Annotated in this window: 39 protein-coding genes, 2 pseudogenes and 1 riboswitch; of the genes and pseudogenes, 11 read left to right on the top strand and 30 right to left on the bottom strand. The window is 71.7% G+C overall.

From position 1 onward, the window contains the following. Positions 1-170: 170 nt before the first annotated feature. The 4 genes from fxsA to ACFWBB_RS34520 all read right to left on the bottom strand — a co-directional run bounded on the left by fxsA (position 171) and on the right by ACFWBB_RS34520 (position 4,413). Positions 171-701, bottom strand: coding sequence for an FxsA family membrane protein (fxsA, locus tag ACFWBB_RS34505; protein WP_385280618.1), 531 nt, complete (start codon positions 699-701; stop codon positions 171-173). A gap of 46 nt (positions 702-747) precedes the next feature. Further along, on the bottom strand, positions 748-1,713 hold the full coding sequence (locus tag ACFWBB_RS34510) for a polyprenol monophosphomannose synthase (RefSeq protein ID WP_385280620.1): 966 nt from the start codon (positions 1,711-1,713) through the stop codon (positions 748-750). A gap of 586 nt (positions 1,714-2,299) precedes the next feature. Then, positions 2,300-3,916 carry an amidohydrolase gene (locus ACFWBB_RS34515; protein WP_385280623.1) on the bottom strand — a complete coding sequence of 539 codons (1,617 nt, stop codon included), beginning with the start codon at positions 3,914-3,916 and terminating at the stop codon, positions 2,300-2,302. A 56-nt stretch (positions 3,917-3,972) separates the two neighbouring features. Beyond that, positions 3,973-4,413 carry an Lrp/AsnC family transcriptional regulator gene (locus ACFWBB_RS34520; protein ID WP_189926093.1) on the bottom strand — a complete coding sequence of 147 codons (441 nt, stop codon included), beginning with the start codon at positions 4,411-4,413 and terminating at the stop codon, positions 3,973-3,975. 276 nt (positions 4,414-4,689) lie between these two features. Between ACFWBB_RS34520 and ACFWBB_RS34525 the strand changes: the two genes are divergently transcribed. The 3 genes from ACFWBB_RS34525 (at position 4,690) to ACFWBB_RS34535 (ending at position 7,437) form a co-directional block, all read left to right on the top strand. Continuing rightward, positions 4,690-5,151, top strand: coding sequence for a hypothetical protein (locus ACFWBB_RS34525; protein WP_385280627.1), 462 nt, complete (start codon positions 4,690-4,692; stop codon positions 5,149-5,151). Positions 5,152-5,652: 501 nt separating this feature from the next. After that, positions 5,653-5,784, top strand: coding sequence for a hypothetical protein (locus tag ACFWBB_RS34530; protein WP_385280630.1), 132 nt, complete (start codon positions 5,653-5,655; stop codon positions 5,782-5,784). Positions 5,785-6,186: 402 nt separating this feature from the next. Then, entirely contained in the window at positions 6,187-7,437 is a 1,251-nt protein-coding gene (locus ACFWBB_RS34535) for a glycoside hydrolase family 18 protein (RefSeq protein ID WP_385280633.1), read from the top strand. A 95-nt stretch (positions 7,438-7,532) separates the two neighbouring features. Here the strand turns inward: ACFWBB_RS34535 and ACFWBB_RS34540 are convergent, their stop codons facing one another. The 3 genes from ACFWBB_RS34540 to ACFWBB_RS34550 all read right to left on the bottom strand — a co-directional run bounded on the left by ACFWBB_RS34540 (position 7,533) and on the right by ACFWBB_RS34550 (position 9,897). Continuing rightward, positions 7,533-8,192, bottom strand: a complete 660-nt coding sequence (locus tag ACFWBB_RS34540) for a TetR/AcrR family transcriptional regulator (protein WP_385280636.1) — start codon at positions 8,190-8,192, stop codon at positions 7,533-7,535. Between the two features lie 74 nt (positions 8,193-8,266). Then, entirely contained in the window at positions 8,267-8,407 is a 141-nt protein-coding gene (locus ACFWBB_RS34545; protein ID WP_385280637.1) for an SCO1431 family membrane protein, read from the bottom strand. A gap of 89 nt (positions 8,408-8,496) precedes the next feature. After that, positions 8,497-9,897, bottom strand: coding sequence for a peptidase C39 family protein (locus ACFWBB_RS34550; RefSeq protein ID WP_385280640.1), 1,401 nt, complete (start codon positions 9,895-9,897; stop codon positions 8,497-8,499). Between the two features lie 196 nt (positions 9,898-10,093). On the opposite strand from ACFWBB_RS34550, the gene ACFWBB_RS34555 reads away from it, so the two are divergent. Further along, positions 10,094-10,714 (top strand): uridine kinase, encoded by a 621-nt coding sequence (locus ACFWBB_RS34555; protein WP_385280714.1) that lies wholly within the window; start codon positions 10,094-10,096, stop codon positions 10,712-10,714. 439 nt (positions 10,715-11,153) lie between these two features. After that, the gene (locus ACFWBB_RS34560) at positions 11,154-13,016 is read left to right on the top strand and encodes an AAA family ATPase (RefSeq protein ID WP_385280643.1); all 1,863 of its coding nucleotides are present in this window, start codon (positions 11,154-11,156) and stop codon (positions 13,014-13,016) included. An 18-nt stretch (positions 13,017-13,034) separates the two neighbouring features. Here ACFWBB_RS34560 and ACFWBB_RS34565 read toward each other — a convergent pair whose 3' ends face one another. The 9 genes from ACFWBB_RS34565 to ACFWBB_RS34605 form a co-directional block, all read right to left on the bottom strand. Beyond that, entirely contained in the window at positions 13,035-14,165 is a 1,131-nt protein-coding gene (locus tag ACFWBB_RS34565; RefSeq protein ID WP_385280646.1) for a hemolysin family protein, read from the bottom strand. Continuing rightward, on the bottom strand, positions 14,162-15,487 hold the full coding sequence (locus ACFWBB_RS34570) for a hemolysin family protein (protein WP_385280649.1): 1,326 nt from the start codon (positions 15,485-15,487) through the stop codon (positions 14,162-14,164). Before ACFWBB_RS34570 ends, ACFWBB_RS34565 begins: the two co-directional genes overlap by 4 nt. Before the next feature lie 206 nt (positions 15,488-15,693). After that, positions 15,694-16,161, bottom strand: coding sequence for a PH domain-containing protein (locus tag ACFWBB_RS34575; RefSeq protein ID WP_385280652.1), 468 nt, complete (start codon positions 16,159-16,161; stop codon positions 15,694-15,696). A 14-nt stretch (positions 16,162-16,175) separates the two neighbouring features. Beyond that, on the bottom strand, positions 16,176-17,024 hold the full coding sequence (gene hisG / locus ACFWBB_RS34580) for an ATP phosphoribosyltransferase (RefSeq protein WP_384118952.1): 849 nt from the start codon (positions 17,022-17,024) through the stop codon (positions 16,176-16,178). A 67-nt stretch (positions 17,025-17,091) separates the two neighbouring features. After that, positions 17,092-17,364: a phosphoribosyl-ATP diphosphatase gene (locus ACFWBB_RS34585; RefSeq protein WP_054239553.1), complete on the bottom strand. Its 273-nt coding sequence runs from the start codon at positions 17,362-17,364 to the stop codon at positions 17,092-17,094. A gap of 33 nt (positions 17,365-17,397) precedes the next feature. Continuing rightward, positions 17,398-17,883, bottom strand: a complete 486-nt coding sequence (gene ribH / locus ACFWBB_RS34590) for a 6,7-dimethyl-8-ribityllumazine synthase (protein WP_020128903.1) — start codon at positions 17,881-17,883, stop codon at positions 17,398-17,400. Between the two features lie 37 nt (positions 17,884-17,920). Then, on the bottom strand, positions 17,921-19,210 hold the full coding sequence (locus ACFWBB_RS34595) for a bifunctional 3,4-dihydroxy-2-butanone-4-phosphate synthase/GTP cyclohydrolase II (protein WP_385280657.1): 1,290 nt from the start codon (positions 19,208-19,210) through the stop codon (positions 17,921-17,923). After that, on the bottom strand, positions 19,207-19,848 hold the full coding sequence (pnuC, locus tag ACFWBB_RS34600; RefSeq protein ID WP_385280661.1) for a nicotinamide riboside transporter PnuC: 642 nt from the start codon (positions 19,846-19,848) through the stop codon (positions 19,207-19,209). The genes ACFWBB_RS34595 and pnuC overlap by 4 nt, the downstream gene beginning before the upstream one ends. Further along, positions 19,845-20,450: a riboflavin synthase gene (locus ACFWBB_RS34605; RefSeq protein WP_385280664.1), complete on the bottom strand. Its 606-nt coding sequence runs from the start codon at positions 20,448-20,450 to the stop codon at positions 19,845-19,847. Before ACFWBB_RS34605 ends, pnuC begins: the two co-directional genes overlap by 4 nt. Before the next feature lie 146 nt (positions 20,451-20,596). Further along, a riboswitch (FMN riboswitch) is annotated at positions 20,597-20,727 on the bottom strand. 439 nt (positions 20,728-21,166) lie between these two features. On the opposite strand from ACFWBB_RS34605, the gene ACFWBB_RS34610 reads away from it, so the two are divergent. Next, complete coding sequence (locus tag ACFWBB_RS34610; RefSeq protein WP_385280667.1) at positions 21,167-21,913, top strand: SDR family oxidoreductase; 747 nt, start codon at positions 21,167-21,169, stop codon at positions 21,911-21,913. Here ACFWBB_RS34610 and ACFWBB_RS34615 read toward each other — a convergent pair. Then, on the bottom strand, positions 21,910-23,169 hold the full coding sequence (locus tag ACFWBB_RS34615) for an ROK family transcriptional regulator (protein ID WP_385280670.1): 1,260 nt from the start codon (positions 23,167-23,169) through the stop codon (positions 21,910-21,912). The genes ACFWBB_RS34610 and ACFWBB_RS34615 overlap by 4 nt on opposite strands. Before the next feature lie 136 nt (positions 23,170-23,305). Here ACFWBB_RS34615 and ACFWBB_RS34620 point away from each other — a divergent pair, with 136 nt between their 5' ends. Further along, entirely contained in the window at positions 23,306-24,526 is a 1,221-nt protein-coding gene (locus ACFWBB_RS34620; RefSeq protein ID WP_385280673.1) for an MFS transporter, read from the top strand. Here the strand turns inward: ACFWBB_RS34620 and ACFWBB_RS34625 are convergent. Further along, the gene (locus ACFWBB_RS34625) at positions 24,486-24,944 is read right to left on the bottom strand and encodes an acyl-CoA thioesterase (protein ID WP_385280676.1); all 459 of its coding nucleotides are present in this window, start codon (positions 24,942-24,944) and stop codon (positions 24,486-24,488) included. The two genes, ACFWBB_RS34620 and ACFWBB_RS34625, sit on opposite strands and share 41 nt — an antisense overlap. Positions 24,945-25,072: 128 nt before the next feature. Here ACFWBB_RS34625 and ACFWBB_RS34630 point away from each other — a divergent pair, with 128 nt between their 5' ends. Beyond that, positions 25,073-26,452, top strand: a complete 1,380-nt coding sequence (locus ACFWBB_RS34630; protein WP_385280679.1) for a uracil-xanthine permease family protein — start codon at positions 25,073-25,075, stop codon at positions 26,450-26,452. A gap of 34 nt (positions 26,453-26,486) precedes the next feature. Here the strand turns inward: ACFWBB_RS34630 and ACFWBB_RS34635 are convergent. After that, positions 26,487-27,021, bottom strand: a pseudogene (locus tag ACFWBB_RS34635) (glycoside hydrolase family 6 protein); the annotation flags it as partial. Positions 27,022-27,335: 314 nt separating this feature from the next. Here ACFWBB_RS34635 and ACFWBB_RS34640 point away from each other — a divergent pair. Further along, positions 27,336-28,076, top strand: a complete 741-nt coding sequence (locus ACFWBB_RS34640; protein ID WP_385280681.1) for a DUF5995 family protein — start codon at positions 27,336-27,338, stop codon at positions 28,074-28,076. Positions 28,077-28,140: 64 nt separating this feature from the next. On the opposite strand, the gene ACFWBB_RS34645 is transcribed toward ACFWBB_RS34640, so the two are convergent. From ACFWBB_RS34645 to rpe, 11 genes and pseudogenes are all read right to left on the bottom strand, one after another. Further along, positions 28,141-29,856, bottom strand: a complete 1,716-nt coding sequence (locus ACFWBB_RS34645; protein WP_385280684.1) for a flavin monoamine oxidase family protein — start codon at positions 29,854-29,856, stop codon at positions 28,141-28,143. Between the two features lie 78 nt (positions 29,857-29,934). Continuing rightward, positions 29,935-30,723, bottom strand: a complete 789-nt coding sequence (locus ACFWBB_RS34650) for a carbon-nitrogen hydrolase family protein (protein ID WP_385280687.1) — start codon at positions 30,721-30,723, stop codon at positions 29,935-29,937. Between the two features lie 158 nt (positions 30,724-30,881). Continuing rightward, positions 30,882-32,192 (bottom strand): MFS transporter, encoded by a 1,311-nt coding sequence (locus tag ACFWBB_RS34655; protein ID WP_385280716.1) that lies wholly within the window; start codon positions 32,190-32,192, stop codon positions 30,882-30,884. Between the two features lie 64 nt (positions 32,193-32,256). Next, positions 32,257-32,388 (bottom strand): hypothetical protein, encoded by a 132-nt coding sequence (locus ACFWBB_RS34660; protein WP_385280690.1) that lies wholly within the window; start codon positions 32,386-32,388, stop codon positions 32,257-32,259. Positions 32,389-32,431: 43 nt separating this feature from the next. Further along, positions 32,432-32,563, bottom strand: a pseudogene (locus ACFWBB_RS34665) (haloacid dehalogenase-like hydrolase); the annotation flags it as partial. Positions 32,564-32,575: 12 nt separating this feature from the next. Next, positions 32,576-33,028: an Lrp/AsnC family transcriptional regulator gene (locus ACFWBB_RS34670; protein ID WP_385280693.1), complete on the bottom strand. Its 453-nt coding sequence runs from the start codon at positions 33,026-33,028 to the stop codon at positions 32,576-32,578. Positions 33,029-33,038: 10 nt separating this feature from the next. Beyond that, positions 33,039-34,514, bottom strand: a complete 1,476-nt coding sequence (locus tag ACFWBB_RS34675; protein ID WP_385280696.1) for an amino acid permease — start codon at positions 34,512-34,514, stop codon at positions 33,039-33,041. 307 nt (positions 34,515-34,821) lie between these two features. After that, positions 34,822-36,270 (bottom strand): GuaB1 family IMP dehydrogenase-related protein, encoded by a 1,449-nt coding sequence (locus ACFWBB_RS34680; protein WP_385280699.1) that lies wholly within the window; start codon positions 36,268-36,270, stop codon positions 34,822-34,824. 122 nt (positions 36,271-36,392) lie between these two features. Continuing rightward, entirely contained in the window at positions 36,393-36,698 is a 306-nt protein-coding gene (locus tag ACFWBB_RS34685; protein WP_385280702.1) for a barstar family protein, read from the bottom strand. Between the two features lie 173 nt (positions 36,699-36,871). Then, positions 36,872-37,915: a sugar-binding domain-containing protein gene (locus ACFWBB_RS34690; protein WP_327181983.1), complete on the bottom strand. Its 1,044-nt coding sequence runs from the start codon at positions 37,913-37,915 to the stop codon at positions 36,872-36,874. A 90-nt stretch (positions 37,916-38,005) separates the two neighbouring features. After that, on the bottom strand, positions 38,006-38,692 hold the full coding sequence (gene rpe / locus ACFWBB_RS34695; protein ID WP_385280705.1) for a ribulose-phosphate 3-epimerase: 687 nt from the start codon (positions 38,690-38,692) through the stop codon (positions 38,006-38,008). A gap of 134 nt (positions 38,693-38,826) precedes the next feature. On the opposite strand from rpe, the gene ACFWBB_RS34700 reads away from it, so the two are divergent. Together ACFWBB_RS34700 and argG are read left to right on the top strand one after the other, a co-directional pair. Further along, a complete protein-coding gene (locus tag ACFWBB_RS34700) occupies positions 38,827-40,998 on the top strand; it encodes an MMPL family transporter (protein ID WP_385280708.1) in 2,172 nt (723 codons plus the stop codon). Between the two features lie 27 nt (positions 40,999-41,025). Next, on the top strand, positions 41,026-42,480 hold the full coding sequence (argG, locus tag ACFWBB_RS34705; protein WP_385280711.1) for an argininosuccinate synthase: 1,455 nt from the start codon (positions 41,026-41,028) through the stop codon (positions 42,478-42,480). Positions 42,481-42,529 lie beyond the last annotated feature (49 nt).

The raw sequence follows: 42,529 nt of genomic DNA on the forward strand, positions 1-42,529 counted from the left end.
CGCCGTACGTGTTTCACGTACGGCGCCCGCGGTCGTCGTGCTGCCGGTCGTCGTGCACCCGGTGGTCGTGCTGCCGTCCCCACCGCGCAGGGGGTTGCCCCCGGGAGCCGGGCCCGGGAGTGGGACCCTGGCCGGAGCCGACCCTGGAGGACGGGGTCAGCCCCGAGGGGTCACCGCTCGTCCCTGATGACCTCGCCCTGCACCACCTTGCCGTCCGGGCGGTGGATGCGGGCCTGCTGGAAGGCGTCACCCAGGGTGCCGGGCGTGCCCGCGGCCTCCCGCAGCTTGCGCTCCCCATAGCCGCTGACCGCCTTCTGGACCGGCGGGAGCAGCAGAAGCAGTCCGATCACGTCGGAGGCCAGCCCCGGGATCATCAGGAGGAGCCCGCCGAGCATCATGAGGCCGTTTCCGCCGCCCCGGTCGGACGGCGTGCCCCGCTGGAGCGTCTCGTTCAGGTTCTGGAAGGCCCGGCGCCCCGCCCGCTTGATCACCACGGCGCCGAGGACGAACCCGGCGACGAGGAGCAGGAGGACCACCAGCCCGCTCGTGGCGCCCGCGACCACGGTCAGCAGCCAGATCTCCAGCACCAGCCACGCGGCGAGGCCCAGCGGAAGGAACGTCCGCAGGCGGGAGCGGCGGGGCTGGGTACGGCGGGGCTGGGCGCCGGTCGGGTATGCGGGGGTCGGAGAGCCAGTCGTCATGTCTCCAGTGTGCCCGGACCCGGCTCAGAGTGGCATAAGGGGACGATCAGCCGTCGCTGTGAGACCTGCCGTCGCTGTGAGACCTGCCGTCGCTGTGAGACCTGCCGTCGCTCTGGGACTTCCCGGCGCTGTGGGACCCGCCTGCACCACCAGACTTGCCGTCACCTTCGGACCGGGCGGCGTCGTGGTGAGATCTGGCGGGCGTCTGCGGACGCTCCGGCTGGGCGGCGCCCCGGCCCGTGATCTTGCCGACCCGCTCCCCCACACCCCACGCGGTGACCCGCCACAGCGCCTCGACGAGGATGTCACGGCTCATCTTGGAGTCGCCGTGCTCGCGCTCTACGAAGGTGATGGGGACCTCGACGACATGGAAGCCGGCCTTGACGGCCCGCCGGGCGAGGTCGACCTGGAAGCAGTAGCCCTGGGAGGCGACCTCCTCGAGGCCGAGACCCTCCAGGGTCTCGCGGCGGAAGGCGCGGTAACCGCCGGTGATGTCGCGCAGCGGCAGGTCGAGGGCGAGACGGGAGTAGAGGCTGCCGCCCCGGGAGATGACCTCGCGGGACCTGGGCCAGTTCACCACCCGGCCGCCCGGCACCCAGCGCGAACCCAGGACCAGGTCGGCGCTCTTCAGCGCGGTGAGCAGACGGGGCAGCTCCTCGGGCTGGTGGGAGCCGTCGGCGTCCATCTCGATCAGGACGCCGTAGTCGTTCTCCAGACCCCAGCGGAAGCCCGCCAGGTAGGCGGCGCCGAGGCCCTCCTTGCCCTTGCGGTGCAGAACCCGTACCTGGTCGTCACCGGCGGCCAGTTCGTCGGCGAGCTTGCCGGTGCCGTCGGGGCTGTTGTCGTCGGCCACGAGGACGTGAGCCTCGGGGACAGCCTTGCGCACCCGGCCGACGATCGACTTGATGTTCTCCGCCTCGTTGTAGGTCGGGATGATCACCAAGGCCGTGCCGAGCGGACCGAACTGCCTCCCCCGGTCCTGTGCCACGAGGGTCCCGTCGCCGTCGTTCACTACTGCCCCTTCATGTCCGTACGCAGGGGACCACCATAGTGGCCGTCGCCTGCGCTGACGTGACAGGACGTTCGTATGGTGGTGTCGGACCCACGAGAGCGGGGTAAGAACGTACCTTTGGGCTTGTATGTACGTACCTACCCGGTAGCGGTGGGCACAAAGCCCGGTGCGCGCAGGCCTGCTGCGGATGGGGGCCCGGCGCTCTTCGGGCCGGCCCGGGATCCGCTGGCTGCGGGTCTACCGAAAGCCGTTGTCTACTGAGCTCCCGGGCCCCGTCCGGGTCACACCTCCCCGACCGGCCGTCACGTTCCCCTCGCTGCGGCGCGGGCGCTGAGCCTGGCTGGCAGTGGCGGTGCGCCGGTGCGGCACACCGTCTCTGACCCAGCGGCGCGGCGGCGAGTGCGCGGGCGTTCCCCGGGCGGGGCGTCCGGTGGTGGACTCCGCCGAACCTACCGGCCCCCCGCCGTCGGCTGTCAACAGCCGCTTGACCTGCGAACTTCCCGTCAATGCCCAGGTCAGCGCGGAGGAGACAGAGGCTGTATGTCGTGGGGCGGACGGGTGATCTTCCCCGGGCCGGTCCGGGAGATCACTCGCTCGGCCGCAGGAACACGGTCCGGCCGCCCACCACCGTGCGCAGGCACACCGGGAGTTCGCCGCCGGGGGTCAGATCCGGCAGTCCGGGGGTGCCGGAGCGTGGGTCGGTGGACCAGCGGGCGACCCGGTCGTCGGGGGCCTGGACGACCAGTTCCTCCGTGCGCCAGACCGCGTAGTCGGCGGGTGCGCCCGGGACCAGGACCCCGGCGTCGTCACGGCCGATGGCGCGCCAGCCGCCACGGGTGTGGGCCGTGAACGCGGCGCGGGCGGACACGCGGTGCTCGGGGGTGCGGTGGAAGGCGGCGGCCCGGACCGTCCCCCAGGGGGCGAGGGGGGTGACCGGGCTGTCGGAGCCGAAGGCGAGCGGGACGCCCGCGCGCAGCAGGGCCGCGAAGGGGTTCAGGGTGCGGGCCCGCTCGACGCCCAGCCGCTGGGCGTACATGCCCTCCTCGCCGCCCCACGCGGCGTCGAAGGCGGGCTGGACGGAGGCGGTGAGGCCGAGTTCGGCGAAGGCGGCGATCGTCTCGGGCGTGAGCATCTCGGCGTGTTCGACGCGGTGGCGGGCCGCGCGGATCCGGGCCAGGCCGGTCTTCTCCGCGGCGGCGCGCAGGCCCTCGACAACGGCGGTCACGGCGGCGTCACCGATGGCGTGGAAGCCCGCCTGAAGGCCGGACTCGGTGCAGGCCACCACGTGCGCGGCGACCTCGGCGGCGCCCACGTAGGCGGTGCCGGTGTGATCGGCGTCGGTGTAGGGCCCGTGCAGACTCGCGGTGTGGGAGCCGAGGGCGCCGTCGACGAACAGGTCTCCGGCGGCGCCGAGCGCACCCAGCTGCCGGGCCTTCTCGACGTCCTGTTCGGCCCAGTAGCCGACGACCCGGGGGCCGGGCTCCTCGGCGGCCAGTCGCAGCAGGTCCGTGAAGTCGTCCTCGGAGGAGATCTCCGGTCCCCCGCACTCGTGGACCGAGCCGATGCCGAGGGAGGCGGCGTGCGCGAGCGCGGCCCGCTGGGCCTCGGCGCGCTGGGCGGGCGTCACGGCTGCGAACGCGGCGGCGCGGACGACGTGATGGGCGTCGCGGGTCAGCGGCCCACCGTCCGCGAATCCCTCCGCGGCCCTGGCCGCGGGCGCCAGTTCCAGCAGCGCGGTGGTGACCACGGCCGAGTGGACGTCGATCCGGCTGACGTAGAGCGGCCGGCCGCCGGTGGCCTCGTCCAGTTCGTCTCGTCGGGGCGGGCGGCCCTCCGGCCAGCGGGATGCGTCCCAACCATGTCCGAGCAGCACCTTGTCCCGTGGACGGGCCGTCGCGAAAGCCCTGACGAGGGCGAGGGCGGCCGCCAGGGAGGGGGCACCGGAGAGGTCGAGGCCGGTGAGCGCGAGGCCCGTGGACGTGGTGTGCACATGGGCGTCCGTGAAGGCCGGGGTGACGAGCGCGCCGTCCAGGTCGACCACCTCGTCGACGCCGTCCGCGAAGGCGTCGGCGGCGCCCTCGGAGCCGACCCAGGCGACCTGGCCGCGCTCGACGACCATCGCGGTCGCGAACGGGTCGGCGGGGCTGTGGACCTCTCCTCGGCGGAGCAGGACGGTCTTCGGCTGGGGGGCGCGCTCACTCATGGGGACAGTCTCGCGCCTCGCCCCGGCCGCTCGGCACGGGGACCCCTCGGATCCGCTCAGATCCGCGGCGGCCGGGCCTCGTAGGGGGTGGACAGCACGACGGTCGTACGCGTCGACACCCCGGCGAGCGCCCGGAGCCGCCCGAGCAGCTCCTCGAGCTCGTGCGGGGTGGCCACGCGCACCTTGAGGATGTAGTTCTCGTCACCGGCCACGCTGTGGCAGGCCTCGATCTCCGGTACGCCGGCCAGCCGCTCGGCGATGTCGTCGGGGGCGCTGGGGTCGAACGGTTTCACCGAGATGAAGGCGGTCAGGGGCAGCCCGACGGCTTCGGAGTCGACGACGGCCGCGTAGCCGCGGATGACACCGCGCTGTTCCAACCGGCGCACCCGTTGGTGCACGGCCGAGGTGGACAGGCCCGTGGCCTTGCCCAGATCGGTGTAACTCATCCGCCCGTCCTCGACGAGCAGCTGCACGATTTGTCGGTCCAGCTCCTCCATGACGCAAGAACTTACCGTGCGTGTGATCTCCACGTATACCTATGCAGCCCAGGCCATAGCCGGTTCGTGATGTGGCCGGGAGTGAACCGCCGGCCGAGCGCGGGTCGCCGCGGCTCCACCGAGGCACCAGGCATCTGCTAGCGGCATGTGACGAATGCCACAGCACTCACCGGGGCTTCGTGATGTCCTCGTGATTACCGCCGAGACGGGGCGGGAAGTGCTTGCTGTGGTCGAGGCCGCAGTGCCGTCACGGCCCAGCCCGAGGGGGAGAATCCCATGCAGAGTCTTAAGCGCCCTGTTCGCACCGCGCCCAAGCGGCTCCAGTCCGTCGTGGATCCCGAGCCGGAGGGCGTCGAACCCGACGGGGAGCTCTCCGACAGCTTCGACGTCGACGACGCCGACCACTTCGACGCGTACGACACCTTCGAGATGTACCGGGTGATCTGCCCGGACTGCGCGCAGCCCATCGCGCTGCTGGCGGACGAGGAGATCCTGCCGGAGCACGCGCTGTGTGCCTCGCCGTGGAACCCCTTCGGGCTCACGGTGTGCGCCGGGACGGGACGCGGGGCTTCCGAGGCCCGGCCCGCGGACGAGTCCGTGGAGCCCCAGGAGCAGGACACCACGCTCCTGCTGACGCTCCCTCAGGGACTGGACTGGCGCACCCAGCCCTTCTCGCACGTCGGCGGCCCGGGTTCGCGCCCGATGCGCGTGCCGACGATGCGCCGCGCGGCCGCCTGAGCGCCCTTCCCGCGCTCACCACCGGCTCAACTCCCGCAGCTGCCCTGCACCATGGCCGGCAGATCGCCATGGTGCAGGTCCAGTGCGCCTGGCGCCGCCTGGACAGCCGCTGCTTCGCTGTACGCCTCCGTCGCACCGACACACGTCTGCCGGTGGACGATGCGTGGACGGTGCGCGGCGCCACGCCCCAACCACCTTGCAACACCGGGTCGGTGACGGATCGCCAGCTAATGCCAGGTACCGCCGGGTGCCGCCAGGTACCGCTCGCCGACCGGACAGGGGCCGGCCCGGAATGGGGGCACTCCCCGAACTCACGCACGACCGCGCCCGCCGGTGACCTGTCCCGCGGCTTCGCGTTGCCCTGGTATGACCCCCACCCAGTCAGTCGCACCCGGGCGTCACCGCCAGCTCTTCGTTCCCGTGCGCCCGGAACCTGTCCGGGCAGAATCGGTTCCGCTGGCCCCGCCGCCCCCGCAGGACCCGCCCATCTACCGCGACCTCATGCGCACCTGGGCCGACCGGGGCCGCACGCTACCGGGGCGCCACGACCCGGAGTGGGTACGGCTCGCGGCCCCGCAGGTGCGGCCGGGGCAGTTCAGCGGGCGTCCGGACCAGGCGGGCGACGGGCGATGACCGCCCACTGACCGTACCCGGAGTCGTACAGCGAGCGGGAAGCACCCGTGTCACCCGGGACAGAGGGGCGGGGCGGTGTCCTCCTCGGCGGTGGCGGCGGTCGGCGCGACTCGTGTCGTGCGATGTCGTGAACCGGCGCCAGGAAACCCCGGACTGCGGCACTGGGCGGGAAACGCCATACCGGGACGGCGCGGGGTCCGGCAGCACAACGGGCAGAAGGACGGGCAGCCGGGTGGGGTAACCGGGCGAGCAGCCGGGTGGGCAGTCGGACGGACCGGTGGTCGATTGGTCCGAACCATTGACCGAAGTGGTCTAGTCCACCTAGCGTTTCGATCCAACGCTTCCCCGCGTTCATGCCGATCGGCGTGCGATCCCTCCCTGTCCCCCGCGAGGAGACACCCGATGCACACCAGGCTCCGCCCCCGCCCCCGGTTCCGGGCGCTTGTGTCCGCCGTCTGCTGCGCCGCGCTCGGCGCCGCCCTGCTCGCCGGCGCGGGCACCGCGACCGCCGGAGAGACCCACCCCGCGAAGGCCCACCCGGTCGGCGCGAACGGCTCGAAGGTCGTCGGCTACTTCACCGGCTGGGGCATCTACGGCCGCCAGTACTACGTCAGGAACATCGAGACGTCCGGGTCCGCCGACCGGCTCACCCACATCAACTACGCCTTCGGCAACGTCACCGACGGCAAGTGCGCACTCGGCGACTCCTGGGCCGACACCGACAAGCCGTTCACCGCCGAGGAGTCCGTGGACGGCGTCGCCGACGCCGCGGACCAGCCGCTCAGCGGCAACTTCAACCAGCTGCGCAAGCTGAAGAAGCTGCACCCGAAGCTCAAGGTCATCTGGTCGTTCGGCGGTTGGAGCTGGTCGGGCGGCTTCGGCGAGGCGGCCAAGGACCCGGCGGCCTTCGCCCGGTCCTGCTACGACCTGGTCGAGAACTCCAGGTGGGCGGACGTCTTCGACGGCATCGACATCGACTGGGAGTACCCGAACGCCTGCGGCCTCACCTGCGACACCAGCGGCCGCGAGGCGTTCCGGGACGTCATGGCGGCCCTGCGCGCCAAGTTCGGAAAGCGCGAGCTGATCACCGCGGCGATCACGGCGGACGCCACCAGCGGGGGCAGGATCGAGGCGGCGGACTACGGGGGCGCGGCCCGGTACGTCGACTGGTACAACCCGATGACGTACGACTACTTCGGCGCCTGGGCGGCCACCGGCCCCACGGCCCCGCACTCCGCGCTCACCTCGTACCCGGGCATTCCGCAGCAGGGCTACGACACCGCCGCGACGATCGCCGAGCTCAGGAGCCTGGGCATCCCGTCACGGAAGCTGCTGCTCGGCATCGGCTTCTACGGGCGCGGCTGGACCGGCGTCACCCAGGCGAAGCCGGGCGGCACGGCCACGGGGCCCGCGGCGGGGACGTACGAGGCCGGCAACGAGGACTACAAGGTGCTCAAGGCCAAGTGCCCGGCGACCGGCACGGTCGGCGGCACCGCCTACGCCAAGTGCGGTGCGGACTGGTGGAGTTACGACACCCCCGCGACCATCGCCACGAAGATGAAGTACAAGTCCAGGCAGGGACTGGGCGGGACGTTCTTCTGGGAGCTGAGCGGGGACACGGCGAACGGTGAGCTGATCCACGCGATCAAGTAGCCCGGCACATGGGGCACTTGGGGCGGAGGACCACGAGCCTCCGCCCCGGTGCACCGGGCCCCGTGCGTCGCGCCTCGTGCACCGGGCCCCGTGCGTCATTCCTCGCGGCGGGCCGGCTTCGGCGCGGCGAAGGCGGGGTCGAGTTCCTCGATGGCGCGCAGGGAGCCGCCCAGGGTCTTCACCAGCAGGTCGCCCATGACCTCGCGGGAGAGTTCGGGACGGGCGATCCACTCCAGGGTGGCACCCTCGACGCTGCACACCCAGGCGAGCAGGCCCATGCGAGGCAGCGCGGGAATGTCGCTGCTGCCGTACGCGCCCTCGGCGATGGTCGCCACGATCGCCCCGCGCACCCCGTCCCGGATGGCGTGCACCTCGGTGTCGAAACCGACACCGCCGCTGACGATCGTGCGGTACGCGGCCTGGTTGTGCTCGGCATAGCGCAGGTAACCGTCGATGGTGCGGTGCACCCGGTCCACCTGGGGCAGTTCGTGGCCGCTCGCCGCGAAGGTGACCAGATCGGCGACGGAGTCCTGGATGATCGCCAGGTAGTAGCCGCGCTTGGACTGGAAGTAGTAGTAGATCAGCCCCTTGGCGACATGAGCCTGCCGGGCGATGTCGTCCATCGAGAGCGCGTCGTAGGACGTGTCGGCGAACAACGCCCGCCCGATGGAGATGAGTTCGGCGCGACGCGCCAGTGAGCGCTCGGTGCCGCGTGCCCGGGGACGGGCAACTTCGCGCTGTTCACTGATATTCAATTTCGACCCTGGTCTCGGGCGGTCGGCGGGACCTCCGCAGTATGTCAGGTCAACCGTGCGTCAGGACACGACCGTCAGAGCAGCCCGAGCTGGGTGACCAGCATCGCGACGACCGCGACGAGGACCCAGCCCATGAGGTGCTCGAGGATCTTCGGGCCGTCGGTCTCCGGGCCGCCGGTGCGGGCGCGGGTGGCGGTGGCTGTCTGTGCGCTCATGATGTCTCGCTGAGGTCGACGTGCTGGGTGGACTCCCCCCGATCCGTCCACCTTGCCACCTGGCACGGCTTTTGCGGCGGAGACCTTCCTCACACGGGGACGCCCACCGCGGTGAGTGCCGTGCACTGGCGCGCCGTCGGACGTGCCGGGAAGTAGAGGTAGCAGACCCCTCCGGTGCCGGAGACGACCTTGCCGCTCGCGTTGTACCGCTTCGTTCTGAGCCAGATGTTCTCGAACTCCCGCCGCCGGTACACGCGCCGCACGGCGGTGTCGTCCGCCGAGAACGGGTCGTTGGCGATCACATCGCCCTCGTCCGTGAAGCCGATCACGGTCATCAGGTGCCCGGAGGTGCCGTAGCCCGCTCCGGTGAGCTCCTCCTTGAGGAACGACTGGGACGTCAAGGCCGGGATCCCGGCCGCGATCAGCGTCTCCAGGTCGGTGAGGGAGCCGAGCCGGGTGACCACGCCCTGGAGATCCCCGAAGGTGGCCGCGTAGGCCGCGTTGAAGGGCCAGTTGCCGCAGCCGCCGTACTGGTGGTCGTACGTGTGCCGGGCGGCGTGGCACACCTGCGGGTCGGCGTAGGACGGGTCGACCCACGCCAGCTGGTCCGCGGTGAGCCGGCCGCCCCAGTACTCGACGATCATCTGCGAGGAGGTGGGGCTGCACCAGGCCTCGCCGCCGCTGTCGTACTCGGGGTACTGCCCCTGGTGGATCTCCTGCGAGTAGCGCGGGACGGCCAGCTCCCGCGCGAGGCCGGGCACGGAGGCCGGGACGGTGAACCGGTCCGGGACGTCGGAGCCCATCACTCCCAGCCGCCACACGGTCGGGGTGAGCTTGGTGCCGGGGCGGCGGTACAGGGTGATCCGGAGGCGGCAGGAGGCCAGGCGCAGACCCGTCGAGGCGTCGTCGATCGCGAGGGTGTCGGTCCAGACGGTGCTCCTGCCGTCGGTCTGGTCGTCGACCGAGGTGCGCTTGATGTCCTGGTCGCCGGAGGCCCAGCGGCCCATCACGTACCAGGGCGTGTCCGTGCCGTCGGAGTACGTGCCCTTCAGTTCGACCTGGAGCCAGGTACCGGCCGGGGTGCTCGCGTTCCAGGAGGCGATCGCCTCGGTGGAGGGGACGGCGAGCGTCTGGACGGGGGAGGTCCAGGTCGCGTACTCCCAGGCGGCCGTGGTCCTGGTGTGCGGGTCGGTGTACTCGACGGTGCCGAGCGGGGTGCCGACTGCGATGCCGGGGCGGACGCCCGCCAGGGCCCGGCTGCCCCGGGCGGTGCCGGCGCGCCAGTCGGCGTACGTGGTCCAGGAGCGGTAGTCGGCGGAGCGGGCCGGGGCGGACTCGACGGCCGCGGTGACCGCCGTGTCCGCGGTCTCCGCCGGGTCGGCGGCCGTCGCGGCAGTCGCAGTCGCGGCCCGGGCCGAGCCCCCTGCCACGGCCGCGGTGACCGCGGCGGCGAGGACCGTTCTGCGGGACGGCTGTTCGGCTCTGCTCATGAGCGGAAGACCCCCAGGGTGTCTGCACGGCTGTGCGCCAACTATGGACGGAGGAGACCCCGCCTTCCAGCACTTCCGCCCGTGCCGCGCCACCAAATACCGGTCTGAACCACTGGTGCCGACGTGCGGCCGTAGACTTTCGCACCGTACGCAAGCCCACCCCCGCTGCCCCGCTCTCCGGACCCCAGGACCCGCCATCCACCAGCTCGTCTCCCGGCTGCGCCGCCTGCCCCCGTCCTGCGGGCCGGTCCGGCTGATCGCCGTCGACGGACATGCCGGCTCGGGCAAGTCCACGCTGGCCGGCGAGCTGGCCGAGGCGCTGGGGGGCGCGCCGGTGCTGCGCCTCGACGACATCGCCAGCCACGACGAGCTGTTCGCGTGGACCGGACGGCTGCTGACCCAGGTGATCGAGCCCTTCGGCCGCGGCGAGACCGCGTACTACGCCCCCTACGACTGGCGCGCCCGCCGCTTCGGCCCGCCGAGGCCGCTGCCCGCGGCCCCCGTCGTCCTGCTCGAGGGAGTCGGCGCGGGTCGCCGTGCGCTACGGCCCTTCCTGGCGTGTCTGCTGTGGATGGACATGCCGGCCGAGCAGGCCTGGGCGCGTGGACGGTCCCGGGACGGGGAGGAGCAGCGGGAGTTCTGGGACGGGTGGGTCACGGCCGAGACCCACCACTTCGCCGAGGATCCCTCGCGCCCCCACGCCGCCCTGCTGGTACGGCAGTTGAGGCAGGGATACGAGGTGCTGCCGGGGCCCGTGGGAGACCTTGGACCGAACCAGGATGTCACTGACCGTGATGGGCCGGCCGCGATGTGGTGAACGCGTGAAGGGCCTCGCACTCGAACTTCGCCAACCGCCTCACCCGTGCTTGACCGACGGCCCGTACAGGACTTACGTTCTGGATGTGCGGCCATCTCAGCCGCCCTCAAACGCGAAGCCCCCGGTTGTTCCCCCGTGATCGGGGGCTTCGTTCTGTCCTCATCCCGCTCGCCGCCCCCTTTCCGGGCGCTTCGCGGCGCGATCCGGTCACCCAGGGTCACCGAACGGTGTGCGCCCCGTCCGCTCCCACCTCGACAAACGGCCTGTGCGGCACCCTACGGCGAGCCACTCCCACGCAGGTACGATGCCCTCGGTGCGACCTGAACGGCTGCCGCGCGCACCTTGCAACTCCGGTCCGCGGCACAGCGGTTCGACCAAGGCAGCCGACGGGCGACGGCCCGGCGGCATACCGACGGGGGCACGGTTTGTGGGGGACGTGATGGACTTCGGCACGCAGGGCCCCGACGCCCCGGCCGACCTCGCCTGGCTGCGAGGCGTGGACGCGTACACGATGGGCGCCTATCCGCAGGCGGAGGAGGAGTTCCGCACCGCGGTGCGGATCGATCCCGGGATGGCCGACGGCTGGCTCGGGCTGCACGCGCTGCGCGTCGACACGACGACCGCGCTGCTCAGGATGTTCCGGCACCGCGAGCGCTTCGGCGAGCAGCGGACCCGGCACCGCCGCACGCTCAACTCCTGGTACTGGCTGGGCTGGTGGGTGCAACCGGTGCTGGAGAGTCCGCGCGACCTGCTCCTCGCGCACGCCTCGCACTGGCTGGACGGCCGCCATGTGCCCGAGCTGGACCGGGCACTCGCCGGGCTGCCGCCCGTCGACGCCGACCACCAGGTCCGCTTCCTGCACGCCTGCCGCGCCTATCTGGTCAAGGACTGGGAGCAGCTGGTCCGGCACACCGACCCGCTGCTCGACGACGCTCTGCTGGGCATCGAGGCCGGCCTGTTCGGCGGGATGGCCCGGGTCCGTCTGGAGATGTACGGACAGGCCGAGCCACTGCTGTCGGCGGCGCTGATGCGCTGCCGCAGCGAGCAGCCGCAGCGCAAGGAGCTGCGGTACTGGCTGGCACGGGCCCACGAGGGAACCGGCCGTTCGGCGGCGGCGCTCCCCCTGTACCGGGCGGTGCACCGCGTGGACGCCGCCTTCATGGACACCTCGGCCCGGCTCGCCGCGATCGCCGAGGGCGACGGGTACGACGATCCCGCCGACTTCGCGGCGATCACGCTCACCGGGGTCGGGCAGGACATGGTGGACGGTCCCGACGGCTTCGACCCGCTGTTCGGCATGGAGGGCCGGGATCTGAGGCTCACCGAGCCCGCCGACCTGCCGCCCGTCGTCCCGCTGCCCTCGGTGACCGACCCGGCGGTACGGGAGAAGAACGTCATCCCCTCAGCGGTGCCGGCCGGGCCCACCGACCCCGCGTTACTGGACGAGGCGCTCGCCGAACTGGAACGCATGGTCGGCCTCGAGCCGGTGAAACGCCAGGTCAAGGCCCTGTCGGCGCAGCTCAACATGGCGCGGCTGCGGACCGGCCAGGGCCTTCCGGTCCAGCCGCCCAAACGGCATTTCGTCTTCTCCGGCCCCTCCGGCACCGGCAAGACCACGGTGGCCCGCATCCTCGGCCGTGTCTTCTACGCCCTCGGGCTCCTGGGCGGTGACCATCTCGTGGAGGCCCAGCGGGCCGACCTGGTCGGCGAGTACCTGGGGCAGACGGCCGTGAAGGCCAACGAGCTGATCGACTCGGCCCTCGGTGGCGTCCTCTTCGTCGACGAGGCGTACTCGCTCTCCAACTCCGGTTACGGCAAGGGCGACGCGTACGGCGACGAGGCGTTGCAGGTGCTGCTGAAACGGGCCGAGGACAACCGGGACCACCTGGTGGTGATCCTGGCCGGCTATCCGGAGGGCATGGACCGCCTGCTGGCCGCGAACCCCGGGCTGTCCTCCCGTTTCACGACCCGCGTCGACTTCCCGTCCTACCGGCCTCTCGAACTCACCTCCATCGGTGAGGTGCTGGCCGCGGAGAACGGTGACGTCTGGGACGAGGAGGCCCTGGACGAGCTGCGCTCCGTCGCCGGGCATGTCGTGGACCAGGGGTGGATCGACGAACTGGGCAACGGCCGGTTTCTGCGGACCCTGTACGAGAAGAGCTGCGCCTACCGGGATCTGCGTCTGTCGACGTATCCGGGCGCGCTGACCCGGGACGACCTGTCGACCCTGCGGCTGCCGGATCTGATGCAGGCGTACGGGGAGGTGCTGTCGGGGAGGGGGCCGCAGGATCCGGCGGTGTGACGGATCCCGCGGCTGCTCTCAGCTCGCCAGCGCTTCCTCCGGCGACGGGGGCCCGCCCTGCTCGAGCGGAGCCGAGACCGTGGGGGAACTTCCCCTCGGCTCCGTGAGCCGGATCCCGGAGACCTCCCGGTGCGCGGGGTCGGTGACCTCGCCCACCAGCAGTTCCAGTACGTCCTCCAGCGCGACCAGGCCGAGGACCCTGCCGGACGCGTCGGCCACCTGCGCCAGGTGGGTCGCCGCCCGGCGCATCACCGTCAGCGCGTCGTCCAGCGGCAGTTCGGAGCGCAGGGTCGTCATCGGTCGCCACACCTGCTGCGGCACGGCCCGCTCGGAGTCCTCCAGGTCGAGGACGTCCTTGACGTGCAGATAGCCCATGAAGGCGCCGGCGCCGTTCTCCGCGGCGACCGGGAAGCGGGAGTAGCCGGTACGACCGGTCAGCTCGACGATCTCGCCCGGGGTGACCGAGGGGCTGACCGTGACGAGGGACTCGCGCTTCAGCAGCACGTCCGTCACCGGGCGGGAGCCCAGCTCCAGCGCGTCCTCCAGCCGCTCCTGTTCCTCGGGCGCCAGCAGACCGGCCTGGCCGGAGTCCTCCAGCAGCCGGTTCAGCTGCTCGCTGGTGACGACGGCCTCGACCTCGTCCCTGGGCTCGACGTGGAAGAGCCGCAGGATGCCCCGGGCGCAGGCGCCCAGGGCCACGGTGATCGGCCGGCAGACCCGGGCGAAGGCGACCAGGCCGGGGCTGAGCCACAGCGCGGCCTTCTCGGGGGCCGCCATGGCCAGGTTCTTCGGGACCATCTCGCCGATGACGAGGTGGAAGAAGACCACGGCCGCGAGGGCCACGATGTAGCCCAGCGGGTGGATCGCGCCGTGCGGGAGGCGGACCGCTTCGAAGACCGGCTCCAGCAGATGGGCGACCGTCGGTTCGGCGACGGCGCCCAGGGTGAGGGAGCAGACAGTGATGCCGAACTGGGCCGCCGCCATCATCTGGGGCAGGCGTTCCAGACCGTAGAGGACCTGCCGGGCCCGCGCGGTGCCCAGTGGCTCGATCTGGCTGCGGCGGACCGAGACGAGCGCGAACTCGGCGCCGACGAAGAAGCCGTTGGTGAGCACGAGCAGCGCGGCGAAGACGAGTTGGAGGGCGCTCATCGGCTGACCTCCACGACCTGGCCGGTCCGCACCAGCCGGACCCGCTCGGCCCGGTAGTGGCCGACGCGGCGCACGGAGACCCGCCAGCCGGGCAGTTCGGCCCGGTCCCCGACGGCCGGGATACGGCCGAGCAGGTCGGCGACCAGCCCGGCGACCGTCTCGTACGGCCCCTCGGGGACCTTCAGGCCTACGCGCTGGAGGGTGTCGACACGACAGCTGCCGTCCACGTCCCAGGCCGGCCGGCCCTCCTCGGGCGGGGCGGCGGCGAGTTCGGGCGTGTCCTGGCCGTCGTGCTCGTCACGGACCTCACCGACGATCTCCTCGACGATGTCCTCCAGCGTGACCACGCCGGCCGTGCCGCCGTACTCGTCGACGACGACGGCGATGGGCTGCTCGCTGCGCAGCCGGGCCAGCAGGGGCTGGACGGGCAGGGTCTCGGGGACCAGCAGCGCGGGGCGCGCGATTCGGCCGAGCGGGGTACGCAGCCGGTCGTGCACGGGGATCGCCAGGGCGTCCTTCAGGTGGACCATGCCGACGATCTCGTCGATCCTCTCGCGGTAGACCGGGAACCGGGACAGGCCGGTGGCGCGGGTCAGGTTGACCACGTCCTCGGCGGTGGCCGTCGACTGGAGGGCACTCACCTTCACGCGCGGGGTCATGACGTGCTGAGCGGTGAGTTCGGCCAGCGACAGGGTCCGGACGAAGAGGTCGGCCGTGCCCTGTTCGAGCGCGCCGGCCTGGGCCGAGTGGCGGGCCAGGGAGACGAGTTCGCCGGGGGTGCGCGCGGAGGCCAGCTCCGCGGTGGGCTCGACGCCCAGGGCGCGCACCAGCCGGTTGGCGACGGTGTTGAGGACCGCGATCACCGGCCGGAAGAGGCGGGAGAAGCCGGCTTGCGGGCCCGCGACGAAGCGCGCGACCTGCAGGGGCTTGGACACCGCCCAGTTCTTGGGCACGAGCTCGCCGATCACCATCTGCACGGCGGAGGCCAGCAGCATGCCGACGACCACGGCGACACCGGAGGCGGCGCCCTCGGGGATGCCGATCGCGGTGAACGGGCCGTGCAGCAGCTCCGCGAGCGCCGGTTCGGCGAGCATGCCGACGACGAGGGAGGTGATGGTGATGCCGAGCTGGGTGCCGGACAGCTGGAAGGACAGTTCCCTCAGCGACTCGACGACCGTACGGGCTCGTCTGTCGCCCTCGGCGGCGGCCTTCTCGGCGTCCGGGCGCTCGACCGTGACAAGGCCGAACTCGGCGGCGACGAAGAAGCCGTTGGCGAGGATGAGCAGGAACGCGGCTGCCAGGAGCAGCAGGGGGATGGTCATGTTGCCGCCGCCTGCGAACCAGGTCGGACAGGGGCGGCGCAGGTACTGCAGGACGAACCGTCCATCGCCGGAGGGAGTCACTCCTCGGGTAGCAGGAACCCCTGTGCACCCGGCAGGGAGCCACAGGGGTGGAGGCGCAAAGGGAACGCCTCCGTCACCAGATTAATCAAGACAGGGGCTTGAGCGGCAGGGCGGACGGCCCCGAGTCAGCCCTGATCTTGTTCCGTGGGCTCCTCGGGGTGCCGGACGGACCGGGCTTCCGCGAGGGTCCGCAGGGCGCGCGCGTCGGCGATGGCCTGCTGCTTGTCGATGCCCGGCTGGATGCCGAGGGCGGGCAGGCTGGTGCCGTCGCTGAGGTTGAGGAACACCCAGGGATCGCCCGGACGGAGGTTCACCTGGACGATCTCGGCCCAGTCCAGGTGCCGTCTGCTGGCGATGTTCACGACGGTGACCCCGGAGTCGTCGGCGACGACCCGTACCCGGGCGAGCTGGGCCAGCACCCAGAAGATGAGGGCGCCGGTGAGGATGAAGCTGAGCCGCTCCCCCGGGCCGAGCTGTTCCAGCAGCATCGCCACGGCGGAGATGACGAGGAGGATCACCACTCCGGCCGTGAGCAGCACCACACGGGTGCGCCCTGGCCGGAAGGTGACGGGGAGGGTCGGCAGGTTGGACATGTTCCCGGCTGAGGTCAGAGGCGGCAGGCGTGGATGGCCGTGGTCAGGATGGCGCGCGCGCCGATGTCGTACAGGTCGTCCATGATCCGCTGCGCCTCCTTGGCCGGAACCATGGCGCGGACGGCGACCCAGCCCTCGTTGTGCAGCGGGGAGACGGTCGGCGACTCCAGGCCCGGGGTCAGCGCGACGGCCTTCTCGAGCTGCTCGACGCGGCAGTCGTAGTCCATCATCACGTAGGTCCGGGCGACCAGGACGCCCTGGAGGCGGCGCAGGAACTGCTGCACCTTGGGCTCCTCGACGTCCGCGCCGGTGCGGCGGATCACGATGGCCTCGGACTTCATGATGGGCTCGCCGAAGACCTCGAGGCCCGCGTTGCGCAGTGAGGTGCCGGTCTCGACGACGTCGGCGATGACCTCGGCGACACCGAGTTCGATCGCGGTCTCGACGGCTCCGTCGAGGTGCACGACGGAGGCGTCGACGCCCTGCTCGGCCAGGTGCTTGGCGACGATGCCCTCGTAGGAGGTGGCGACCGTCCGGCCCTGGAGGTCCTCGATGCCGTCGGCCGTGCCCGGCTTGGCGGCGAAGCGGAAGGTGGAGCGGGCGAAGCCGAGCGGGAGGATCTCCTCGGCGTTGGCGCCGGAGTCGATCAGCAGGTCGCGGCCGGTGACGCCGATGTCGAGGCGCCCGGAGGAGACGTAGATCGCGATGTCCCGGGGGCGGAGGTAGAAGAACTCGACGTCGTTGACCGGGTCGACGATCCGCAGTTCCTTGGACTCGCGGCGCTGCTGGTAGCCGGCCTCATGCAGCATCTCCCCCGCGGGGCCTGACAGGGAACCCTTGTTGGGGACGGCGATGCGCAGCATGAGGTCGGCTTCCTTCGCGTGGAACGTGACGATCGGGGCGGATGTGTGCGGATGTGTCTGGAAAGGGTTACAGGTGGGCGTACACGTCGTCCAGTGAGATTCCGCGGGCGACCATCATCACCTGGACGTGGTAGAGCAGCTGCGAGATCTCCTCGGCGGCTGCTTCCTTGCCTTCGTACTCGGCCGCCATCCAGACCTCGGCGGCTTCTTCGACGACCTTCTTGCCGATGGCATGGACGCCCTTCCCGACCAGTTCTGCGGTGCGGGAAGTGGCGGGGTCGCCGCTGGCGGCCTTCTGCTGGAGCTCGGTGAAGAGCTCCTCGAACGTCTTCTTGGACATGGTGATCCCACCCTAGCCGTTGTGCGGGCCCGCCTACCGCCAGGGTTCGGATACTGAGCGGAGGGTGGCCGCGGTCGCCACCGCCGCCGTCACCGCCTCGTGCCCCTTGTCCTCGTTGGAGCCCTCGAGGCCGGCCCGGTCCAGGGCCTGCTCCTCGGTGTCACAGGTGAGGACGCCCATGCCGACGGGCACGCCGGTCTCGACGGAGACCTGGGTGAGGCCCTGGGTGACGCCCTGGCACACGTACTCGAAGTGCGGGGTGCCGCCGCGGATGACGACGCCGAGGGCGACGATCGCGTCGTAGCCCCGCCCGGCCAGCACCTTGGCGACGACCGGAAGCTCCCAGCTGCCGGGGACCCTCAGCAGGGTCGGCTCGTCGATGCCGAGGTCGTGCAGGGCGCGCAGCGCGCCGTCGACCAGTCCGTCCATCACCTTCTCGTGCCACTGTGCCGCGATGACGGCGACCCGCAGGTCACCCACATTGCGTACGGACAGTTCCGGTGCGCCCTTGCCGCTCACGTCTCTCCTCTTGCCTCTCGTGCCTTGCCGACTTGCGTTACTGGTTGCCGCAGGGGGACACGGGGGCCGCGTCCAGCCAGGGCAGGTCGTGTCCCATCCGGTCCCGCTTGGTGCGCAGGTAGCGGATGTTGTGCTCGCCCGCCTGGACGGGCATCGGCTCGCGGCGGGTGACCAAGATGCCGTGCCGGACCAGCGCGTCGGTCTTCTCGGGGTTGTTGGTCATCAGGCGCACGCTGCGGACGCCGAGGTCCTCGAGGATCTGCGCGCCGGCCGCGTAGTCACGGGCGTCGGCGGGCAGGCCCAGCTCCAGGTTGGCGTCGAGGGTGTCGTGCCCCTGCTCCTGGAGCTCGTAGGCCCGCAGCTTGGACAGCAGACCGATGCCGCGGCCCTCGTGCCCGCGCAGATAGACCACCACGCCCCGGCCCTCGCTCTGGATGCGCTCCAGGGAGGCGTCCAGCTGGGGGCCGCAGTCGCAGCGCTGGGAGGCGAAGATGTCGCCGGTGAGGCACTCGGAGTGCACCCGGACGAGGACGTCCTCGCCGTCCCCGATCTCGCCGTGGACGAGGGCGACGTGCTCGACCCCGTCGACGGTGGAGCGGTAGCCGTACGCGGTGAAGGTGCCGTGGACGGTGGGCAGCCGGGTCTGCGCCTCGCGGCGGACGGTGGGCTCGGCGCCGCGCCGGTAGGCGATCAGGTCCTCGATGGAGATGATGGTCAGGCCGTGCTTGCGGGCGAACGGGATCAGTTCGGGCAGGCGGAGCATCCGGCCGTCCTCGCCGGCGATCTCGACGATCGCGCCGGCCGGGCGCAGCCCCGCGAGTCGGGCGAGGTCGACGGCCGCCTCGGTGTGGCCGTTGCGGGTCAGCACGCCGCCGCTCCTGGCGCGCAGCGGGAAGATGTGACCGGGGCGGACGAAGTCCGTGGCCTCGGTGGCGCCGCTCGCCAGGAGACGAAGCGTGGTGGCGCGGTCGGCGGCGGAGATGCCGGTGGTCACGCCGTGGGCGGCGGAGGCGTCGACGGAGACGGTGAAGGCGGTCTTCATCGACTCGGTGTTGTCCTCGACCATCTGCGGGAGCCGCAGCCGCTCCAGTTCGTCGCTCTCCATGGGCGCGCAGATCAGACCGCGGCACTCGCTCATCATGAAGGCGACGATCTCGGGAGTGGCCTTCTCCGCGGCGATGACGAGGTCGCCCTCGTTCTCACGGTCCTCGTCGTCGACGACCACGACGGGGCGGCCGGCGGCGATGTCGGCGATGGCCTGCTCGACGGGGTCCAGCGCGAAGTCCTCGATGCCGTCCGTGCTGTAGAGGATCGGTGCGGTACTCATGCCGGCGCTCCTTCCAGAGCGGGTTGCGAGGCCTTGCGGGAGCGCAGCCACCAGTCGCGCATGCCCCACAGGACGAGCGCGCCGTAGATGACGTAGACGAAACCGGAGAAGGCGTAGCCGTTGGCGAAGTTCAGGGGGACGCCGACGACGTCGACGAGGAGCCAGGCGATCCAGAACTCGACCATGCCGCGCGCCTGGGCGTACATGGCGACGATCGTGCCGACGAAGATGTAGGCGTCCGGCCAGGGGTCCCAGGACAGGGACGGGTAGGCCTTGAAGAACAGGGCCACGGCGACCGTGCCGAGGGCGGCGGCGCCGACCATGGCCGCGCGCTCGGTCCAGGTCGCGAAGCGGGGGGTGATCTGGCCGTCGGCGGACCGTCCCCTGCTGCGGTTCCACTGCCACCAGCCGTACAGGGCGACGACCATGACGACGACCTGCTTGCCCGCGCTGCCGGTCAGATGTCCGTAGAACGCCCCGAAGAGGACGAGTCCGGAGAGGAACTGCACCGGCCAGGTCCACAGGGAGCGCCGCCAGCCGAGGGCGAGGGTGATCAGGCCCAGGATGTTGCCGATCATGTCCGACCAGAGGATGTGCTGGTCGAGGAGGGTGAAGGCCTCGGAGTTCAGCGAGTTCACTGCGCGGCCCCCCGCGTGGAGGCGAGCAGGCGCTCGACGTACTTGGCGACGATGTCCACCTCAAGGTTGACCGGGTCGCCGGGCTGCTTGAGGCCGAGTGTGGTCAGGGCGAGGGTGGTGGGGATGAGGCTGACGGTGAAGTGGCCGGAGCCCGCTTCCACGACCGTCAGGCTGATGCCGTCGACGGTGATGGAGCCCTTCTCCACGACGTACCGGGCGAGGTCGGCGGGGAGGGAGATCTTGATGATCTCCCAGTTCTCGGAGGGCCTGCGCTCCAACACGGCTCCGGTGCCGTCGACATGGCCCTGCACGATGTGCCCGCCGAGGCGCGCGCCGACGGCGGTGGGGCGTTCGAGGTTGACGCGGGAGCCGATGCCGAGCGCTCCGAGGCTGGAGCGGTTCAGGGTCTCCGCCATGACGTCGGCGGTGAACTCGTCGCCCTCGTGCTCCACGACGGTGAGACAGACCCCGTTCACGGCGATGGAGTCGCCGTGCTTCGCGCCGTCGGTCACGACGGGGCCGCGCAGCCGGAAGCGGGCGGCGTCGCCGAGATTCTCGACGGCGGTGACCTCACCCAGCTCTTCGACGATTCCGGTGAACACTTCCCGGGTCCTCCTGCCTCTTCGGGCACGGACTCCGGGGCCTGTCGATGACGACAGCAGGTACGGGCAACGGCACCGGGGGCGACGCCGGACAGACCCGTCCGCGGACGAGTAGCTATACGGCGGCGCGCACGAATGCCCGCCCGCCGCGCACTGCCTCCCATCCGGACTTTAACCGTCGGTCCAGGAATTCCACCTGGTCAACCGGCCGCTGGAAGCGACCGGGTCGCGGACTATAACCGCCGGTTCGGACTTTCACCGACCCCGGAGTGCGCTGCTTTGGTTTACAGGGCCAGTGTGCCACGCCGGGTACGCGTCCATACAGGTGAAGGATGTGGGGTGGCTCACAGGCCGTCAATTCGGGTTGCGCCCGGCCCGGTTCGGTACCGCTTCCGACTCGGTCCGGGATTGATCCATACCTATTGACGTGCTGGTCTAGTCCTTTCTAGGGTCGACGGAGTGCGGCCCGGCGGCGGTGACGACGGCCCTTGCCCGCCGCCGGGTCTCCTCGCTCCGGCCGGTACGGGTGTCCGCTCGGGCCGCTCGCGGATACCGGTACCGGCCGACCACGGGTACCGAGACCGGGGTCCCGCATCGCGAGCCGCGGGACGTGTGGGGCGAGCGCGGGACGTGTGGGGCGCGTCCGGCCCGGACAAGCTTGAGTGGCACAGGGCGGTCCGGACGGGACCGCACGATGTCCGAAGGGGCTGACCAGCATGACCACCATCCTCGTGACCGGCGGTACGGGAACTCTCGGCCGGCTCGTCACCGAACGGCTGCGGGCGGACGGCCACGAGGTGCGCGTACTGAGCCGGCACACCCAGCCGTACGCCGTCGACCTGCGCGAGGGCGGCGCCGGGCTGGACGCGGCCGTCGCGGGCGTGGACACGATCGTGCACTGCGCGAGCACACCGCGCGGAGGCGACGAGCAGGCCGCCGCGAACCTGATCGCCGCGGCGCGCGAGGCCGGCGTGGGACATCTGCTCTACATCTCGATCGTCGGGGTCGACCGGGTGCCGTTCGGCTACTACAAGGCCAAGCTCGCCGTGGAGACACTGGTGCAGGAGTCGGGTCTCGGCTGGACGGTGCTGCGCGCGACCCAGTTCCACGACCTGCTGGTCCAGGTGTTCCAGGCGCTGGCCAAGGTGCCGGTGATGGTGCTGCCGGCCGGGGCGAGCGACCAGCCGGTGGAGGTCGCCGAGGTCGCGGACCGGCTCGCGGAGCTGGCGGCGGGCGCGCCGGCCGGCCGGGTCGACGACATGGCCGGACCCGAGGTCCGCACGATCGAGTCGCTGGCCCGCGCCTTCCTGAAGGCGAGCGGCAGGCGGTGCGCGGTGTTGAACGTGCCGCTGTGGGGCGCCGCCTACCGGGGTTTCCGTGCGGGAGGGCACCTGGCGCCGGAGCGGGCGGTGGGCAAGGGCACGTTCGAGGACTACCTGGCGACGCGCGTCCGCCGCCGTTAGGGCGTCGCGGCCCCGCGTGCCGTCCCGAACAACTCCTCCTGCGCGGTGTCGCGGGCCGTCAGCAGTGCGCCGCGCAGGACGGCGCCGCCGCCCAGGACGCTGGGGCGCACTTCCGTGGGCAGCGGTGCCATGCGCCGGAGCCGCTGGGCCACCCGGCTCGCGAGCACCTCCCCGCCGGCCCGCCCGACCTCCCCGCCGAGCACCACACAGCCGGGATCCAGGACGGCGACGACGGAGGCGGCGCCGAGGGCGAGACGGTCGGCGAGGGCGTCGAGGAAACCGGCGGCAGCACGGGCGGCGGCACCGGTGTCCGGGTGGCCCGCCGAGGCCACCGCCGCTCGCACCAGCGCCGCCGCCACCGGCTCGTCGGAGCGCGCGACCGCCGTCAGCCCGTACTCCCCCGCCAGTGCGGCGATCGCCGCCGAGCCGGCCAGCGAGTGGAAGCCGCCCTCGCAGTCGGTCGCCGAGGGCAGGCCGTTCGTACCGGGTACCGGCAGGAAGCCGATCTCGCCGGTGCCGCCGGAGGCGCCGCGGCGCAGGGCGCCGTCCAGGACGACGGCCGCGCCGGTGCCATGGCCCAGCCACAGCAGGACGAAGGTGTCGCGGTCCCGGGCGGCGCCCTCGCGCTGTTCGGCCAGGGCGGCGAGGTTGGTCTCGTTCTCCACGTGCGCGTGGGCGTCCGGGAAGCGTTCCTGCAGCGCGGCCACCAGTCGGCGGTGCCACTCGGGCAGACCGCTGGAGTCGCGCAGTTCGCCGCTCGCGGGGTCGATCAGCCCGGGTGCGCCGATCCCGAGGGTGTGCAGCCTTCCCCATGCCCGGTCACTCGCGGGCGGGGGCGCTCCCACGGCCTCGGCCTCCTTGACCGCCCGCTCGACCAGGGAGACCGCCTGCTCCACGGCCGTCCCGGTGCCCGTGTCGTCGCCGATCGGCACGGCCGCCTCGGCGAGCACCCGGCCGACCAGGTCGGAGACGAGCACCGCCACCCCTTCCGTGCGCACGTCCAGCGCGGCCAGGTGGGCGCGGTCGGCGACGATGCCGTAGAGCCTGGCGTTCGGTCCGCGCCGCTGCTCGCCCGCCTCTCCGACGACCTCGATCAGACCGGAGGCGGTGAGGCGTTCGACGAGGTCGGCGACCGTGGGGCGGGAGAGGCCGGTGAGCTGCTTCAACTGCCCAGCCGTCAGCGGGCCTTCGTGTTGCAGCAGCCGCAGGGCGAGCCGGTCGTTGATGGCCCGGGCGGTGCTCGGGGATGCGGGCATGGCGGGAATCCTCCCACGGCCGAGGGGGACCCGATCGATGGCTGCCGACCGTCGGCCCTCTATTTATCAGGCAGGGTCCCTGATAGTTTACGACGGCATCGCGACGGCGCGGCGCGGATCCGGAAGGGACGGGAGAATGAGCGGAGTGGGCGAAGTGATCCACGCACCCTCGGAGGTCCGGCGCGCCCGGTACGCCGTGGCGGCCGTGTTCGCCGTGCACGGCGCGGTCACCGGTTCGTTCGCCACCCGGGTGCCGTGGATCCAGGACCACGCCGACGTGTCCACCGGACAGCTCGGGTTCGCGCTCGCCTTCACGGCGTTCGGCGCGGCCTGCGCGATGCCGCTGGCCGGCTCATTCACCCATCGCTTCGGCAGCCGCGCGGCCTTGCGCGCACTGCTCGCGCTGTGGACGCTGTCGCTGACGCTGCCCGCCCTCGCGCCGAACCTGCTGACGCTGTGCCTGGCGATGTTCACCTACGGCGCGGCCGCGGGCATGGCCGATGTGGCGATGAACGCCCTGGGCGTCGAGGTGGAGCGGCTGCTCGACAGATCGATCATGTCGGGGCTGCACGGCATGTGGAGCGCGGGCGCCCTGATCGGCTCGGCGGGCGGCACACTCGCCGCGCATCTGGGTGCGGACGCGCGCGTGCACCACCTGCTGGCGTCGGCCGTCCTCACCCTGCTCGGCCTGCTGGCCTGCCGATGGGTGCTGGACCTGCGGCCGGCCGAGGACGAGGAGCCGCCCCCGCGGTTCACGCTGCCGCCCCGCTCGGCGCTGCTGATCGGCGCGGTCGGGTTCTGCGCGGTGTTCGCGGAGGGCGCCAGCCTGGACTGGTCGGCCGTCTATCTGCGCGACGAGCTGGCCTCGTCGGCCGGGGCGGCGGCGGCCTGCACGACCGGCTTCATGTTCACGATGGCGGTGGCCCGGATCGTGGGCGACGCGGTGGTGAACCGGTTCGGCGCGGTGCGTACCGTCCGGGCGGGCGGGGTCCTCGCCGCGCTGGGCGGGCTGCTGATCGTCTTCGCGGGTCACCCGGCGGTGGCGATGGGCGGGTTCGGGCTGATGGGGCTCGGCATCGCGGTCGTCGTACCGCTGTGCTTCGCGGCGGCGGGACACAGCGGACCGAACCCCAGCCAGGCCATCGCGGGCGTCGCGACGATCACCTACACCTCCGGTCTGATCGCCCCGAGCCTGATCGGCGGGGTGGCGCAGGCGACCAGCCTGGTGGTGTCGTTCGGTGTGGTGACGGTGCTGGCGTGCGGGCTCGTGCTGTTCGCGGGTGTGCTGCGCAGCGGCGAGCGCACCGGCGCGAAGGTCACTCCGCCGGCCGCAGCAGTGCCCGGCCCGCGGCCCTGAAGGCGTCGCTCCACGGCGTGGGGCGCAGGGTGGCCGCGTCGAGCCGCACCAGGACGCGGGTGCCCCGCGCGTACGTCGTGCCACCGTCCGCCGAACAGAACCGGAAGCCGTACGTCAGCCCCGTGGTGCCGAGCCGGTCCAGCCAGAGGTGGACGGCGTAGGTGCCGGTGCGGGTGACCGGAGCCTCATAGCCGATCAGCAGCTCCTTGACGACGTTGCAGGCGTCCCCGGCGCTCGCCCAGTCGCCCTCGAAGCGGACACCGTTGCGCTGCCACACCTCGGTCCAGGCCCGCTCCACGAGCAGGGGGTAGCGGGCGTTGTGCAGCATGCCGAGCGCGTCCAGGTCGTCGAAGTGGACGGTGACGGGGACGAGCCGGCCGTACGACAGAGCGGGGGCGAGCGGGGCTTCGGCGGTCACGGCGGGGACTCCTGTGCATGTATGAGGAAACTACCCCTATCGTAAGCGGTGACTAAGCGGTCGCTCACCCTCCGCTTCCACGTGAGAATGGTCCGGACATCCGCACCCCAGGAAAGCGAACCCGCACCATGGATCTTGGCGTCCGCTGGAAACTGCACGGCGACGGACGCACCCCGGCGCCCGGCGCGGTGGTCCGTCCCGACGAGCGGCTCTCCTGGCCCCGCACCCTGGGGCTCGGCGCCCAGCACGTGGTGGCGATGTTCGGGGCCTCGTTCGTCGCACCCGTCCTCATGGGCCTGGACCCCAACCTCGCCATCATGATGTCCGGCGTCGCCACCGTGATCTTCCTGCTCGCGACCCGCGGCCGGGTGCCCAGCTACCTCGGGTGCTCACTGTCCTTCGTGGGCGTGGCCGCGGTCATCCGGGCGCAGGGCGGCACGAGCGCCACGGTCACCGGCGGCGTGTTCGTCGTCGGGGTCGCGCTGTTCCTCGTCGGACTCGCCGTGCGGCGGTTCGGGGCGCGGATCATCCACGCCGCGATGCCGCCGATCGTGACGGGCGCGGTCGTGATGCTCATCGGCTTCAACCTCGCCCCGGTCACCGCCACCACCTACTGGCCGCAGGACCAGTGGACGGCCCTGCTGGTCATGGCGTTCACCGGTTTGGCGGTGGTCTGCCTGCGCGGATTCTGGTCCCGCATCGCGATCTTCCTCGGCCTGCTCTTCGGGTACGGCATCTCGTGGCTGTTCGACCGGATCTTCGGCCGGATCCACTCCGCCGACGCGAGCGGCAAGGTCACCGACCACTGGCGGCTCGACCTCTCCGGCGTCGGTCACGCCGACTGGATCGGGCTGCCGGCGTTCCACGGCCCCTCCTTCGAGTGGTCGGCGATCCTCGTGGCGCTCCCCGTCGTCATCGCGCTGGTCGCGGAGAACGCCGGGCACGTCAAGGCGGTCGGCGAGATGACCGGCGACAACCTGGACGACCGGCTCGGCACGGCGATCTCCGCCGACGGCGTCGGCTCCATGCTGTCCACGGCGGTGGGCGGCCCGCCCAACACCACCTACTCCGAGAACATCGGCGTGATGGCCGCGACCCGCGTCTACTCGACGGCCGCGTACTGGGCCGCCGCCGGGTTCGCCCTCCTCTTCGGCCTGTGCCCGAAGTTCGGCGCGGTCGTCGCCGCGATCCCCGGCGGAGTACTCGGCGGCATCACCGTCATCCTGTACGGCATGATCGGCCTGCTCGGCGCGCAGATCTGGATCAACGCCGGGGTCGACCTGCGCAACCCGCTGAACCTGGTGCCGGCCGCGGCGGGCGTCATCATCGGCGTCGGCAACGTCACGCTGGAGTTCACCGACACCTTCTCGCTGAGCGGCATCGCGCTCGGCACGGTCGTCGTCATCACGGGCTATCACGCGCTGCGCGCGTTCGCGCCCGCCCACCTCAAGGCGGGGCGACCCCTGCTGGACGAGGGCACCAGCAGCTACGACGAGGCCGGCTCGTAGGCGTACGACGGGCTGAACTCGCCCACCGCCCCCTCGCAGCCGTCCGACTCCCGGCCGCCCCCTCGCAGCCGTCCGACTCCCCCGGCAGCTTCACCCACAGACAGGCGTCGATCCGGGCCTCACCGGTCCGGAAGGTGGGGGCCAGGCCGATGCTCCGGCCGTCCGGGTCGCACCACTCGCCGCCGGCGGGCGCGCCGTTGCCGTTTGCGGCTGGTGTCGATGACTGCGCCCAGGTCCGGCGGGCCGCCGAGGGCGTCCAGGACCCGGCGGTCGTAGGCGGCCTCGTCGGCCGTGCGGTGGAAGTTGGAGACGTTGCTGAAGATGCCGTCGGAGGAGGCGGCCGAGGCTGCGCCGGCGCGGCAGCGCCGCCTGCTCGGCCGGGGCGTTCCAGGCGGAGTGTCCGGCGTCGTAGTACCCGCGCCCTCGGGTCGGCCGTCTTCAGCACCCGTCCCGCCCGGGCCGGCGCGGCGAGCCGGCCGACCCGTCCGGCCCCGTCCAGGCAGTCGGTCTGGGCTGTCGGTCTGGGCTGTCGAGTCGGGCTCCAGGACGACCACCACCTCGCCGGAGCCGCGGACGGGGACGGCGAGGGCGCGGACGAGGAGGTCCGGAGCGTCGCGCTCACCTCCGGGCGGGCCCGGTCGGTACCGCGCACTCCTGTCACCGTCCTCCCTATCGCCGAGTGCGGTCAGCGTCCCGGCCGCGGCGCCCAGGGCCACCACCACCGAGGCGACTGCGACCATGACGCTCCGCCGGCCGGGCCGTCGCTCACGTAACGCTGCCACCGCGCTGTTCCCTCTCCCGCGCGACGGGTTCGTTCCCCCGTTCCGGGGAAGCTCCGGTCCCGCCGGCACGCGGGCCGGCCCAGGACTGCCACCCTGCCCCCATGCCGCAATTGGAACAGTTCACCGCACCCGTCGACACAGGCGTCGACGCAGGTGCCGACACGGACCGCCCGAGTGTCGACGACGTGCTCGCCCGGATGCGCGCCCTCGACGCGGCCCTGCCTCCCCGGGACGGGGTCGCGGTCTTCAACCGTGTCTACCTCGCGGTCACCGAAGAGGTCGACCGGCGCATCGACACGGGCCGGTTCCCGGACGTGGGGGCCGCGACCACGCTGGACGTACGGTTCGCCGAGCGCTACCTGGACGCGGTGGACCCGGTGCCCGCATACCGGCGCCCACCGGCCTGCTGGCGTCCGCTGCTCCAGTTCCGCCGCCATCCCGGCGTACGTCCGCTGCAGTTCGCGCTCGCGGGCATCAACGCGCACATCGGGCACGACCTCGCGCTCGCCGTGGTGGACGCCTGTCGTAGCCTGGACTGCGAACCGGCCGAGCTGGAGGACGAGTTCGAGCGCGTGGGCGAGCTGCTCGGCACGCTGGAGGAGCGCGTCCGCGAAGAGCTGATGCCGGGCCCCGACCTGTTGCAGATCGCCGATCCCCTCACCCACCTGCTCGGCTCCTGGAGCCTGGAGCGCGCCCGGGACGCCACCTGGACGGCGGCCCGGGCCCTGTGGGCGCTGCGTCGGCTCCCCGACGTCGCCGAGGAGTTCACCGAACGCCTCGACACGGCCGTCGGCTTCGCCGGCCGCATGATGCTCACGCCACTGCCCGGCCTCGTGCCGTGAGCCCTCGCACTGTCAGTCCCGCCTCGGTGAACCGCGCCCCGGTGAGACCCGCCCCCGAGAGACCTCAGTCCTCCGGGAGTTCCACCGGCGCGATCTCGTCGTACACGTCGCCCGGGCCGGGGTTGGTCGCGTCGGTCGCGCCGCCGAAGTGGTGCATGACGCCCCAGACCGCGTTCAGCGCGGTCTGGACGGCTCCCTCGGCCCAGCCCGCGGTCCAGGAGATGTCGTCACCGGCCAGGAAGACGCCCCGCTTGTCCTCGGGCAGCCGGTCCTGCATGAAGTGGGTGAACAGCCGCCGCTGGTAGCGGTAGTGGCCCGGCAGGTTGGCCTTGAACGCGCCCATGAAGTAGGGCTCGTTCTCCCAGGAGACCGTCACCGGGTTGCCGATGATGTGCTTCCTGATGTCGACGTTCGGGTAGATCTCGCCGAGCGACTTCAGCATGACCTCCATCCGCTCGTTCGCGGACAGCGGCAGCCACTTCAGGCTGTCGTCGCACCAGGTGTACGACAGGCAGATGACCGCCGGCCTGTCCGGGCCGTCGTCAAGGAGGTAGGTGCCGCGCGTCATACGGTCGGTGAGCGTCATCGACATGACGTCCCGTCCGGTGGGATTCCCCTTGTCGTCGACGGCCTTGTCCAGCCAGAAGGGCCGGTCCACGGGCACGAACAGCTTGCTGGACTCCATGTAGTGCGTGCGCTCGATCGCCGTCCAGTGGTCGATCGGGAAGAGCGAGTCGTCACAGGCGATCTTGGAGAGCAGCATCCAGGACTGGGCGGTGAAGATCGCCGCCCGGTAGGTGCGGATGTCGCCGTTCGCGTCCGTCACGGTGATCCCGTTCCCGGCGGTGCGGTGCAGCCGGGTCACCGCCGGGCGGGGCTCGCCGCCCTCGTGCAGGCTCGCCAGCGAGGTGCCGTACGCCCAGTGGACGATCTTCTCGGGCTCGCGCTCCCAGAGGCGCAGCGGCAGCTGCTGGGAGCCGCCGACGATGCCGCGGTGGTGGTCGTCGGCCTCGGTGTAGACGACCCGGAGGATCTCCAGGATGGAGTTCGGGAAATCGGTGTCCCAGCCGCCGGTGCCGAAGCCGACCTGGCCGAAGATCTCCCGGTGCCGGAAGGACCGGAAGGCCTCGGAGTCGCAGAGGAAGCCGTAGAAGGTCTGGTTGTCGAGCTTCTCGACGAGCTTCGCCCAGATCTCGCGGATGCGCGGCACGTCGCGCTCGCGCATGGCCTGGTTCATGTCGGAGAAGTCGGCGCCCTCTTCGAGGCACTTGTTCCAGGCGGCGGCGACATCGCGGTAGACCTGCGGCAGATCCTCGGCCCTCTCCGCGTAGTGCGACTCGCCCTTGAGGTCGACGACCGTCGAAGGGGTCGTCTCCGCGAGGGGGTTGGGGAAGGGCCGGGTCTCCAGCCCCGTCAGGTCGATGTAGTGCTGGAGCGCCGTGGAGGACGGCGGGAAGCGCATCGCGCCCATCTCGGCCGTCAGGGAGGGGTCGCAGCCGTCGAAACCGACGGTGCGCAGCCGTCCGCCGATCCGGTCGGCCTCGTAGACGACCGGCTTGAGACCCATCTTCATCAGCTCGTAGGCGGCCACGATGCCGGACAGTCCGCCCCCGATGACGGCCACCTCGGTGCCGTGCTCGGTGGCCGGTATCTGGCCGAGGCCCGCCGGGTGGGCGAGGAAGTCGTCGTACGCGTAGGGGAAGTCCGGGCCGAACATGGTGATCGGCGGCAGCTGCTGCTCGTCTGCGTGCTCGACGGCGTTGGGCACGGTGGACGTCATGAGGTACGGACTCCTTGCGCGTGGTGACTCGGGGAGAAGCTCAGGGGGTGACAGGTGCGGAGCGGGTGCGGGCCGGGTTCAGACCAGGGATCCGTACAGACCGGGGCGGCGGTCCTTCAGATACGGGTTCGCCTCGCGGGAGGCCGCGAGGGCGACCGGGTCGGCGTCGGCGAACACCAGCTCCTCACCGCGTCCGGCGCGGGTGCGGGCGATCCCGTCGGGACCGGCCAGCGTCGAGAGGCCGACGAACTCGAACTCCCCCTCCCGGCCGACCCGGTTGACGTACGCCACGTACAGCTGGTTCTCGAAGGCGCGGACCGGGATCACCGACTCGGCGACGAACTGGAAGGGGTGCATCTGCGCGGTCGGCACGACGAGCAGATCGGTGCCGGCGAGGGCGTGGGCGCGGACGTTCTCCGGGAACTCCACGTCGTAGCAGATCATGAGGCCGACGGTGAGGCCGTTCAGCTGCGCCTGGACGACCGGCTGCCCGCCCGCCCGGAAGTGGTCACGCTCGAAGCAGCCGAAGAGGTGGGTCTTGCGGTAGTTCGCGAGCCGGGTGCCGTCGGCGGAGATCAGCTGGGCGGAGTTGTGGACAGTCCCGCCGTCGCGCTCCGGATAGCCGTACGCGATCGCGAGCCCGTGGCGGCCGGCGATCTCGGCGATCGCGTCCGCGGAGTCGCCGTCGGCGGGCTCGGCGAGGCGGGCGATGTCGTCGCCGATCGCGTATCCGGTGAGGAACATCTCCGGCGCGGCGAGCAGCCCGGCGCCCGCGGCGGCGGCCCGGTCCGCGGCCTCGTCGAGGACCTTGAGGTTCTCGACGACGGAGCCGGGGCGGCCGGAGCTCTGGAGCAGGGCGGTGCGCATGCGTGATCCTCACCGGTACGAGGGGGTGCGGGGGCCGGATTTAGGGGCCATGTAGACGGTACGGGCGGCCGCGCGGGCCGGACAAGAAGGAGCCGTTGCGCGCCGGTGAGCGGATCGTTGCGTAGGTGGCCGGTGCGGCGGCGATTCGTTGCGCGCCCTCACTCCCTTCTCCCCCGGGCCGTCACCGAGGCCCTCGCCCCGCTGCTCCCCCGGGCCACCGCCACCGCCGTGATCAGGTACGGCACCGCGCACAGGGCGAACACGGTGCCGTGCGGAAACCGCGCCCCGAGGACGCCGTACGCGCCGTACACCGCGATGGTCACCAGCTCGGTGCCCAGTCCGGCGACGGAGGTGAGGGTGGCCCGGGCGGTGCCCTCGATGCGCTGCTGGAGCCGGACGTCGGCCAGGACGGTCGCCGACTGGAAGCCGCCGAAGGCGAGGGCGACGAGTCCGATGCCGGCCGGCGCCCCCGTCAGCGCGCCGGCCGCCAGGGTGAGCGAGGCGCCCGCGAGGAGCACGGCGAGGCCCACGCGGCCCAGACGCTCGGCGGCACCGGACAGCAGGCTGCCTGCCGTGACCCCCGCCCAGATCAGCATGAGCAGGTAGGGGACGGCGGTGTCCGGCACCCCGGTGTCCCTGACCAACAGCGAGGTGTACTCGTCGAGCGCACCCCACACCGCCGTGACGGCGGGTACGAGCAGCAGAGCGCCGAGGAGGGAACGGTCCCGGCGCAGGCCGGAGAGTCCGGTGAGCCGGGTGAGCCGGGTGAGCCCGGCGCGCAACACCCGGGGCCGGCCGCCGTCACCCGCGCCGTCGCCGCGGCCTTCGCCGTCGCCGTAACCCTCGCCGTCGCCGTCCCCGTAACCCTCGCCGTAGTGGCGCTCGCCGTCACCGCCGCCGGCCTCGTCGCTCACGGCCACGGCAGGGGTGCGGTGCTCCGGGAGGCGGGTCGCCGTCGCGGCGCAGAGCAGACACGCCAGCACGCTGGCCGCGCCGACGGCCGGGTATCCGCCGGCCGCGAAGACCGGCCCGGCCAGGCCCATCGCCGCCATCACGGCCAGCTGCCCCACGGCGTGCGCGCGGCCCGTGACCCGGGCGTACCGGTCCGCGGCGCCGGCCCGGTCCAGCTCCTCGTAGACCAGTGCCTCCAGCGCGCCGGAGCCCAGCGCGCCGCGCGCACCCCACAGGACGAAGCCCGCCGCGAAGGCCCAGTACGACGGGAAGAGCACCCACAGCGCGAAACCGGCCGCGCCCAGCAGCGGGCCGGCCCACAGCAGCAGCCGTCGGGACACGGCGTCCGCCCAGGCACCCGAAGGGACCTCGAGCAGGACGCCGGTCAGCGACCACACGACGAACAGGGAGGAGATCTGCCCGACGGACAGGCCACTGTCCGCGAACAGCAGCGCGTACACCGGGTAGAGCAGCACGAACTCGTCGAGGAACGCGTACGCGTACAGCGTGGCGGTCAGTCGACGGACGTCGGAGCCGGTGGTGGATCAATGTCGCCAGGTCATGACACCGATGGTAGACAGCTCACGCCCCGCCGCCCACCGATTTCCCGGTGACCGCGGAACCGGTGAGCGTGAAGGTGGTGATCACCGCGGCGTGGTCGGAGGGCCGGTCGTCGTCCTCGCCGTCCGCCCGCGGCCGGGGGCTGGCGGTCACGTGTGTCCGCGAGTCGAGCACCCTGAGGCCCCGGTGGAACGGCGGTGACGGCGAACCGGCTCGCGCCGAGCGCGTCGAGCACGAGGTCGGCGACCACCCGGGGCGACGCGGTCACCAGCGCGGTCGGCACACCCTCCCGGGCCAGGGCGTCGAGCAGGGCGAGCGCCCCGGGCCGCCTCGGGTCCGCTCAGGTCGGGGAGCCTGCGGAGAAGCGGCGCAGCAGCGGCGACAGCACCAGCACGGAACGGGTCCGTTCCACGAACGGCTCCCCCGCGATGCGCTCCAGCACACGCTCGAAGTGGCGCATGTCGGCGGCGAAGACCTGCGCGACGGCGTCCGCGTCCCCGGTGACGGTGGACGCGGCCACGACCTCCTGGTAGCGCTCCAGACCCCGCTGGATGGTCTCCGGCGAGGTGTTGCGCCGGCAGTAGATCTCGACGAACCCCTCGGTCTCCCAGCCGAGGGCCGCCGGGTCGACCCGAACGGTGAAGCCGGTGATGGCTCCGGTGGCCCGCAGCCGGTCCACGCGCCGTTTCACGGCGGGCGCGGACAGGCCGACCAGTTGCCCGATGTCCGCGTAGGAGCGGCGGGCGTCCTCGGCGAGGGCGTGCACGATGCGTTCGTCGAGTTCGTTCAGCACAGTGGGTCGATCACTTCTCAGATGGTGCGGGCGCTGCGAGTCGGGAGCGGCGATGGCCGTAAAGGAAGTAGAACACGAGCCCGACCGCCATCCAGACTCCGAAGACCACCCAGGTGACGGCCGAAAGGCTGCCCATCATCCAGACGCAGAGGCCGAGGCCCAGGGCCGGCAGCAGCGGGGAGAGCGGCACCCGGAAGGTCCGGGGCATCTCCGGACGGGTCCGGCGCAGTACCACGACCGCGATGTTGACCAGACCGAACGCGAACAGCGTGCCGATGCTGGTGGCGTCCGCCAGCTGGCCCAACGGGATCGCGGCGGCCAGCACACCGCAGAACAGCGACACGATCACCGTGTTCACGCGGGGCGTGCCGGTCTTCGGGTGGACGCGGGAGAACACCTTGGGCACCAGCCCGTCCCGGGACATCGCGAAGAGGATGCGGGTCTGGCCGTAGAGGACGGTCAGCACGACGCTCGCGATGGCGATGACCGCGCAGAGGGCGAGCAGCGTGCCCCAGAAGGACTGGCCGGTCACGTCGCGCATGATCTGCGCGAGCGCGGCCTCGGAGTCACCGAACCGCTGCCACGGCTTGGCGCCCACGGCGACGGCCGCGACGAGGACGTACAGCGCCGTCACGATGACGAGCGACAGCATGATCGCGCGGGGCAGGTCGCGCTGCGCGTTCTTCGCCTCCTCACCGGCGGTGGAGGCCGCGTCGAAGCCGATGTACGAGAAGAACAGCGTCGCTCCGGCCGCGCTGACGCCCGCCATGCCGAGCGGCATGAAGTGCGCGTAGTTGCCGGAGCGGAAGCCCTGGACGCCGATGGCGCAGAACAGCACCAGCGCGGCGATCTTCACGGCCACCATGACGGTGTTGGCGCGCGCCGACTCACGGGCGCCGCCGAGCAGGAAGGCCATGGCGAGCAGGACGACGACGAGGGCGGGCAGGTTGAACACGCCCCCGTCACCGGGCGGCGCCGACAGCGCGTCCGGGATGGTCACGCCGATCGTCCCGTCGAGCAGCTCGTTGAGGTACTCGCCCCAGCCGACGGCCACGGCGGCGACCGACACGCCGTACTCCAGGACCAGACACCAGCCGCAGATCCAGGCGATCAGTTCGCCCATCGTCGCGTACGCATACGAGTACGAGGAGCCGGCGACCGGGATGGTGCCCGCCAGTTCGGCGTACGACAGCGCCGAGAAGAGCGCCGTGAGTCCGGCGATCACGAAGGAGAGGGTCACGGCGGGGCCGGCCTTGGGCACCGCCTCGCCGAGGACGACGAAGATGCCGGTGCCGAGCGTCGCCCCGATGCTGATCATCGTGAGCTGCCACAGGCCGAGGGAGCGCCTGAGGGAGCCTCCCTCGCCCTGGCCGCCCTCGGCGACCAGGTCTTCCACGGGCTTGCGCCGCATGAGGCGCGCGACGGGCCCCGGGGACGTGGGGCCGGTCCGACTGCGCTGTTGCGGGGGTGCGCCTTGATCGAGCACGCGCTGACTCCTTCGTCGCTGCCTCTCGGCGTGACGGGGACCGGCGGCACCCCTGCGCGTGCAGGAACCCACCGAGCGGGGTCCCCGCCACGCTATGTACAGCGCACGACCCTATGAGCAGGGCCGTCGCGCCTGTAATGCTGCAACCTTGCGCACACGCGCAAGATCGTTGCGTCTATCGCACCAAGGTGCACATTCATTGCAGGTGGGCTGAACGCGCCCCGAAAGGGGCGCGGGGAACTGCGCGACCAGCCACAAACGGCCCCGCAGCCGAAACACGGTCCATCCCGCGGAGCGGACCGCGGAGCTACCAGCTGGCGTGCAGCGGCTTGCCCTCCGCGTATCCGGCCGCGCTCTGGATCCCGACGACCGCCTTCTCCGCGAACTCCTCGACCGAGCCCGCGCCCGCGTACGTGCAGGAGGACCGGACGCCCGCGACGACCGAGTCGATCAGGTCCTCGACGCCCGGGCGGGCCGGGTCGAGGAACATCCGGGAGGTGGAGATGCCCTCCTCGAACAGCGCCTTGCGGGCCCGGTCGTACGCCGACTCGTCGGACGTGCGGTTGGCGACGGCGCGCGCGGACGCCATGCCGAACGACTCCTTGTACAGACGGCCGCCCGCGTCCTGCTGGAGGTCGCCCGGAGACTCGTAGGTACCCGCGAACCAGGACCCGATCATCACGTTGGACGCGCCGGCGGCCAGCGCCATGGCGACGTCACGCGGGTGCCGGACCCCGCCGTCGGCCCACACGTGCCTGCCGTACTTCTTCGCCTCGGCCGCGCACTCCAGAACCGCCGAGAACTGCGGCCGGCCCACACCCGTCATCATGCGGGTGGTGCACATGGCGCCCGGGCCGACACCGACCTTGATGATGTCGGCGCCCGCGTCGATCAGGTCCTTGACGCCCTCGGCCGAGACGATGTTGCCGGCCACGATCGGCACCTGCGGGTCGAGCGCGCGCACGGTCCGGATCGCGCTGATCATCGACTCCTGGTGGCCGTGCGCGGTGTCGATGACGAGCGTGTCCACGCCCGCGTCGAGCAGCTGCTTGGCCTTGCCCGCGACATCGCCGTTGATCCCGACGGCCGCGGCCACGCGCAGCTTGCCCCGAGCGTCGACGGCCGGCGTGTACAGGGTGGCGCGCAGGGCGCCCTTGCGGGTGAGGATGCCGGCGAGCTTGCCCTCGCGGTCGACCGCCGGGGCGTAGCGCCGGTTGGCCGTGTCGAGGGTGTTGAAGGCCTCGCGCGGGTCGATGTCGGCGTCCAGGAGCAGCAGGTCCCGGGACATCACGACCTCGAGCTGCGTGAAGCGGTCGACCCCGCTGAGGTCCGCGTCGGTGACGACACCGACCGGGCGGAACTCCTCGTCGACGACGACACCCGCGTTGTGCGCGCGCTTGGGCAGCAGGGCGAGGGCGTCGGCGACGGTCTGGTGCGGGGCGAGCACGATCGGGGTGTCCAGCACCAGGTGGCGGCTCTTGACCCAGCTGATGACATCGGTGACGACGCCGATCGGAATGTCCTGCGGAATCACCACCAGCCCACCGCGCCGGGCCATGGTCTCGGCCATCCGGCGACCGGCGACGGCGGTCATGTTGGCGACGACCAGCGGGATCGTGGTTCCCGTGCCGTCCCGGGCGCCGAGGTCCACGGCCTGACGCGACCCGACCGCGCTGCGGCTCGGCACCATGAAGACGTCGTCGTAGGTGAGGTCGTACGCGGGCTGGATGTCGTTGAGGAAACGCACGTGCTGCACATCCCAGTCGATCAGAGGTGACCCCCGGACCGGTCAGCCAAGGGGAGAAGCACGTACTTCATTCTCCCACGAAGGCCGTGATGCGATGCCCGGACAGAACGTCCAAGCAGCTCACGGGGGTCCTAGGAGGATCCTCCGAGGGCGAGCAGCACGGACAGCGCCGGCACCTGGCCGACCGCCTGCGCGAACACGTCCTGCGCGATCTCCCACTCCTGCGGCCGTGCGAGGGCGTACGGCCGCCAGTTCCGTACGACGATCTGGAGCCCGCCGTCCCCGGGCGGGGCGGGGAGGTCGGTGAGGCTGTCGGCGAGGGCGTCCCAGTTGCGTCCGAAGTAGTCGGGCAGGCCGAGGGCGTCGGCGCAGCGGTCCATCAGAGCGGACTTGTCGGTCACGCCGTCCAGATCCAGTACGACCACGAACTGCGTCATCTCGGCATCGCCACCCGTAACGTGTTGTAGTGATCATCGGTGTGTAGTGAATCCTGGATCTCAGGCACAGAAGCCCGCGGGGGACGAACCGCGGCAGCACGCGAGCGATGCTGTCACGGCCGTCCCCCCACGACCTGCTGTCAGGACCGGTCGATCACCGGTCGCACGACCGGTCAGATCCCGTCCGGGTCCGCCCGGCCGAGGGCGGGCTTGGGTGTCGGCCCCGCCGTCATGAGGTAGTCGGCGGCGGAGGTGTCCGTCACCAGGCTGGTGACGAGCCCGGACCGCAGCACCGCGTCGATCGCGGCCGCCTTGCGCTGACCGCCCGCTATCGCGACGACCTCGGGAACCCGGCGCAGCTGGTCGGTCTTGACCGTGATGCACCGCTCTCCCAGGTCCCGCCCGACCCGGCGGCCCTCGGCGTCGAAGAGGTGCGCGGACATCTCGGCGGCGACCCCGAGCGAGGCGTAGTGCGCCCGCTCCTCGTCGCTGAGCATGTCGTGCACCGTCGAGATGCCCGGCTCCCAGGAGCCGATGGAGACACAGGCGACCGTGACCTTGTCGAAGTACTCGAAGGCCCGGGCGATCCCGGTCTGGTGGCGCAGCGCGGCCGCGGTGGCCGCGTCCGGCAGCAGCATCGGCGCGTAGATGGGGTGCGCGTCGCCGCCGGACACCTGGGCTGCGCGGCGGACCGCCTCGACCGAGCCGCGCTCCGCGGTCCCGGCGTCGTACACACCCGTCAGCTGCACGACCGTGCACGGCGGCAGCCGGTCCAGCGCCGCCGCCATGTGAATGGTGGACCGGCCCCAGGCCAGCCCCAGTACGTCCCCCTCGTCGACCAGTTCGCCGAGCAGGTCGGCGGCCACTTCCCCCAGGTTCTCGGGGTCCGTGGTCTCCTCCGCCTCGGCCGGGGACTCGACCACGACGGCGTGCCTCAGGCCGTAACGGGCACGGAGCGCGTCGGAGCGCTCCGCGTCCAGTTCGGCCGGCACGCGGATCTCGATCCGTACGAGATCCCGTTCGAGGGCGGTCTCCAGGACCCGGGCCACTTTGAAGCGGCTGACGCCGAACTCCTCCGCGATCTGGATCTTGGATTTGCCCTCGAGGTAGAAGCGGCGGGCCATGGCCGCCGCCTGCACCAGCTCAGCGGGTCCCATCCGCATGGCTGACCGGCCCGCCGACATACCCGACACGGCGTTCTCCTCACTGCTGTTCACACTCTGGATACGCCGCTCATCCTCGCAGATCCGGCGCAGTTGATCAGCTCTGATGGGAGCCGTTCACATTCCTGTCGGTAAGTGGTTGGTTCAGTGTTCACAACCCCAGGTGGCTCCGGCGGTCGCCGCCTCCGCCTGAGCGCGCAGGCCACGGACCGCCTCCGCCGGGTCGTCCGCCCCGTACACGGCCGAGCCTGCCACGAACACGTCCGCGCCCGCCTCCGCGCATCGCTCGATCGTCGAGGCCGAGACGCCGCCGTCGATCTGGAGCCACAGGTCGAGACCGTGCTTGCTGATCAACTCGCGGGTACGGCGGATCTTGGGGAGCATGATGTCGAGGAAGGCCTGGCCCCCGAAGCCGGGCTCGACCGTCATGATCAGCAGCATGTCGAGCTCGGGCAGCAGGTCCTCGTACGGCTCGATGGGCGTGGCGGGCCTCAGCGCCATGGAGGCACGGGCGCCCTTCGCCCGGATCTCGCGGGCGAGCCGTACGGGAGCGGCGGCGGCCTCGACGTGGAAGGTGACGGACGAGGCACCCGCCTCGACGTACTGCGGGGCCCAGCGATCGGGGGCCTCGATCATCAGATGGCAGTCCAGCGGAGTGTCCGTCGCACGGGCCAGTGACTCTACGATCGGCACACCGAGCGTGAGGTTCGGGACAAAATGGTTGTCCATGACGTCTACGTGGAGCCAGTCGGCTCCGGCGACCGCCTTCGCCTCGTCCGCGAGGCGGGAGAAGTCGGCGGACAGGATGCTGGGGTTGATCTGCACGGCCATGACCCAAGCCTGCCATGCCCTCCGGGGGTTGGGCGCATCGGTCTGCGGTGGTTGCGGTCCGCTGTCGTCCGCGGGCTGTGTGTGGCTGGGCGCGCAGTTCCCCGCGTCCCCGAGGCACTGCTGCGGGAGTCGGCATGAAGGGAAACCGTGGGGTCGCCCGGCTTGTCTGCGGGCGGCGCGCGAAATGGGTGGTGCTGGCGCTGTGGCTGGTGCTGCTGTTTCTGACGGCGCCCTTCGCCTCGAAGCTCACCGACGCCCAGGACAACGACGCGGCCTCCTGGCTGCCGGGTTCGGCGGAGTCCACCCAGGTCCTGGAGATGTCACAGGACTTCAGGCCCGAGCAGATCCCCGCCGTCGTCGTCTACGCCCGTGACGGGGGTCTGACGGCCCGGGACCGGGCGCGGATCACCGAGGACGCGGCGCAGCTCAGGCAGCTCACCGACCACGGCATCCGCGGCGCCGAGACCCGCGGCCCGGTCTACGACCGCCCGGCCGGCCCCCGAGCCGCCCAGATCTACGTGCCGATCACCATGGACGAGAAGGGCTGGGAGCGCATCGCGCCGGCCGTCGACTCGATCCGTGACGTCGTCGGCGACGGTGCGGGTGCCGGTGCCGCCGGTCTCGCCGTGCACATCACCGGACCCGGCGGCACCTCCGCGGACTTCTCCAAGGCCTTCGAAGGCATCGACTCGACCCTGCTGCTGGCGGCGATGGGGGTGGTCGTCGTCATGCTCCTGATCACCTACCGCAGTCCCACCCTGCTCGTCGTCCCGGTGCTCGCCGTGGTCGCCGCCCTGTTCACCGCGCAGGCCCTGATCTACTTCCTGGCCCAGCACGCGGGCCTGACGGTGAACGGCCAGAGCGCCGGCATCCTCACCGTCCTCGTGTTCGGCGCGGGCACGGACTACGCCCTGCTGCTGGTGGCCCGGTACCGGGAGGAACTGCGCCGCCACGAGGACCGGCACGAGGCGATGGCCCTGGCGCTGCACCGCGCCGGCCCCGCGGTACTGGCCTCCGGTGCCACGGTCGTCCTGAGCATGCTGATGCTGCTGGCCGCCGAGATGAACTCCACCCGTGGCCTGGGCCCGGTCGCGGCCATCGGCGTGGCGGTGGCGCTGCTCGCGATGACGACCCTCTTCCCCGCCCTGCTGGTGATCTGCGGTCGCTGGATCTTCTGGCCGGCGATCCCGCACTTCGGCTCCTCCGACCCGTCCGAGCGCGGTGTCTGGGCCCGCACGGGCCGCGACATCGCCCGCCGCCCCCGCCTGGTCTGGGCCGTGACGGCGCTGGTCCTGGCGGTCTGCTCGCTCGGCCTGATCCAGCTGCGAGCCGAGGGCATCTCCAACGCGGACGCCTTCACCGGAAAACCGGACTCGATCTCGGGCCAGGAGGTGTCGGAGAAGTACTTCCCGGCGGGCAGCGGCGACCCGCTGGTCGTCATCGGCGACACGGCCCGGGCCCGGCAGGTGAAGCTCGCGGTCGCGAGGACGGAGGGCGTCGTGCCGACGTCTCTCGGTCTGCCACCCGGCACGAAACCCGTCCACGAGGGCAAGGTCCTGTTCGAGGCCACCATGACCGCCCCGGCCGACAGCGAGGCCGCGAAGCAGACCGTGGAGCGGGTCCGGGACGCGGTGCACGAGGTGCCCGACGCCGACGCGCAGGTGGGCGGCGGCACGGCCGCGCTGCTCGACATGGACAAGGCGACCACCCACGACAACCGGCTGATCATCCCGCTGGTCCTGGGCGTGGTCCTGCTCATCCTCTGCGCACTGCTGCGCGCCCTGATCGCCCCGCTGCTGCTGGTCGGAACCGTGATCCTGTCCTTCACGGCGGCCCTGGGCCTCAGCGCGCTGGCGTTCCGCCACCTCTTCGACTACGCGGGCGAGTCGACGGACTTCCCGCTGTTCGTCTTCGTCTTCCTGGTGGCCCTCGGCATCGACTACAACATCTTCCTGACCACCCGCATCCGCGAGGAGGCCGCCCACCAGGGCACCCGGAAGGGGGTGTTGACCGGCCTGGCGGCGACCGGTGCGGTGATCACCTCGGCGGGCCTGGTCCTGGCCGGCACCTTCGCGGCCCTCGCCACCCTGCCCATGGTCGCCTTCGCCGAGATCGGCTTCGCGGTGGCTCTGGGCGTTCTCCTGGACACCTTCATCGTGCGGTCGGTGCTCGTCACCTCGCTGTTCCTGGACATCGGACCGAAGATCTGGTGGCCGCACCGGCCGGCCCGGGGGGACTTCGCGAGCCCGCCGAAGGACCCCCCACAACCGTCCGAGGGCAGGGGGACCCGAAAGCCCTTTGCATGACCATGCGAGTTCATGCATAATCTTCCTATGTCCAAGGTCCTCACCTCCCTTCCCGCCGGCGAGCGCGTCGGCATCGCCTTCTCCGGCGGGCTCGACACCTCGGTCGCGGTCGCGTGGATGCGCGACAAGGGTGCCGTCCCGTGCACCTACACCGCCGACATCGGCCAGTACGACGAGCCCGACATCGCCTCGGTGCCCGGCCGCGCGAAGACCTACGGCGCCGAGATCGCGCGCCTGGTCGACTGCCGCGCCGCGCTGGTCGAGGAGGGCCTGGCCGCGCTCACCTGCGGGGCGTTCCACATCCGCTCGGGCGGGCGTGCCTACTTCAACACCACGCCCCTCGGCCGTGCCGTCACCGGCACCCTCCTGGTCCGGGCGATGCTCGAGGACAACGTCCAGATCTGGGGCGACGGCTCGACCTTCAAGGGCAACGACATCGAGCGGTTCTACCGGTACGGCCTGCTGGCCAACCCGCACCTGCGGATCTACAAGCCCTGGCTCGACGCCGACTTCGTGACCGAGCTCGGCGGCCGCAAGGAAATGTCGGAGTGGCTCGTCGCCCACGAACTGCCCTACCGGGACAGCACGGAGAAGGCGTACTCCACCGACGCCAACATCTGGGGCGCCACCCACGAGGCCAAGACCCTGGAGCACCTGGACACCGGCGTCGAGACGGTTGAGCCCATCATGGGCGTGCGGTTCTGGGACCCGTCGGTCGAGATCGCCACCGAGGACGTGACGATCGGCTTCGACCAGGGCCGCCCGGTGACGATCGACGGCAAGGAGTTCGCCTCCCCCGTCGATCTGGTGATGGAGGCCAACGCCATCGGCGGCCGCCACGGCCTGGGCATGTCGGACCAGATCGAGAACCGCATCATCGAGGCCAAGAGCCGCGGCATCTACGAGGCGCCCGGCATGGCCCTGCTGCACGCGGCCTACGAGCGCCTGGTCAACGCGATCCACAACGAGGACACCGTCGCCCAGTACCACAACGAGGGCCGGCGGCTGGGCCGCCTCATGTACGAGGGGCGCTGGCTGGACCCGCAGGCACTGATGATCCGGGAGTCGCTCCAGCGCTGGGTGGGCGCGGCCGTCACCGGTGAGGTGACGCTGCGGCTGCGGCGCGGTGAGGACTACTCGATCCTGAACACCACAGGACCGGCCTTCAGCTACCACCCGGACAAGCTGTCCATGGAGCGCACCGAGGACTCCGCGTTCGGTCCGGTGGACCGGATCGGCCAGCTCACCATGCGCAACCTCGACATCGCCGACTCGCGCGCCAAGCTGGAGCAGTACGCCACGCTCGGTCTGATCGGCAGCGGGAGCCCCTCGATCGGCGCCGCCCAGGCGGCAGCGACCGGTCTCATCGGCACCATGACGGAGCTGCCGCAGGGCGGGGCCGAGGCCATCGCCTCCCGTGGCGAGGTCTCCGACGACGACCAGCTGCTGGACCGGGCCGCGATGGAGTTCGGCACGGACTGACCCCCGGCGCATCCCACGATGAAGAAGGCCGGCCCCACGCCATGGCCTG

Origin of the sequence: Streptomyces sp. NPDC060000 (genome assembly GCF_042737375.1) — a bacterium.
In the GTDB taxonomy this organism is placed as follows: domain Bacteria; phylum Actinomycetota; class Actinomycetes; order Streptomycetales; family Streptomycetaceae; genus Streptomyces.

What these genes read in the sequence shown, in the direction of transcription:
- ACFWBB_RS34525 (WP_385280627.1), top strand. Translation starts at nt 4,690, where the DNA reads ATGCAGAGTCTTAAGCGCCCTGTTCGCACCGCGCCCAAGCGGCTCCAG.
- ACFWBB_RS34560 (WP_385280643.1), top strand. Translation starts at nt 11,154, where the DNA reads ATGGACTTCGGCACGCAGGGCCCCGACGCCCCGGCCGACCTCGCCTGG.
- ACFWBB_RS34575 (WP_385280652.1), bottom strand. Translation starts at nt 16,161, where the DNA reads ATGTCCAACCTGCCGACCCTCCCCGTCACCTTCCGGCCAGGGCGCACC.
- fxsA (WP_385280618.1), bottom strand. Translation starts at nt 701, where the DNA reads ATGACGACTGGCTCTCCGACCCCCGCATACCCGACCGGCGCCCAGCCC.
- ACFWBB_RS34535 (WP_385280633.1), top strand. Translation starts at nt 6,187, where the DNA reads ATGCACACCAGGCTCCGCCCCCGCCCCCGGTTCCGGGCGCTTGTGTCC.
- ACFWBB_RS34550 (WP_385280640.1), bottom strand. Translation starts at nt 9,897, where the DNA reads ATGAGCAGAGCCGAACAGCCGTCCCGCAGAACGGTCCTCGCCGCCGCG.
- ACFWBB_RS34685 (WP_385280702.1), bottom strand. Translation starts at nt 36,698, where the DNA reads ATGACGCAGTTCGTGGTCGTACTGGATCTGGACGGCGTGACCGACAAG.
- rpe (WP_385280705.1), bottom strand. Translation starts at nt 38,692, where the DNA reads ATGGCCGTGCAGATCAACCCCAGCATCCTGTCCGCCGACTTCTCCCGC.
- ACFWBB_RS34545 (WP_385280637.1), bottom strand. Translation starts at nt 8,407, where the DNA reads ATGAGCGCACAGACAGCCACCGCCACCCGCGCCCGCACCGGCGGCCCG.
- ACFWBB_RS34645 (WP_385280684.1), bottom strand. Translation starts at nt 29,856, where the DNA reads ATGACGTCCACCGTGCCCAACGCCGTCGAGCACGCAGACGAGCAGCAG.
- ACFWBB_RS34570 (WP_385280649.1), bottom strand. Translation starts at nt 15,487, where the DNA reads ATGACCATCCCCCTGCTGCTCCTGGCAGCCGCGTTCCTGCTCATCCTC.
- ACFWBB_RS34515 (WP_385280623.1), bottom strand. Translation starts at nt 3,916, where the DNA reads ATGAGTGAGCGCGCCCCCCAGCCGAAGACCGTCCTGCTCCGCCGAGGA.
- ACFWBB_RS34630 (WP_385280679.1), top strand. Translation starts at nt 25,073, where the DNA reads ATGGATCTTGGCGTCCGCTGGAAACTGCACGGCGACGGACGCACCCCG.
- ACFWBB_RS34610 (WP_385280667.1), top strand. Translation starts at nt 21,167, where the DNA reads ATGACCACCATCCTCGTGACCGGCGGTACGGGAACTCTCGGCCGGCTC.
- hisG (WP_384118952.1), bottom strand. Translation starts at nt 17,024, where the DNA reads ATGCTGCGCATCGCCGTCCCCAACAAGGGTTCCCTGTCAGGCCCCGCG.
- ACFWBB_RS34650 (WP_385280687.1), bottom strand. Translation starts at nt 30,723, where the DNA reads ATGCGCACCGCCCTGCTCCAGAGCTCCGGCCGCCCCGGCTCCGTCGTC.
- ACFWBB_RS34620 (WP_385280673.1), top strand. Translation starts at nt 23,306, where the DNA reads ATGAGCGGAGTGGGCGAAGTGATCCACGCACCCTCGGAGGTCCGGCGC.
- argG (WP_385280711.1), top strand. Translation starts at nt 41,026, where the DNA reads ATGTCCAAGGTCCTCACCTCCCTTCCCGCCGGCGAGCGCGTCGGCATC.
- ACFWBB_RS34520 (WP_189926093.1), bottom strand. Translation starts at nt 4,413, where the DNA reads ATGGAGGAGCTGGACCGACAAATCGTGCAGCTGCTCGTCGAGGACGGG.
- ACFWBB_RS34595 (WP_385280657.1), bottom strand. Translation starts at nt 19,210, where the DNA reads ATGAGTACCGCACCGATCCTCTACAGCACGGACGGCATCGAGGACTTC.
- ACFWBB_RS34615 (WP_385280670.1), bottom strand. Translation starts at nt 23,169, where the DNA reads ATGCCCGCATCCCCGAGCACCGCCCGGGCCATCAACGACCGGCTCGCC.
- ACFWBB_RS34530 (WP_385280630.1), top strand. Translation starts at nt 5,653, where the DNA reads ATGCGCACCTGGGCCGACCGGGGCCGCACGCTACCGGGGCGCCACGAC.
- ACFWBB_RS34700 (WP_385280708.1), top strand. Translation starts at nt 38,827, where the DNA reads ATGAAGGGAAACCGTGGGGTCGCCCGGCTTGTCTGCGGGCGGCGCGCG.
- ACFWBB_RS34585 (WP_054239553.1), bottom strand. Translation starts at nt 17,364, where the DNA reads ATGTCCAAGAAGACGTTCGAGGAGCTCTTCACCGAGCTCCAGCAGAAG.
- ACFWBB_RS34640 (WP_385280681.1), top strand. Translation starts at nt 27,336, where the DNA reads ATGCCGCAATTGGAACAGTTCACCGCACCCGTCGACACAGGCGTCGAC.
- ACFWBB_RS34565 (WP_385280646.1), bottom strand. Translation starts at nt 14,165, where the DNA reads ATGAGCGCCCTCCAACTCGTCTTCGCCGCGCTGCTCGTGCTCACCAAC.